52 protein-coding genes and 6 pseudogenes (1 of these 58 only partly in view) are annotated in these 54,879 nt (G+C 70.1%); 34 read left to right on the top strand and 24 right to left on the bottom strand.

Features of this window, described 5'->3' with window-relative positions:
- Positions 1–51 precede the first annotated feature (51 nt).
- On the top strand, positions 52–1,050 hold the full coding sequence (gene hemB / locus ACIBL4_RS09545) for a porphobilinogen synthase (RefSeq protein WP_399408039.1): 999 nt from the start codon (positions 52–54) through the stop codon (positions 1,048–1,050).
- Between the two features lie 23 nt (positions 1,051–1,073).
- Here the strand turns inward: hemB and ACIBL4_RS09540 are convergent, their stop codons facing one another.
- Positions 1,074–1,727: a DUF4232 domain-containing protein gene (locus ACIBL4_RS09540; RefSeq protein ID WP_399408037.1), complete on the bottom strand. Its 654-nt coding sequence runs from the start codon at positions 1,725–1,727 to the stop codon at positions 1,074–1,076.
- Between the two features lie 227 nt (positions 1,728–1,954).
- On the opposite strand from ACIBL4_RS09540, the gene ACIBL4_RS09535 reads away from it, so the two are divergent.
- Positions 1,955–3,391 carry a helix-turn-helix domain-containing protein gene (locus ACIBL4_RS09535; RefSeq protein ID WP_399408036.1) on the top strand — a complete coding sequence of 479 codons (1,437 nt, stop codon included), beginning with the start codon at positions 1,955–1,957 and terminating at the stop codon, positions 3,389–3,391.
- Between the two features lies 1 nt (position 3,392).
- On the opposite strand, the gene ACIBL4_RS09530 is transcribed toward ACIBL4_RS09535, so the two are convergent.
- Positions 3,393–3,749: a hypothetical protein gene (locus ACIBL4_RS09530; protein WP_399408034.1), complete on the bottom strand. Its 357-nt coding sequence runs from the start codon at positions 3,747–3,749 to the stop codon at positions 3,393–3,395.
- 88 nt (positions 3,750–3,837) lie between these two features.
- Between ACIBL4_RS09530 and ACIBL4_RS09525 the strand changes: the two genes are divergently transcribed.
- The 4 genes from ACIBL4_RS09525 to ACIBL4_RS09510 all read left to right on the top strand — a co-directional run bounded on the left by ACIBL4_RS09525 (position 3,838) and on the right by ACIBL4_RS09510 (position 7,556).
- Complete coding sequence (locus ACIBL4_RS09525) at positions 3,838–4,740, top strand: SAM-dependent methyltransferase (RefSeq protein ID WP_399408032.1); 903 nt, start codon at positions 3,838–3,840, stop codon at positions 4,738–4,740.
- A 129-nt stretch (positions 4,741–4,869) separates the two neighbouring features.
- Positions 4,870–6,108: a PLP-dependent aminotransferase family protein gene (locus tag ACIBL4_RS09520; RefSeq protein WP_399408030.1), complete on the top strand. Its 1,239-nt coding sequence runs from the start codon at positions 4,870–4,872 to the stop codon at positions 6,106–6,108.
- Between the two features lie 72 nt (positions 6,109–6,180).
- Positions 6,181–7,017, top strand: coding sequence for an arylamine N-acetyltransferase (locus tag ACIBL4_RS09515; protein WP_399408028.1), 837 nt, complete (start codon positions 6,181–6,183; stop codon positions 7,015–7,017).
- A 38-nt stretch (positions 7,018–7,055) separates the two neighbouring features.
- Positions 7,056–7,556 carry a DinB family protein gene (locus ACIBL4_RS09510; protein WP_399408026.1) on the top strand — a complete coding sequence of 167 codons (501 nt, stop codon included), beginning with the start codon at positions 7,056–7,058 and terminating at the stop codon, positions 7,554–7,556.
- 27 nt (positions 7,557–7,583) lie between these two features.
- Here the strand turns inward: ACIBL4_RS09510 and ACIBL4_RS09505 are convergent, their stop codons facing one another.
- Together ACIBL4_RS09505 and ACIBL4_RS09500 are read right to left on the bottom strand one after the other, a co-directional pair.
- Positions 7,584–8,441, bottom strand: a complete 858-nt coding sequence (locus tag ACIBL4_RS09505) for a DUF2690 domain-containing protein (RefSeq protein ID WP_399408024.1) — start codon at positions 8,439–8,441, stop codon at positions 7,584–7,586.
- The gene (locus ACIBL4_RS09500; protein ID WP_399408022.1) at positions 8,438–9,385 is read right to left on the bottom strand and encodes a peptidoglycan-binding protein; all 948 of its coding nucleotides are present in this window, start codon (positions 9,383–9,385) and stop codon (positions 8,438–8,440) included. Before ACIBL4_RS09500 ends, ACIBL4_RS09505 begins: the two co-directional genes overlap by 4 nt.
- 308 nt (positions 9,386–9,693) lie before the next feature.
- Here ACIBL4_RS09500 and ACIBL4_RS09495 point away from each other — a divergent pair, with 308 nt between their 5' ends.
- On the top strand, positions 9,694–10,077 hold the full coding sequence (locus ACIBL4_RS09495; protein WP_399408020.1) for a peptidase inhibitor family I36 protein: 384 nt from the start codon (positions 9,694–9,696) through the stop codon (positions 10,075–10,077).
- A 75-nt stretch (positions 10,078–10,152) separates the two neighbouring features.
- Here ACIBL4_RS09495 and argS read toward each other — a convergent pair whose 3' ends face one another.
- On the bottom strand, positions 10,153–11,916 hold the full coding sequence (gene argS, locus ACIBL4_RS09490) for an arginine--tRNA ligase (RefSeq protein WP_399408018.1): 1,764 nt from the start codon (positions 11,914–11,916) through the stop codon (positions 10,153–10,155).
- A gap of 150 nt (positions 11,917–12,066) precedes the next feature.
- Between argS and lysS the strand changes: the two genes are divergently transcribed.
- Complete coding sequence (lysS, locus tag ACIBL4_RS09485) at positions 12,067–13,812, top strand: lysine--tRNA ligase (RefSeq protein WP_399408016.1); 1,746 nt, start codon at positions 12,067–12,069, stop codon at positions 13,810–13,812.
- 59 nt (positions 13,813–13,871) lie between these two features.
- Here lysS and ACIBL4_RS09480 read toward each other — a convergent pair whose 3' ends face one another.
- The 3 genes from ACIBL4_RS09480 to ACIBL4_RS09470 form a co-directional block, all read right to left on the bottom strand.
- A complete protein-coding gene (locus ACIBL4_RS09480) occupies positions 13,872–15,122 on the bottom strand; it encodes a DUF2637 domain-containing protein (protein ID WP_399408014.1) in 1,251 nt (416 codons plus the stop codon).
- Between the two features lie 115 nt (positions 15,123–15,237).
- Positions 15,238–16,155: a DUF3558 family protein gene (locus ACIBL4_RS09475; RefSeq protein ID WP_399408012.1), complete on the bottom strand. Its 918-nt coding sequence runs from the start codon at positions 16,153–16,155 to the stop codon at positions 15,238–15,240.
- 118 nt (positions 16,156–16,273) lie between these two features.
- Entirely contained in the window at positions 16,274–17,104 is an 831-nt protein-coding gene (locus ACIBL4_RS09470) for a DUF3558 domain-containing protein (RefSeq protein WP_399408010.1), read from the bottom strand.
- A gap of 171 nt (positions 17,105–17,275) precedes the next feature.
- On the opposite strand from ACIBL4_RS09470, the gene ACIBL4_RS09465 reads away from it, so the two are divergent.
- Positions 17,276–18,469 (top strand): RtcB family protein, encoded by a 1,194-nt coding sequence (locus tag ACIBL4_RS09465; RefSeq protein WP_399408008.1) that lies wholly within the window; start codon positions 17,276–17,278, stop codon positions 18,467–18,469.
- A gap of 6 nt (positions 18,470–18,475) precedes the next feature.
- Here ACIBL4_RS09465 and ACIBL4_RS09460 read toward each other — a convergent pair whose 3' ends face one another.
- Entirely contained in the window at positions 18,476–18,646 is a 171-nt protein-coding gene (locus ACIBL4_RS09460; protein ID WP_399408006.1) for a hypothetical protein, read from the bottom strand.
- Entirely contained in the window at positions 18,646–19,422 is a 777-nt protein-coding gene (locus ACIBL4_RS09455; protein WP_399408004.1) for an SDR family NAD(P)-dependent oxidoreductase, read from the bottom strand. The genes ACIBL4_RS09460 and ACIBL4_RS09455 overlap by 1 nt, the downstream gene beginning before the upstream one ends.
- A 127-nt stretch (positions 19,423–19,549) precedes the next feature.
- Between ACIBL4_RS09455 and ACIBL4_RS09450 the strand changes: the two genes are divergently transcribed.
- The gene (locus tag ACIBL4_RS09450) at positions 19,550–19,984 is read left to right on the top strand and encodes an ester cyclase (protein WP_399408002.1); all 435 of its coding nucleotides are present in this window, start codon (positions 19,550–19,552) and stop codon (positions 19,982–19,984) included.
- A gap of 31 nt (positions 19,985–20,015) precedes the next feature.
- Here the strand turns inward: ACIBL4_RS09450 and ACIBL4_RS09445 are convergent, their stop codons facing one another.
- Both ACIBL4_RS09445 and ACIBL4_RS09440 read right to left on the bottom strand, forming a co-directional pair.
- Positions 20,016–20,351, bottom strand: coding sequence for a YnfA family protein (locus tag ACIBL4_RS09445; RefSeq protein WP_307176789.1), 336 nt, complete (start codon positions 20,349–20,351; stop codon positions 20,016–20,018).
- A gap of 54 nt (positions 20,352–20,405) precedes the next feature.
- Positions 20,406–21,236: a DUF6597 domain-containing transcriptional factor gene (locus ACIBL4_RS09440; protein ID WP_399408000.1), complete on the bottom strand. Its 831-nt coding sequence runs from the start codon at positions 21,234–21,236 to the stop codon at positions 20,406–20,408.
- Positions 21,237–21,298: 62 nt separating this feature from the next.
- Between ACIBL4_RS09440 and ACIBL4_RS09435 the strand changes: the two genes are divergently transcribed.
- The 5 genes from ACIBL4_RS09435 (at position 21,299) to ACIBL4_RS09415 (ending at position 26,641) form a co-directional block, all read left to right on the top strand.
- Positions 21,299–21,901 (top strand): TIGR03086 family metal-binding protein, encoded by a 603-nt coding sequence (locus tag ACIBL4_RS09435; RefSeq protein WP_399407998.1) that lies wholly within the window; start codon positions 21,299–21,301, stop codon positions 21,899–21,901.
- 60 nt (positions 21,902–21,961) lie between these two features.
- Positions 21,962–23,038: an LLM class flavin-dependent oxidoreductase gene (locus tag ACIBL4_RS09430; RefSeq protein WP_399407996.1), complete on the top strand. Its 1,077-nt coding sequence runs from the start codon at positions 21,962–21,964 to the stop codon at positions 23,036–23,038.
- 116 nt (positions 23,039–23,154) lie between these two features.
- Entirely contained in the window at positions 23,155–23,874 is a 720-nt protein-coding gene (locus tag ACIBL4_RS09425; protein ID WP_399407994.1) for a response regulator transcription factor, read from the top strand.
- An 18-nt stretch (positions 23,875–23,892) separates the two neighbouring features.
- Positions 23,893–25,293 (top strand): ATP-binding protein, encoded by a 1,401-nt coding sequence (locus ACIBL4_RS09420; RefSeq protein ID WP_399408148.1) that lies wholly within the window; start codon positions 23,893–23,895, stop codon positions 25,291–25,293.
- 313 nt (positions 25,294–25,606) lie between these two features.
- The gene (locus ACIBL4_RS09415) at positions 25,607–26,641 is read left to right on the top strand and encodes a LacI family DNA-binding transcriptional regulator (protein ID WP_399408146.1); all 1,035 of its coding nucleotides are present in this window, start codon (positions 25,607–25,609) and stop codon (positions 26,639–26,641) included.
- A gap of 28 nt (positions 26,642–26,669) precedes the next feature.
- On the opposite strand, the gene ACIBL4_RS09410 is transcribed toward ACIBL4_RS09415, so the two are convergent.
- From ACIBL4_RS09410 to ACIBL4_RS09400, 3 genes and pseudogenes are all read right to left on the bottom strand, one after another.
- A complete protein-coding gene (locus tag ACIBL4_RS09410; protein ID WP_399407992.1) occupies positions 26,670–27,473 on the bottom strand; it encodes a GNAT family N-acetyltransferase in 804 nt (267 codons plus the stop codon).
- A 100-nt stretch (positions 27,474–27,573) separates the two neighbouring features.
- Positions 27,574–27,804, bottom strand: coding sequence for a hypothetical protein (locus ACIBL4_RS09405; RefSeq protein WP_399408153.1), 231 nt, complete (start codon positions 27,802–27,804; stop codon positions 27,574–27,576).
- Between the two features lie 3 nt (positions 27,805–27,807).
- Positions 27,808–27,972, bottom strand: a pseudogene (locus tag ACIBL4_RS09400) (hypothetical protein); the annotation flags it as partial.
- On the opposite strand from ACIBL4_RS09400, the gene ACIBL4_RS09395 reads away from it, so the two are divergent.
- Complete coding sequence (locus ACIBL4_RS09395) at positions 27,892–28,113, top strand: alpha/beta fold hydrolase (protein WP_399408151.1); 222 nt, start codon at positions 27,892–27,894, stop codon at positions 28,111–28,113. The pseudogene ACIBL4_RS09400 and the gene ACIBL4_RS09395 sit on opposite strands and share 81 nt — an antisense overlap.
- Positions 28,114–28,136: 23 nt before the next feature.
- Here ACIBL4_RS09395 and ACIBL4_RS09390 read toward each other — a convergent pair.
- The 5 genes and pseudogenes from ACIBL4_RS09390 to ACIBL4_RS09370 all read right to left on the bottom strand — a co-directional run.
- Positions 28,137–28,532 (bottom strand): annotated as a pseudogene (locus ACIBL4_RS09390) (STAS domain-containing protein); the annotation flags it as partial.
- Positions 28,533–28,554: 22 nt separating this feature from the next.
- Positions 28,555–29,447 (bottom strand): annotated as a pseudogene (locus ACIBL4_RS09385) (phosphorothioated DNA-binding restriction endonuclease).
- Between the two features lie 48 nt (positions 29,448–29,495).
- Positions 29,496–29,729, bottom strand: a pseudogene (locus tag ACIBL4_RS09380) (dehydrogenase); the annotation flags it as partial.
- 29 nt (positions 29,730–29,758) lie between these two features.
- Positions 29,759–30,037 carry a hypothetical protein gene (locus ACIBL4_RS09375; protein WP_399407990.1) on the bottom strand — a complete coding sequence of 93 codons (279 nt, stop codon included), beginning with the start codon at positions 30,035–30,037 and terminating at the stop codon, positions 29,759–29,761.
- A gap of 10 nt (positions 30,038–30,047) precedes the next feature.
- Entirely contained in the window at positions 30,048–30,809 is a 762-nt protein-coding gene (locus ACIBL4_RS09370; protein WP_399407988.1) for a PspA/IM30 family protein, read from the bottom strand.
- A 405-nt stretch (positions 30,810–31,214) separates the two neighbouring features.
- Here ACIBL4_RS09370 and ACIBL4_RS09365 point away from each other — a divergent pair, with 405 nt between their 5' ends.
- The 8 genes and pseudogenes from ACIBL4_RS09365 to ACIBL4_RS09330 form a co-directional block, all read left to right on the top strand.
- Positions 31,215–31,808, top strand: coding sequence for a hypothetical protein (locus ACIBL4_RS09365; protein WP_399407986.1), 594 nt, complete (start codon positions 31,215–31,217; stop codon positions 31,806–31,808).
- Position 31,809: 1 nt separating this feature from the next.
- A complete protein-coding gene (locus tag ACIBL4_RS09360; RefSeq protein ID WP_399407984.1) occupies positions 31,810–32,235 on the top strand; it encodes a phage holin family protein in 426 nt (141 codons plus the stop codon).
- Positions 32,211–32,927, top strand: a complete 717-nt coding sequence (locus ACIBL4_RS09355) for a DUF3618 domain-containing protein (protein ID WP_399407982.1) — start codon at positions 32,211–32,213, stop codon at positions 32,925–32,927. The genes ACIBL4_RS09360 and ACIBL4_RS09355 overlap by 25 nt, the downstream gene beginning before the upstream one ends.
- Positions 32,928–33,126: 199 nt before the next feature.
- Complete coding sequence (locus tag ACIBL4_RS09350) at positions 33,127–33,597, top strand: SPW repeat protein (protein WP_399407980.1); 471 nt, start codon at positions 33,127–33,129, stop codon at positions 33,595–33,597.
- 55 nt (positions 33,598–33,652) lie between these two features.
- Positions 33,653–34,414 carry a DUF2382 domain-containing protein gene (locus tag ACIBL4_RS09345; protein WP_399407978.1) on the top strand — a complete coding sequence of 254 codons (762 nt, stop codon included), beginning with the start codon at positions 33,653–33,655 and terminating at the stop codon, positions 34,412–34,414.
- A 120-nt stretch (positions 34,415–34,534) separates the two neighbouring features.
- Positions 34,535–34,633, top strand: a pseudogene (locus ACIBL4_RS09340) (ribonuclease BN); the annotation flags it as partial.
- Between the two features lie 60 nt (positions 34,634–34,693).
- Entirely contained in the window at positions 34,694–35,242 is a 549-nt protein-coding gene (locus ACIBL4_RS09335; protein WP_399407976.1) for a phosphatase PAP2 family protein, read from the top strand.
- Between the two features lie 168 nt (positions 35,243–35,410).
- Positions 35,411–35,560 (top strand): annotated as a pseudogene (locus ACIBL4_RS09330) (site-specific integrase); the annotation flags it as partial.
- 78 nt (positions 35,561–35,638) lie between these two features.
- Here the strand turns inward: ACIBL4_RS09330 and ACIBL4_RS09325 are convergent.
- The gene (locus ACIBL4_RS09325) at positions 35,639–36,277 is read right to left on the bottom strand and encodes a hypothetical protein (protein ID WP_356925313.1); all 639 of its coding nucleotides are present in this window, start codon (positions 36,275–36,277) and stop codon (positions 35,639–35,641) included.
- 287 nt (positions 36,278–36,564) lie between these two features.
- On the opposite strand from ACIBL4_RS09325, the gene hemL reads away from it, so the two are divergent.
- The 7 genes from hemL to ccsB all read left to right on the top strand — a co-directional run bounded on the left by hemL (position 36,565) and on the right by ccsB (position 44,503).
- A complete protein-coding gene (hemL, locus tag ACIBL4_RS09320; protein ID WP_399407973.1) occupies positions 36,565–37,881 on the top strand; it encodes a glutamate-1-semialdehyde 2,1-aminomutase in 1,317 nt (438 codons plus the stop codon).
- The gene (locus ACIBL4_RS09315; protein ID WP_399407971.1) at positions 37,878–38,579 is read left to right on the top strand and encodes a histidine phosphatase family protein; all 702 of its coding nucleotides are present in this window, start codon (positions 37,878–37,880) and stop codon (positions 38,577–38,579) included. Before hemL ends, ACIBL4_RS09315 begins: the two co-directional genes overlap by 4 nt.
- A 125-nt stretch (positions 38,580–38,704) precedes the next feature.
- Positions 38,705–39,994 (top strand): hypothetical protein, encoded by a 1,290-nt coding sequence (locus ACIBL4_RS09310; protein WP_399407969.1) that lies wholly within the window; start codon positions 38,705–38,707, stop codon positions 39,992–39,994.
- Between the two features lie 66 nt (positions 39,995–40,060).
- Positions 40,061–40,708, top strand: a complete 648-nt coding sequence (locus tag ACIBL4_RS09305) for a TlpA family protein disulfide reductase (protein ID WP_399407967.1) — start codon at positions 40,061–40,063, stop codon at positions 40,706–40,708.
- A gap of 1 nt (position 40,709) precedes the next feature.
- Positions 40,710–41,483 carry a cytochrome c biogenesis CcdA family protein gene (locus ACIBL4_RS09300; RefSeq protein WP_399407965.1) on the top strand — a complete coding sequence of 258 codons (774 nt, stop codon included), beginning with the start codon at positions 40,710–40,712 and terminating at the stop codon, positions 41,481–41,483.
- 5 nt (positions 41,484–41,488) lie between these two features.
- Complete coding sequence (locus tag ACIBL4_RS09295; protein ID WP_399407963.1) at positions 41,489–43,216, top strand: cytochrome c biogenesis protein ResB; 1,728 nt, start codon at positions 41,489–41,491, stop codon at positions 43,214–43,216.
- Positions 43,217–43,402: 186 nt separating this feature from the next.
- A complete protein-coding gene (ccsB, locus tag ACIBL4_RS09290; RefSeq protein WP_399407961.1) occupies positions 43,403–44,503 on the top strand; it encodes a c-type cytochrome biogenesis protein CcsB in 1,101 nt (366 codons plus the stop codon).
- A gap of 66 nt (positions 44,504–44,569) precedes the next feature.
- Here ccsB and ACIBL4_RS09285 read toward each other — a convergent pair whose 3' ends face one another.
- A complete protein-coding gene (locus ACIBL4_RS09285; protein ID WP_399407959.1) occupies positions 44,570–45,472 on the bottom strand; it encodes an S-4TM family putative pore-forming effector in 903 nt (300 codons plus the stop codon).
- 193 nt (positions 45,473–45,665) lie between these two features.
- Here ACIBL4_RS09285 and ACIBL4_RS09280 point away from each other — a divergent pair, with 193 nt between their 5' ends.
- The 3 genes from ACIBL4_RS09280 (at position 45,666) to fxsT (ending at position 52,841) form a co-directional block, all read left to right on the top strand.
- Positions 45,666–47,279, top strand: a complete 1,614-nt coding sequence (locus ACIBL4_RS09280) for a hypothetical protein (RefSeq protein WP_399407957.1) — start codon at positions 45,666–45,668, stop codon at positions 47,277–47,279.
- 242 nt (positions 47,280–47,521) lie between these two features.
- On the top strand, positions 47,522–48,397 hold the full coding sequence (locus ACIBL4_RS09275) for an AAA family ATPase (protein ID WP_399407955.1): 876 nt from the start codon (positions 47,522–47,524) through the stop codon (positions 48,395–48,397).
- The gene (gene fxsT, locus ACIBL4_RS09270; RefSeq protein ID WP_399407953.1) at positions 48,369–52,841 is read left to right on the top strand and encodes an FxSxx-COOH system tetratricopeptide repeat protein; all 4,473 of its coding nucleotides are present in this window, start codon (positions 48,369–48,371) and stop codon (positions 52,839–52,841) included. Before ACIBL4_RS09275 ends, fxsT begins: the two co-directional genes overlap by 29 nt.
- Before the next feature lie 25 nt (positions 52,842–52,866).
- Here fxsT and ACIBL4_RS09265 read toward each other — a convergent pair whose 3' ends face one another.
- Both ACIBL4_RS09265 and ACIBL4_RS09260 read right to left on the bottom strand, forming a co-directional pair.
- Entirely contained in the window at positions 52,867–54,657 is a 1,791-nt protein-coding gene (locus ACIBL4_RS09265; RefSeq protein WP_399407951.1) for an HEXXH motif domain-containing protein, read from the bottom strand.
- A 186-nt stretch (positions 54,658–54,843) separates the two neighbouring features.
- Positions 54,844–54,879 carry the 3' portion of a hypothetical protein gene (locus tag ACIBL4_RS09260; protein ID WP_399407949.1) on the bottom strand. It continues 144 nt past the right edge of the window, so only the last 36 of its 180 coding nucleotides appear in the window; its start codon lies off the right edge, out of view; it ends in the stop codon at positions 54,844–54,846.

Raw genomic sequence — 54,879 nt, 5'->3', positions numbered from 1 at the left:
CCGACATCGCGTCGGCATCGGGAGGTATGGGGCGGGCGTAGCGTAGGTGACATGACGACGTACGGATCTTTTCCCGGTACGCGGCCGCGGCGTTTGCGGAGCATTCCCGTCATGCGTCGGATGGTCGCCGAGACCCGGTTGCACCCTGCCGATCTCATCCTTCCGGCCTTCGTGCGGGAGGGCGTCAGCGAGCCGGTGCCGATCGCGGCCATGCCGGGGGTCGTGCAGCACACCCGGGACACGCTGAAGAAGGCCGCCGCCGAGGCCGTCGCGGCGGGGATCTCCGGGATCATGCTGTTCGGTGTGCCGGAGGAGTCGAAGAAGGACGCCCTCGGGACGGCCGGGACCGACCCGGACGGGATTCTTCAGGTCGCCATCCGGGACGTGCGGGCGGAGGTCGGTGACGACCTGCTCGTCATGTCCGATCTGTGTCTCGACGAGACCACCGATCACGGGCACTGCGGGGTGCTGGACGCCCAGGGGCGGGTCGACAACGACGCGACCCTGGAGCGGTACGCCGAGATGGCCCAGGTGCAGGCGGATGCCGGCGCCCATGTGGTCGGGCCCAGCGGGATGATGGACGGGCAGATCGGCGTCGTCCGTGACGCCCTCGACCAGATCGGGCGGGAGGACGTCGCCATCCTCGCCTACACCGCGAAGTACGCTTCCGCCTTCTACGGGCCGTTCCGGGAGGCCGTCGGCTCGTCCCTGCAGGGGGACCGGAAGACGTATCAGCAGGATCCGGCGAACGCGCGTGAGTCCCTGCGTGAGCTCGCCCTCGATGTCGAGGAGGGCGCCGACATGGTCATGGTCAAGCCCGCCGGTCCCTACCTGGACATCCTCGCCCGGGTCGCGGACGCCGTGGACGTGCCCGTCGCCGCCTACCAGATCTCCGGCGAGTACTCGATGATCGAGGCCGCCGCCGAGAAGGGCTGGATCGACCGGGAGCGCGCGATCATGGAGACCCTGACCGGTATCCGGCGGGCGGGCGCCCGGAACATCCTCACCTACTGGGCCACCGAAGTGGCCCAGCGGCTCAAGGATCAGTAGGGCAGTGATCAGTAGGACGGGGATCAGTAGGACAGCGCCTGCTCCATGTCCGGCAGCCAGTACGTGGCGGTCAGCGAGCTGTCGTAGTACACGCCCTCGGCGGGCAGCCGCGGGATCGCCGAGGGGCCGCCGCTGCTGTTCGGCGTGGGGCCCTGGAAGCCGACCGTGAGCTTGCGGCCGGTGGTGCCGCCCTCGCCGCTGCCGTCGGCCGCCGACAGCAGCACGCCCGCGTAGCCGGACTCGCCGGGGGCCAGGGTCGTCACCGCCTGCGGCTTGGACTCCTCCATCGGCTGCGGGGCCCACTGCATCTCGTCGAAGCGCAGCACCGGGAAGTAGGTGAGGTCGCACGTCTTCGAGCCGGTGTTCTCGACCGTGATCAGCATGTGGTTGAGGGGGCGGGAGACCGGCTTGGCCGTGACGGTGGTGTTGGTGCCGTTGCAGGAGACTCGGGCGGCGGGGGCGGTGGCTGTTCCGGGCTTTGTGGCCTTCGCGTTCGTGCCCTTGTCGGCAGTCGTGGTGCTCGCCTTGTCGGCGGCCGCCTTCGTGGGCGTGGTGGTCGCCGTCGCCGTCAGCTGCGGCTTGGCTGCGCCCTCGTCCTGCGTGCCCGTGCCGTCCTGGCATGCCGTGAGAGCGAGGGCGGCCAGGAGGGCGGCGGGGAGGGCGTGGTACTTGCGCATGGGTGGTTCCCTTTCGGACAAACGTCGTTGGCAAGGGGTCCTGTGCGAGCCGCTCTACCGGTCGGCCGGGAGCGGCGTGCTTGGATGACCAGAGCTTGTGCGGCGATCCGTCCCGGGCGCCACAGTCGGCGGACGATCAGGGACGCTGGAACGCACGCACCGGCTTTGACCAGGGGAAACGACCTTCTCCTGGAACGGGGGAACGGGACATGGGGGATGGAGGAAGGGTGTCGGAAGGCACGGCCGCGGCGGACTTCGCCGCGTTGCTGGGGGAGTTGAAGGAACGGTCCGGGCTGAGCTACGGGGTGCTCGCCAAGCGGCTCCACATGAGTACGTCGACGCTGCACCGGTACTGCAACGGGGATGCCGTACCCACCGACTACGCGCCGGTGGAGCGGCTCGCCCGGCTGTGCAAGGCGTCGTCGGAGGAGCTTGTCGAGCTGCATCGGCGGTGGGTGCTGGCGGATGCCGGGCGGGGGCGTAAAGGGGCTGGCGCCCCTTCGGCCGGGGGTGTTGCCGAGGGGCAGGCCGGGAGTCCTGCCGAGGAGACAGCCGGGAGTGTTGCCGAGGAGCCGGGCGACAGCGTTATGGCGGGGCCGGGGCAGAGCATTGCCCAGGGGCCGGGGCAGAGCGTTGCCGACGAGCCGGGCGGGGGCGCTGCGGAGGAGCCGGATGACGTTGTGCCAGGGGGGCCGGTGGACCGCCGTCCGCACCGCCCGTCCCGCCCGCGCCGTCCCGCCCTGCTCGCCGCTGCCGTCGTCGCCGTCGTCCTGGGCGGGGTCGGGCTCGCCGTGGCCCTGCCCTCCGGCGGGGAGGACGACGACGGGCGTCGTGGCTCGGCGGCGGTCTCCGAGGGGCCCCGGCAGCAGCCGGACGGCGGCCCGGCCTCGTCGGTGTCGCCCTCGGTCGGTTCCTCCTCCGGCAGCGACCGGAAGAAGGACGACGGCAAGGACGCCGCCTCCGCGACGTCCGCCTCGTCCGCATCCGCATCCGCCACCGGTGGCGGCACCGGTGCCGCCCGCCCCGGGCGTGAGGCCGCAGTGCCCGCCGGCCCCGCGCCCCTCACCGTGCGCACCGAGCCGCACGCCTGGGAGAACCCCTGTTCCCAGCGTTATCTGGTGAACCGGCCGCCGGGGCGGGTGGGACCGCCGCCGCCGGAGCAGGACGCGCCCGCCTGGGTGGGGGCGCTGGGTGCCGTGCCGTCGGGGCGGCAGTATCTGAAGCTCACCGTGCAGGGCACGGGGAAGGAGACGGTGGTCGTCGACCGGCTGGCGGTCCGGATGGCCGGCAAGCGTGCGCCGCTCGCGTGGAACGACTACGCCATGGGCTATCCGGGCGTCGGCTGCGGCGGCAACGTGCCGACCCGTTCCTTCACGGTCGCTCTCGACGCCATGCGTCCCGCCGTCGTCCCGGAGGCGGGGCATGACGACTTCCCGTTCAAGGTGAGCGAGTCCGACCCGGAGATCTTCCACATCCGGGCCGACGCCTCCGCGTACGACGTCAGCTGGTACCTGGAGCTGAGCTGGTCCAGCGGCGGCCGGAGCGGCACGCTGAAGGTGGACGACCGGGGCCGGCCCTTCCGCACGAGCGGCAACAACGGGCGCCCGGCGTACGAGTTCCCGCTGGGCGGCGACAAGTGGGTCCCGGCCGGGACCACCGACTGACTCAGCGGAACTCGTGGACCAGCTCGATCCTGCCGACGATATGGGCGTTGAACTCGTCGAGTTCCTCGGCCGGTACCCACAGTTCGAGGATCGTCTTCCCGCCCGCCTGCTGGACCGGGTACCGGCGCAGGAAGGCGGAGTCGACCTCGAACCGGGTGACGAAGCCGGCGCCGTCGTGCTTGACGTTCCAGTCCCGCGCGATCCTGATGGCGTAGTCCTCGTTGAGGACCGGGTAGAAGATCGGCTGTTCCGGGAGCCGGGGCGGCCAGGCGCGCCAGTCGAGCTCCCGCACCAGGTCCAGTTCCTTGGGGCCGGTGGGGCGCCACAGGGTCGTCGTCGGCGGCGGGTCGGTCGGCATGGGCACCATCAAATCAGCTGAACCGTTAGGTTGTTGACCGTCAGAGTGGTTGCTGATTGAACCACCTACTCTTCCCAGGGAGACGTCCATGACCGGTGACGCCCTCAGTCAGGATCCCGCCGAGCCGCAGAGGAGGATCGACAGCAGCAAGGCGCACCCGGCCCGGGTCTACGACGTCTTCCTCGGCGGCAAGGACCACTACCCGGCCGATCGGGACGCGGCCGCCGCCGCGCTCGCCGCCAACCCGCGCGGGTACCTCGACGTACGGCACAACCGCGACTTCCTGCGCCGCGCGGTCACCACCCTGGTGGAGCAGGACGGCATCCGGCAGTTCCTCGACATCGGCACGGGACTGCCGACCGCCGAGAACGTGCACCAGATCGCGCAGCGCATCGCGCCCGACTCGCGTGTCGTGTACGTCGACAACGACCCCGTCGTGCTCGCGCACGCGCGGGCCCTGCTGACGAGCGGGCCCGAGGGGCGCACGGACTACATCGACGCCGATCTGCGGGATCCGGGCCGCATCCTGGAACAGGCCGCCAAGACCCTGGACTTCGACCGGCCGGTCGCTCTCTGCCTGGTCGCCATCCTCCACTTCGTCGCGGACGAGGAGGCGTATCCGCTGGTGCGCGAGCTGCTGGACGCGCTGCCCGTCGGCAGCCGGCTGGTGCTCAGTCACCTCACCGAGGACCTCAACCCCGAGAACATCCGCGCGGTCCAGCGGACATACACCGAGCGGGGGTTCACCTTCGTGCTGCGCTCCCGGGCGGAGGTGGAGAAGTTCTTCACGGACAACGCCCTGGAGATCGCCGACCCGGGGATCGTCCCGGCGCACCGCTGGCGGCCCGACGGCGCGGCTCCCGTCCCCGACCAGCCGGAGGAGTCGTACCTCGCCGGTCTCGACGACATCGAGAAGGTCCGCTACCGCGACATCAACGACGTCACGGACGCGGACATCAACGTGTACGCGGGGCTGGGCGCCAAGGGCTGAGCAGCGGCTCCCGTGTCTTACCGGACCGTCCCCCTCCGGCGTCCGGATCGCGGAAAGGTGCTTGTAGGCGGCACACACTTCCCTAGGCTGCGGCGCACCAGCCGTCACCGCAGTCGAAGGAGCCCTGCCATGACCGTCACCGAGCCCGCGACCGCCCACTCTCCCGTGCCGCCGCTCGCCGCGCGGGCGCGGTCGGTCGGCGGTTCTCCCGTGCGGGACATCCTCGCCGTCACCGCCCGCCCCGAGGTGATCAACTTCGCGGGCGGGCTGCCGGCGCCGGAGCTGTTCGACGCGGAGGGCATCGCGGCCACGTACCGGGCCGTGCTCGCCGAGGAACCCGCGCGGGCGTTGCAGTACTCCACGACCGAGGGCGAGCCCACGCTGCGGGCCGCGCTCGCCGAGCGCACCACGGCACGCGGACTGCCGACCGGCCCCGACGACCTCCTCGTCACCACCGGCTCCCAGCAGGCCCTCTCCCTCCTCGCCACCGCGCTGCTCGAACCCGGGGACACCGTCCTCGTCGAGAACCCCTGCTATCTGGCGGCCCTGCAGGCGTTCGGCTTCGCCGGAGCCCGGGTCGTGCCCGTGCCCGGCGACGAGCAGGGCGTCGATCCCGAGGCGCTGGAGGAGCTCGTGGTGCGCGAGCGGCCCAAGCTGTTCTACACCGTGCCCACCTTCCAGAACCCCACCGGCCGCACGCTGCCCGCCGAGCGGCGCGCCGCCGTGGCCGCGGTCGCCGCCCGGCGCGGGCTGTGGATCGTCGAGGACGACCCCTACGGGGAGTTGCGCTACGACGGTGAGCGCGTGCCGTGGATCGCCTCCCACCCGGGCGCCGAGGACCGTACGGTCCTGCTCGGCAGTTTCTCCAAGGTGATGGCGCCCGGTCTGCGGCTGGGCTGGCTGCGCGCGCCCGGCGAGCTGCGGCGCGCCTGTGCCGTCGCCAAGCAGGCCGCCGACCTGCACACGCCGACCGTCAACCAGCTCGCCGCGGCCCGGTACCTCGCCGACCACGACCTGGACGCCCACGTCACGCGCGTCGCCGGCGTGTACCGCGAACGCCGGGACGCCATGCTCGCGTCGCTGCCCGGTGCGCTGCCCGAGGGGTCGGTCTGGAACCGGCCCGAGGGCGGCATGTTCCTCTGGGCGCGCCTGCCGGAGCCGTACGACACGACGGCCCTGCTGCCCCAGGTCGTGCGGCACGACGTGGCCTACGTCCCCGGCGCTCCCTTCTACGCCGGCACGCCCGACCGCACGACCCTGCGGCTGTGCTTCGTGACGCAGACGCCGGAGGAGATCCAGGAAGGGCTGCGGAGGCTGGGCAAGGGGCTGCGGACCGGCACGCCGGGGGGCCGGGCCGGCGGGATCTAGGACCGACGGCGGAGCGGCAGTTCGGGCTGTGGGCCGCCGACGGGGCGGGTCGGGTGTGATTACGGTGACGCCATGTCCGAGTCCATACCGTTCGATCTCGACGTGTATCTCCGTCGGATCGGATGGGAGGGGGAGCGGCGGGCCGACGTCGCCACCCTGCGCGGAGTGCATCTGGCCCACATGCGGGCCATTCCGTTCGAGAACCTCGACGCGCTGCGCGGCACGGCCCCCTCCCTCGATCCGGCCGACCTGGTGGCCAAGCTGGTCCACAGCCGGCGCGGCGGCTACTGCTACGAGCACAACACCCTGTTCGCCTGCGCCCTGGAGGCGCTGGGCTTCCGGGTGACCCTGCTTTGCGCGCGGGTGGTCATCGGCGCCGACAGCATCGCGAGCCGGCCGCGCACCCACATGGCGTTGCTGGCCGAGGTCCCCGGCGAAGCACGGCCGTACCTCGCCGACGTCGGCTTCGGGGCGATCGGCGCGCTGCCGGAGCCGGTGCCGCTGGTCGCCGACGTCGAATTCGCCGCGGCCGGGCGGCGGCACCGCCTCGTGCACGCGCCGCACGACGGCCCCCTGGAGATGTGGCTGCTCCAGGCCCACGACGCGGGGAAAGGCGACTGGATCAGCCAGTACGCCTTCACCCTGGAGCCCTTCGAGAAGCCCGACTTCGACGTCATCAACTGGCACATCGCGACCCACCCGCGCTCGCCGTTCTCCCAGCGCCTCTACGTCCAGCACCTCAGCACAACCCGGCACCTCCTGCTCGACGGCCGGCTCCTGACGGAGACCCGCTCCGACGGCACGGTCACCGAGCGGGAGGTGACCGGTGAGGCGGAGGCGCGGCGGCTCCTGGAGGAGGAGTTCGGCATCACCGCGCCGGAGGGGATGACGCTCCTCCAGGTCTCCTGAGGACAGGAACTGGCCTAATTGCTCCCTACGGTTCTCCCATGACCACTTCCCCGGAGAAGACGGACCTGTCGCAGGCGCTCGCGGAGCAGCGGGAGTTGCTGCTGATCACCGTGCGCGGACTCACCGACGCGCAGGCCGCGCAGCGTACGACCGTCAGCGAGCTGACCCTGGGCGGGATCGTGAAGCATCTCGCCCAGGGCGAGGAGGCGTGGACGCGGATCATGGTCAACGGGAACGGTGAACTGCCCGACGGCATGCTGGACCTGGGGCAGTACCGGATGGCCGAGGGCGACACGATCGCCGGGCTGGTGGAGCGGTACGAGGCGGCCGCCCGGACGACCGACGAGGCCGTGGCCGGGCTGCCGGACCTGGGGCACAGGGTGCTGCTGCCGACGACTCCGTGGTCGCCGCCGGAGCCCCAGTACTGGTCGGCGCGGCGGATCCTGCTGCACCTGATCAGGGAGACCGCCCAGCACGCCGGGCACGCGGACATCGTCCGGGAGACACTCGACGGGGCCAGCACCACGGCCCAGCGCTGACCCGGCGGTCCGTCAGACGCGGGCGCGTCAGACGCGGGCGTCGAAGCACTCGCGGGTGCCTCCCGTCACCGGGCGGAAGCAGGCCCGGACGGTCGTGCCGGGGCGGGCTTCGGTCATGGGCGTATAGACGTAGGACTGGGCGGCGATGTCGTCCGTGACCTCGGCGGCGTGCGGACGGCGGCCTCCGTCGGTCCTGTTCAGCTCCAGCCGGTCGCCGATCCGCGTGCCCCACATCCGGGCCCAGCCGGCCTCGCACTTGTCGCTGTAGCGCAGTTCGAGGTGGGCGCCGGTGGACGTGCGGTGCGAGGCGAGAGTGAGCGGGGCCTGGCCGCATCTCATCTGCATCGGGCTCTTGCCCTCGCACGTGGCACCACGGCACCGGGGTGCCGGGGCGGACGGCGGCGGCGGGGCGGCCGGCCGGGGGTCGCCGGACTGGCCCGCGAGGAGGATCAGAGCCACGGACAGGCCGCCGGCCGCTGTCGCGCACACCGACGCGAGGACGGCCAGGAGCGCGCCCCTGCCGGCGGCGGCAGGCCTTCGGGCCTCCGCGTCCGCCTCCGGGGGTGCGGGTGGGTCCGTGGGTGCCGTCGGTGCCGTCGCCGTTGGTGTCGTCGGTGCCGCCCGGCCGCTCCACTCCGACTCCGCCAGTTCCCACAGGGCCAGACACCGGCCCTCCGGTTCCCCGGCGAGGCGGCACAGCTCCTGCACCGCCTCACGCGGCGGGAGCGTCCTGCCGTTGAGGTAGCGCTCCCAGGACGACTTGCTGAAGGTGGTCTTCGCCGCGAGGGCCGCCAGGCTCAGGCCCGTGCCCGCCCTCAGCTCCCGCAGCGCCGAGGCGAGCCGGGCCCGTTCGGGCGGCAGCGGGCCGGGCGAAGTGCGCGTCATTCCCGCAGGGCCTTCCAGGTGTGCGGGCCGATGATGCCGTCCACGACCAGGTGCGCCCGCTTCTGCAGGTCCCTGACCGCGCGTTTCGTGTGCGGGCCGAAGATGCCGTCCACGGCGCCCGGCGAGAGGCCCGCCTCGCGCAGCAGACACTGTGCCTCGGCCACCTCCGGCCCGGCGTGCCCCTCGGCCAGGACGGCCTTCATGGTGCGGCTGTTGCCCGCGTACCAGCGGCCCTCGATCCGCTCCGCCCGGCAGGTGTACCGGGGCCGGTCCGACTCCCCGGGTGACCCCGGTGCCGTCATGGCGGTGGCGGTGGCGGTGAGGCCGGCCGCCGCCGCTCTGTCCTCGCCGTCCGTGAGCCGCACGGCCAGCAGGACCGAGGCGGCCACGGCCAGCACCAGGGCCACCGATCCGGCGGTGAGCGTGATGCGCAGCGCCCGGCCGTGGGGGTGGGGTGCGCCGGATCCCGGCTCGGACCCGGGCTCGGTTTCCGGCCCGGATCCGGGCTCGGTCCCGCGCTCGGTCCGGGGCATGTTTCTCGGCTCGGACCCGGCCGTCTCGCCCTGTCGATCCGCCAGGTCCGCCGTGTCCGTCCGGTTCGTTCCGTCCGCCTGGTCCGCCGAGTCCGCCAGGTCTGTCCGGCGCGCTCCGTCCACCCGATCCGCCGGGTTCGTCCCCTTCCCCCACGCCTCGGTGGCGACCTCGTGCAGGGCGAGGAGGCGGGTCGGGTCGTCACCGCCGAGCCGGGCCATCGCCTCGACGGCCTCCCTGGGCGGGAGCGACCTGCCGGCCAGGTAGCGCTCCCAGGACGACGTGCTGTAGCCCGTCTTGGCCGCGAGCTGGCGCAGGCTCAGTCCGCTGTGATCCTTCACCCGCCGTAATCGCACCACCAACTGCCGTATGCACGGGTCGAGTTCTTCGGGCAGCCCTTTCCAACGCGACATGTTCCCCCCACTCGCGTTCGTGGACCGTGGTCAGCGGTCCCGTCACCGCCGCATTCTGCATCAGCATCCACGCGGTGCCCCATACATCGGTTCCCGCTCTCCCCGCCGCCCCCTACCGATTCGGCCACACCCCGCGGCGACCGTCCCGCCGCACCGTCCCGGCCGACGGCGTCGCCGCAGGTCAGCGCCCGGGACGTCCCGCGAGTACGTCACTTCGGAGGCGACCGTGGCGGACCCGGGTCCCCGGGCCGCAGTCTCGTTGCCGAGCCGGCCGGTGCGGTCGGCCCGCCCACGAAGGGGGAGACAGCATGCGTATGACCAGGAAGCTCGCCGTCATGACCGGGGGCCTCGCGCTGACCGGGGGACTGCTCGCCGGCGGCGCGGGAACGGCCGGTGCCGCACAGGCCGCGCCGCAGGCCGCCTCGGACTGTCCGTCCGGCTGGTTCTGCGTCTGGGCCGGGCAGAACTACACCGGCCGCATGCAGAAGGTCGCCGGGACCAACAACGACCTGACCCAGTACGCCGTGTTCCAGAACTTCAAGTCCTGGTACAACCACGGCGCGTCCTGCGACTTCAAGTGGTTCTCGGAGAAGAACCACCGCGGGTCCAGCGGCATCGTCCCGAGGGGCTACAAGGAGACCGGCAGCGTGAGCCGCTACATGAAGTCCAACACGTGGGTCAACTGCAAGTGATCCACGGCTCCTGATACGCCGAGGGCGGCACTCACGGGGGAGTGCCGCCCTCGGTCCGTGCGTCCCGGTCCGGGCTCACAGCCGCTCGGGCGTCCGGATGCCCAGCAGGGCCATGCCCTGGTGCAGCGTGCGGGCCGTGATGTCGCAGAGGAACAGGCGGTTCTCGGTCTGCTCGGGCGACTCGGCCTTCAGGACCGGGCACTTGTCGTAGAACGTCGTGTACAGCGACGCCAGCTGGTACAGGTACGCCGTCAGCTTGTGCGGGGCGTACTCCGCCGCCGCCTCCGCCACCGTCGCCGCGAACGAGTCCGCGTGCAGACCCAGCGCGCGCTCCGCCTCCTGCAGACCCAGCTCCGGGTGCGCGACCGGACGGGCCTCGCCGGCCTTGCGCAGGATCGACCGGATACGGGCGTAGGCGTACTGGAGGTAGACGGACGTGTCGCCGTTCAGCGAGACCATCTGGTCCAGGTCGAACTTGTAGTCGCGGTTCGCCGACGTCGACAGGTCCGCGTACTTCACCGCGCCGATGCCGACCTGCGTGCCCCGCTCGGCGATCTCCTCCTCGGAGAGGTCCTGCGCCTTCTCCCGGACCACCGCCGAGGCACGGTCGATCGCCTCGTCCAGCAGGTCCACCAGCCGGACCGTCTCGCCCTCACGGGTCTTGAACGGCTTGCCGTCCTTGCCGAGGACCGTGCCGAAGGCCAGCTGCACCGCGTGCACGTCCTCGTTCAGCCAGCCCGCCCGGCGGGCCGTCTCGAAGACCATCTTGAAGTGCAGCGACTGGCGGGCGTCCACCACGTACAGCAGCGTGTTCGCCTTGAGGTTGAAGACGCGGTCGCGGATCGCCGACAGGTCGGTCGCCGCGTAGCCGTAGCCGCCGTCCGACTTCTGCACGATCAGCGGGACCGGCTTGCCGTCCGGGCCCTTGATGTCGTCGAAGAAGACACACAGCGCGCCCTCGGAGCGGACCGCGACGCCCGACTCCTCCAGCAGGCGGCAGGTCTCCGCGAGCATGTCGTTGTAGCCGGACTCCCCGACGATGTCCGCGTCCTGGATCTCCATGTCCAGCTTCTCGAAGACGGAGAAGAAGTAGATCTTCGACTCGTCCACGAACTTCTGCCACATGGCGAGGGTCTGCGGGTCGCCCGCCTGGAGGTCGACCACCCGGCGGCGGGCCCGCGTCTTGAACTCCTCGTCCGCGTCGAAGACCTTGCGGGCCGCCTTGTAGAGGCGGTCGAGATTCGACATCGCCTCCTCGCCGGAGACCTCGCCGGCCTTGTGGTCCAGCTCGTGCGGGTGCTCCTCCAGATACTGGATGAGCATGCCGAACTGGGTGCCCCAGTCGCCGATGTGGTGACGCCGCACCACGCTTTCGCCGGTGAACTCCAGCAGCTGCGCCACCGAGTCACCGATCACCGCGGAGCGCAGGTGACCGACGTGCATCTCCTTCGCCACGTTCGGCTGGGCGTAGTCGATGACCGTGGTGCCCGGCTGCTCGGACTGCGGCACGCCGAGGCGGCCGGTGTCGTCCGCGTAGCGCGCGGCGAGGTTCTGCGTGATCGCCCGGTCGGTGATCGTGATGTTCAGGAAGCCGGGGCCGGAGACCTCGACGTCCTTGATCACGTCACCCGACTCGACCCGGGAGACGACCTGCGCCGCCAGCTCCCGCGGGTTCGCCTTCTCCTTCTTCGCGAGGGCCAGGATCCCGTTGGCCTGGAAGTCCGCCCGGTCGCTTCGTCGCAGCAGCGGGTCCGCGGAGCCGGCCTGCGGCACGGCCGCCGACAGGGCAGCCGCGAGGCGCTGGTGGACGGAGTCGCTGAGGGACGTGACCGAGGCCATAGGAAAGGGTGCCGTTCTCCTCGAGGGAATCGATAGACACGGCCAGTATCCCATGCGAGGTAAAGCCGTTTTTCCGGGCGCGAGGCGGTCTGGGACAATGGTGCGGTCAGCCGTGCGACCGTACCGGCTGCCCGATGCAGAAAGAAGGACGTGCCGATCGTGGCTCAGAGCACCGAGACCACCGACTGGGTCTCCCGTTTCGCGGATGAGGTCATCGAGGAGTCGGAGCGTCGGGCCCCGGGCAAACCCGTCGTCGTCGCGTCCGGCCTCTCACCGTCCGGCCCCATCCACCTCGGGAACCTCCGCGAGGTCATGACCCCGCATCTCGTCGCCGACGAGATCCGCCGCCGGGGCCACCAGGTGCGGCACCTGATCTCCTGGGACGACTACGACCGGTACCGGAAGGTGCCGGCGGGCATCGCCGGCGTCGACGAGTCGTGGGCCGAGCACATCGGCAAGCCGCTGACGTCCGTCCCGGCGCCCAAGGGCTCGACGCACGCCAACTGGGCCGAGCACTTCAAGGCCGCGATGATCGAGTCGCTGGGCGAGCTGGGCGTGGAGTTCGACGGGATCAGCCAGACCGCGCAGTACACCTCCGGCGTGTACCGCGAGCAGATCCTGCACGCCATGAAGCACCGCGGCGACATCGACGCGATCCTCGACCAGTACCGCACGAAGAAGGCCCCCGCGAAGAAGCAGCAGGGGCAGAAGCCGGTCGACGAGGCCGAGCTGGAGGCCGCCGAGGGCTCCGGCGCGGCCGCCGAGGACGACGGCAGCTCCGGCTCCGCCGGGTACTTCCCGTACAAGCCGTACTGCGGCAACTGCGAGAAGGACCTCACCACCGTCACGTCCTACGACGACGACTCCACCGAGCTGACGTACGCCTGCACCGCGTGCGGCTTCTCCGAGACGGTCCGGCTGAGCGAGTTCAACCGCGGCAAGCTGGTCTGGAAGGTCGACTGGCCGATGCGGTGGGCCTACGAGGGCGTCGTGTTCGAGCCCTCCGGCGTCGACCACTCCTCCCCGGGGTCCTCCTTCCAGGTCGGCGGGCAGATCGTCGGAATCTTCGGCGGCAAGCAGCCGATCGGCCCGATGTACGCCTTCGTCGGCATCTCCGGCATGGCCAAGATGTCCTCCTCGCGGGGCGGCGTGCCCACCCCCGCCGACGCCCTGAAGATCATGGAGCCGCAGCTGCTGCGCTGGCTGTACGCCCGGCGCAGGCCCAACCAGTCCTTCAAGGTCGCCTTCGACCAGGAGATCCAGCGGCTCTACGACGAGTGGGACCGGCTCGACGCCAAGGTCGCCGACGGCAGCGCCCTGCCCGCCGACGTCGCCGCCCACTCGCGTGCGGTGCGTACGGCCGCCGGTGAGCTGCCGCGCACGCCTCGGCCGCTGCCGTACCGGACGCTGGCGTCCGTCGCGGACATCACCGCCGGGCACGAGGACCAGGCGCTGCGGATCCTGAGCGAGCTGGACCCGGAGCAGCCGCTGACCTCCCTCGACGAGGCGCGTCCGCGGTACGACAAGGCCGAGGCCTGGATCAACACCCATGTGCCGGCCGAACAGCGGACGATCGTGCGCGACGAGCCGGACGCGGAGCTGCTGAAGTCGCTCGACGAGCAGGGGCGGGAGTCGCTGCGGCTGCTGCTCGACGGGCTGGCCGACCACTGGTCGCTCGACGGCCTGACGCACCTCGTGTACGGCGTGCCGAAGGTGCAGGCCGGATTCCCGGCCGACGCCACGCCGAAGGAGCTGCCGCCGGAGATCAAGACCGCGCAGCGGTCCTTCTTCGCCCTGCTGTACCACCTGCTGGTCGGGCGGGACACGGGGCCGCGGCTGCCGACGCTGCTGCTGGCGGTGGGGCAGGAGCGGGTGCGGGCCCTGCTCGGGGAGTGAACAGGCACTGAGAAGGGGCCCCCGGTTTTCTCCGGGGGCCCCTTCTTCGTGCCGGCGGGTCAGGCGATGTGGTCCTCTTCCAGTTGCGCCGAGTGGCGTTTCTGGAAGCGCTCCACGAGGGACTTCAGCTCACCGGGGCTCAGCGTCGTGCCGTAGGTGGCCTGGATGTTGTCACCCAGCGCGCGGGGGGTGGGGTAGCTGCCGTCTATCGACTGGCGGAACACCTGGTAGTACGCCTCTTCGTCCGGCTCGGGGGCCGGGGGCGTGCCGCCGCCCTCGCCGAGTTCGCGCGTGCGGTTCGGGCCCACCGGGATGGGGAAGCTGCCGGTGTCCTCCGGGGTGGGTTCCTGCTCGTACTGGGTCTGGTACTGCTCGGCTTCTTGTTGTTCCGCGATCCACTGGGCGTACTGCTCGGCGGGATCGTAGTTGGGGTCGTAGCCGCCCTGGTATTCGACCTCTCGGGGGGTGTTGAACCAGGGGCTCTGGTCTGGCTCCGGGGGGTTGGCCGGTTGCTCGGCGTCTTGATTGCTCTCGAGTTGCGGGCGCTGCTCGCTGGGAGGTGCCGCTCTCTGTGGGACGGGCGCCGCCCCAGCGGCACGACTGCCCGCAGCCGGGTCCGTTTGCGGTGGCGGGGGAATCAGTGCCGGTTCTATGCCTGCCGCTGCCAGCCCCGCCGGGGCCGTTTCCGCCAGGGGGACGCCGTAGCGGGCCAGGCGCAGGGGCATCAGCGACTCCACCGGGGCCTTCCTGCGCCACGCCCGGCCGAAGCGGGAACGCAGCCGGGCCTGGTAGACGAGACGTTCCTGCTCCAGCTTGATGACCTGCTCGTAGGAGCGGAGCTCCCAGAGCTTCATGCGGCGCCACAGGAGGAACGTCGGGACGGGGGAGAGCAGCCAGCGGGTGAGGCGGACGCCCTCCATGTGCTTGTCGGCCGTGATGTCGGCGATCCGGCCGATCGCGTGACGTGCCGCTTCGACCGAGACGACGAACAGGATCGGGATCACCGCGTGCATGCCGACACCGAGCGGATCCGGCCAGGCCGCCGCGCCGTTGAAGGCGATCGTCGCCGCCGTCAGGAGCCAGGCCGTCTGGCGCAGCAGCGGGAAGGGGATCCTGATCCAGGTGAGGAGCAGGTCCAGGGCCAGCAGGACGCAGATGCCCGCGTCGATACCGATCGGGAAGACGTAGGAGAAGTTCCCGAAGCCCTTCTTCAGGGCCAATTCGCGGACGGCCGCGTACGAACCGGCGAAGCCGATGCCGGCGATGATCACGGCGCCGGCCACGACCACACCGATGAGAACGCGGTGCATCCGAGTCAGCTGTAGTGGCGCGGCCACCCGTACTCCCCTCCCCTTGCGTGTTGTTGCGCGCAACAGGGTGGCACATGTGTGCGGAGGACGGGTGGCCGGTTCCGGTCGGGGCTGTTCAGCTCTTCGACGCCGGCTTCTTCGACGGCGACGTCGAGGCGTCCTTCGCGGGCTCCTCGGACGCGTCCGAGGAGGCCGACTTCGACGGCGACTTGGACGCCGACTTCGACGGGGCCTTGGAGGGGGTCTTGGACGCGGCGCCGCTCGCCTTGCCGCCGCCCGCGCCGTTCGCCTCGGACACCGCCGCCACGGCCTCCTTGGCGGCCTTCTCGGCGTCCTTCATCAGGTCGTCGGCGCTCGGGCTCTTGTCGCCGGCCAGGCCCGCGCCGTTGTAATCGAGGGTGACGACGACGTTCTCGACGCGTGCCACGACCGTCTGCTGCTTGAAGGTGCCTTCCTTCTTCTTCAGCTCGTAGCGCACGGCCGTCGCCTCGTCGCCGGTCCCGGGCACCGGCTCCGACTTGGTGCTCTTGGCACCCGCCACGGCCTGAGCGTCCTGGACCTGCTTCTCGAAGTACTCCTGGGCCAGCTTGTCGGCCGGGCCGCGGGTGACGTCCGACTCGAAGCGCAGCATCGACACGTTCAGCCAGCGGAACTGCGAGCCCTTGACGCCGTTGTTGTCGAGGCTGTTCCAGGAGCAGTTGGCACGGGTCGAGATGTCGTCCGACTTGCCCTCCTTGCCGGACTTGCCCTCCGGTACGAGGTCCTTCAGCGTCTTCTTCGACAGCGTCTTGCAGGGCTCCGGGAGCTTGCCGTACGCCGCCGCCTCCACGGTCGGCGAGGGGCTCGCGGACGCCGAGGCGGCGGCCTTGGCGGCCTTGTCCGTGCTGTCGCCGGAGCCGGAGTCCGAAGAGCAGCCGGCGGCGACCAGCATCACGGGGACGGCGGCCGCGCAGACAAGGACGCGGTGGAGTCGCTTCGCTCGCTGTTCTCGCTGCTCTCGCTGTGCTCGTCGCTGCATGGTTCCTTCACTCATGACGCTCGTGGTTCCTGCGGTCGGAACGGGTCCGAGTGGTCACGGTACGCGGTGAGGCAGCGGTGTGTTCTTCCTTCGGGTGCTTTGCGGGTGCGCGTGAAGGGGGCGTGAAGGGGCCTCAGCCGCTCAGCGAATCGGCCAGCTGCGAGGCCAGTTTCCGGGCCCTGTCCTGCATTTCCTTGCTGTCCGGGACGACGCCGACGGTGGCCGGCTGCTCGGCGTACTCGATGGTCACGATGACGTTCGACGTGCGGAATGCCACAGTCACCGTCCGCTGCTTGGCCGTCGAACCGGAGCTGCTCAGCTCGTCGTCGAGGAAGGCCTCGTCGCCGACCTCCTCCAGGACGCGCGGCTGGAGGTCGGTCGGGGTGGCGGAGGCGGACGCCGGCGGCGAGGAACTGCCGGACGGGGACGGGGAGCCGCTCGGCGCGGGGGTGGCACCCCCGGCCGGCGTGCTGCCGGGCGTGCTGCCCGGGGTCGCCGACTCGGTGGCGGTCGGCTCGGGCAGGTGGGCCGCCGCCTCCTTCTCCGCGAAGAGCTGCTCGGCCAGGCTGTCGTCGCTGACCGCGTTGTCGTAGGAGACGACCCGTTCGAAGTCGACGAGCAGATGGTCGGTGGCCTGCTGCGCATCGACCTTCCACTGGCAGCCGACCTTGCGGTCGGTGTCGTACGTGACCGTAGCCTCGCCCTCGTACGCCTTCTCGCGCTGCTCCTCGTCAGTGATCTGCCGGATCCCGGGCAGGAGTTCGTCGAGGGAGCTCTGGCCGACGGCGCCGCAGGGCTCGGGCAGCGTGCGGTACTTGCCCGGCTCGGCGACGGTCGAGGCCGTGCCCGTGTCGCCCGGGTTGGAGTCGTCCGTCGCGCCGCCGTCGCCGGAGTTGCCGGTGCAGCCGGCCAGCAGGGCCGCGAGGAGCGCGGCGATACCGGGTGCGTACGCCTTCCGTTGCACGTGGTGGCCCCTCTCGACGCGGAAATCTGCTTGCCGCCGTGGGGCGGCCGATGAACACAATGTCTATCGCACGCACTGCCGTGGACGCCGGTCCGGATTCCCTTTCGTCGACCTTGGCTCCGGTATTTGCTGTTGAGGACTTCTGTTCGTTTACGGGGGATTGAGGACGCTATGTCGTATGTAGAGATGCCTGGTGCGAAAGTACCGATCCGGATGTGGACCGACCCGGCCACGGTCGAGGGCTCCGCACTCCAGCAGCTCCAGAACGTAGCCACGCTGCCCTGGATCAAGGGCCTGGCCGTCATGCCCGACGTGCACTACGGCAAGGGTGCGACGGTCGGCTCGGTCATCGCCATGAAGGGCGCGGTGTGCCCGGCGGCGGTGGGTGTCGACATCGGCTGCGGAATGTCGGCGGTGAAGACGTCCCTGACGGCGAACGACCTGCCCGGGGACCTGTCGCGGCTGCGGTCGCGGGTCGAGCAGGTGATCCCGGTGGGGCGCGGGATGCATGACGATCCCGTCGACCCCGGGCGCTTCCACGGGCTGGCCACCGCCGGGTGGGAGGACTTCTGGGGGCGGTTCGACGGGGTGGCGGAGGCGGTCAAGTTCCGTCAGGAACGTGCCACGAAGCAGATGGGAACGCTCGGATCCGGGAATCACTTTGTCGAAGTGTGCATAGATACGCAGGGGTCTGTGTGGCTCATGCTCCACTCCGGTTCCCGCAACATCGGCAAGGAGCTGGCCGAGCACCACATCGGCGTGGCCCAGAGGCTCCCGCACAACCAGGGCCTGGTCGACCGTGACCTCGCCGTCTTCGTCGCGGACACCCCGCAGATGACGGCGTACCGCAACGATCTGTTCTGGGCGCAGGAATACGCGAAGTACAACCGCTCGATCATGATGGCGCTCCTGAAGGACGTGATCCGCAAGGAGTTCAAGAAGGCCAAGCCGACGTTCGAGCCGGAGATCTCCTGTCATCACAACTACGTGGCCGAGGAGCGCTACGACGGGATGGACCTGCTCGTGACCCGCAAGGGCGCGATCCGGGCCGGCTCCGGCGACTACGGGATCATCCCGGGTTCCATGGGCACGGGTTCCTACATCGTGAAGGGCCTCGGCAACGCCAAGTCCTTCAACTCGGCCTCGCACGGCGCGGGCCGGCGCATGAGCCGTAACGCGGCCAAGCGCCGGTTCTCGACGAAGGACCTGGAGGAGCAGACGCGGGGCGTGGAGTGCCGTAAGGACTCCGGCGTCGTGGACGAGATCCCGGGCGCCTACAAGCCGATCGAGCAGGTCATCGACCAGCAGCGGGATCTGGTGGAGGTCGTGGCCAAGCTGAAGCAGGTCGTCTGTGTGAAGGGTTGACCGGTCCTATTTCGGGGCGTGCAGCACCGCGTAGACCATGACGAACGCCACGATGTGGATGCCGAAGAGGAAGTAGGCGAGCCACCACCACATGTGGCGCTCGTTCTTCGTCTCCTGGGTGAGGCGCTGTTGTTCCCGGTCCCGTTGCTGTTCCGGGTCCCCTCCGGCGTCCGGCATCACAGGTCCCGGTGGACTTTCGTGTTGGAGGCCTGGGCGCGGGGGCGCAGGACGAGGAGGTCGACGTTGACGTGGCTGGGGCGGGTGACCGCCCAGGTGATCGTGTCGGCGACGTCGTCGGCCGTGAGGGGCTCGGCGACGCCCTCGTAGACCTTGGCCGCCTTGTCCTCGTCGCCGCCGAAGCGGGTCAGGGCGAACTCGTCCGTCTTGACCATGCCGGGGGCGATCTCGATGACGCGGACCGGCTGGCCCACGATCTCCAGGCGCAGCGTCTCGGCGAGGACGTGCGCGCCGTGCTTGGCGGCGACGTAGCCCGCGCCGCCCTCGTAGGTGCCGTGGCCCGCGGTGGAGGAGACGACCACGACCGTGCCGTCGCCGCTCGCGATCAGCTTGGGCAGCAGGGCCTGGGTGAGGTTGAGCGTGCCGATGACGTTCGTCTCGTACATCTGGCGCCAGTCGGCCGGGTCGCCGGTCGCGACCGGGTCGGCGCCGAGCGCGCCGCCCGCGTTGTTGACCAGCACGCCGATCGTCTTGAAGGCCGTGGCGAACTCGTCGACCGCCGCGCGGTCGGTGACGTCGAGGGCGTACGCCGTGGCCTGGTGGCCCGCCTTGGTGATCTCCTCCGCCAGCGCCTCGATGCGGTCCTTGCGGCGGGCGGTGAGGACGACGCGGTAGCCCGCGGCGGCGAGCTGCCTGGCCGTGGCGGCGCCGATTCCGCTGCTCGCACCGGTGACGACGGCGATGCGGGAGGCTGCGGACGGGGCGGCGGTGGCCATGGGAGCTCCTCGGACGTGGTGTGCGGTGCCGGGCCGGCGTCGGCCTGAGGCTTCCGGCCAGGATAGGCGGGCCCCGCGGTGGGAGAATGAGGGCGGGTGATCCCCTGACAGGTTCCGGAGGTGGATCATGGGCGAGGCACGTGAGGTCATGGACCGGCTCACCGACGCGGTCACCACGCACGCCGATCTGAAGGTCATCGGCGAGCTGTACGCCGAGGACGCGGTCGCCTTCACTCCCGACGAGGGTGAGCTGCGCGGGCGCGACAGCATCGTCGAGTACTGGCGGACGATGACGGAGGCGGTCCCCGAGGCGACGTTCCAGTCGCTGCACTCCTACGAGGTCGGTGACACGGCCATCGACGAGGGGATCTTCAGCGGGCGGAACACCGGGCCGCTGGAGCTGCCCAACGGCGAGACGCTGCCCCCGACGCAGAAGGAGATCAGGATCCGCGGGGTGGACATCGCCACCGTGAAGGACGGCCGGATCGTCGACTACCGCCTGTATTTCGACGAGATGGACTTCATGGGGCAGCTGGGGCTGCTGCCCGACGAGCCGTTCTGAGTCCCCGGCCGGTCGGTTTCCTCAAGACCGGTCAGTTTCCTCGCGGGGCGTACATGATCACTGCCATGCCCGCGAGGCAGACGAGCGCGCCCGTGATGTCCCAGCGGTCCGGGCGGTAGCCGTCCGCGACCACGCCCCACAGGATCGAACCGGCGACGAAGATCCCGCCGTACGCGGCGAGGACGCGGCCGAAGTGGGCGTCGGGCTGGAACGTGGCGACGAAGCCGTACGCGCCGAGCGCGAGGACGCCGCCGGCCGCCCACAGCCAGCCCCTGCTCTCGCGCACGCCCTGCCAGACCAGCCACGCGCCGCCGATCTCGAAGAGGGCGGCGACGACGAAGAGGGCCGCGGAGCGGAGCACGAGCATGGTGGTCAGCTTCGCATGCCCGCGCCCTGGCCTCCGCCTCGGCGTGACGGCTCCCTACCGCCCGGCTCGGGCTCCGGCGGCGTACGCCGCCGGGGGTACTCCCACCGTCGTCGTGAAGTCCCGTACCAGATGGGCCTGGTCGGCGTAGCCGAGGTCGGCGGCGAGGGCGGCCCAGTCGACGTCGCTGCGGCTGTCGGCCTGCTCCAGGGCCTCGTGGATGCGGTAGCGGAGGATGACCCACTTGGGGCTGACGCCGACATGGGTCGAGAAGAGCCGTTGCAGCGCCCGTACCGACAGTCCTCGCGCGTGGGCGAAGTCGCCGACGCGGCGTACGGCGCGGTCCGCCTGGATGCGTCGGACGAGGTCGATCGCGAGATCTGCCTGCGGATCCGGGACGCAGGGCAGGGAGAGCAGGAAGGCATCGAGGGCGGCCACCCGGGCGCGGTCGTCCGCGGGGGTGACGACCGAGCGGGCGGTGTCGCCGGTGGCCTGCGGGAAAACCTCCTGGGCGGGCAGCGTGCGGCCCGTCCATCGGGAAACCGGCACCCCGGGGGCGTACGGCCGGAAGCCGCCGGGCCGGAACTTCGCCCCGCAGACCCGGCCCCGACCCGACAGCTTCCTGGTGTACAGGCCGAGCGCGACGCCGGTGATCTCGCCGTAGGGTGCGTCCTTCTCGTCGGCCCCGTCCCACTGGAAGGTGAGGTTGACGGCGGGGTGCGGGACGATGTGGGAGGCGTAGGGCGCGGGCAGGTCCCAGTCGATGAGCCAGTACCACTCGACGTACCGGCGCAGCGGCTCGGCGGGCTCGTGGCGGCGGAATCGCACGCGGTTCAGCAGCCCGGACGGGTCGACGATCCCGCGGGTGTCGTGGCGGGGTGCCTCCATGGCCGGATCGTACGTCGCGTTTCTTCAAGAGGGGCGGCCCCGGGTGTCCCTACGGTCGCTGTATGGACACCAAGCGCAGAGAAGCGAAGAGCCACACCCTGGGCGATCTTCTGGCGGTGGCGCGTGAGCGGGCCGTGCCCGTGGTCCGGGCGGTTCCCGACGAGGCGCTCTCCGCCCCCACACCGTGTGCCGACTACGACGTGAAGGCCCTGGTCAACCACCTCTTCCAGGTGGTCGTGGAGTTCCAGAAACTGGCCGCCAAGGGTGAGTCGGACTTCTCCACGACGCCCGACCGGGTCGGTGCGGGGCCGGACTGGAGGGAGCGGTTCGCCGAGGAGACGGACAGGCTGGTGGCGGCCTGGTCGGCGCCTGGTGCCGAGGAGGGCACGGCAGGGGCGTGGCAGATGCCCGCGCGGCTGGTCGGGGCGATGGCGTTGCTCGATCTGACCGTGCACGCGTGGGACCTGGCCCGGGCCACGGGCCAGGAGTACGGGGCGGACGACGCGTTGGAACCGGTCCTGGAGCAACTCGCCGGCACGGTCGCCGAGCTGGCCCCGACGGCCCGGTCGACCGGTGTGTTCGCGGAGCCGGTGCCGCTGGCGGAGGGGGCGTCGGCCTTCGAGCGGCTGCTCGCGCAGACCGGCAGGGACCCGTACCGGACGTGACGACCTGCCTGTTGCCCCCAGGTATGGTTGAAGGGTAAACAACCTGGAGGGTGAGCGACCATGCAGTTCGGGATCTTCAGCGTCGGCGACGTCACGCCCGACCCGACCACCGGCCGGACGCCGACCGAACGCGAGCGCATCAAGGCCATGGTCGCCATCGCGCTTAAGGCCGAGGAGGCCGGGCTCGACGTCTTCGCAACCGGCGAGCACCACAACCCGCCGTTCGTGCCGTCGTCCCCGACCACCATGCTCGGCCACATCGCCGCCCGCACCGAGCGGCTGATCCTCTCCACCGCCACCACCCTCATCACCACCAACGACCCGGTGAAGATCGCCGAGGACTTCGCGATGCTCCAGCACCTGGCCGACGGCCGGGTGGATCTGATGCTGGGCCGCGGCAACACCGCCCCCGTCTACCCCTGGTTCGGCCAGGACATCCGGCAGGGCATCCCCCTCGCGATCGAGAACTACGCCCTCCTCCACCGGCTGTGGCGCGAGGAGGCCGTCGACTGGGAGGGGAAGTTCCGTACGCCGCTGCAGGGCTTCACCGCCACGCCCCGCCCGCTGGACGGCATACCGCCGTTCGTCTGGCACGGGTCGATCCGCTCGCCGGAGATCGCCGAGCAGGCCGCGTACTACGGCGACGGCTTCTTCCACAACAACATCTTCTGGCCGGCCGAGCACACCCGGCGCATGGTCGAGCTGTACCGGACGCGGTACGCGCACCACGGGCACGGCACGCCCGAGCAGGCGATCGTCGGGCTCGGCGGGCACGTGTTCATGCGGCGGAACTCGCAGGACGCCGTCCGTGAGTTCCGGCCGTACTTCGACGTCGCGCCGGTGTACGGGCACGGGCCGTCGCTGGAGGACTTCATGGCGCAGACGCCGCTGACCGTCGGATCCCCGCAGCAGGTGATCGAGAAGACGCTGGCCTTCCGCGAGTACGCCGGCGACTACCAGCGCCAGCTGTTCCTGGTCGACCACGCCGGGCTGCCGCTGAAGACCGTGCTGGAGCAGATCGACCTGCTGGGCGAGGAGGTCGTACCGGTGCTGCGCGAGGAGTTCGCCAAGGGCCGCCCGGCTCACGTGCCGGACGCCCCGACGCACGCGGCCCGGCTCGCCGCGGCCCGAGGGTGAAAGGATGGTAGTCACCGGCCCCGCGGTTGCGCGTCCCTGGTGAGAGGGCAGTAAGAAGGACGCTCCGGCGCAGCTCATCCGGTCCCGCGGACCCGGCGGCGGGGCACACTGGACGCGTGTCCCAAACAGTGCTGCTCGCCGAAGACGACCGCGCCATCCGCAACGCCCTGGAGCGCGCCCTGACCCTGGAGGGTTACCAGGTCATGGCGGTCGCCGACGGTGTCGAGGCACTGGCGCAGGCCCACCGCAACCGTCCGGACGTCCTCGTCCTGGACGTGATGATGCCCGGCATCGACGGGCTCCAGGTGTGCCGCGTGCTGCGCGCCGAGGGCGACCGTACGCCGATCCTGATGCTGACCGCCCTCGTGGAGACCGCCGACCGGATCGCCGGCCTGGACGCGGGCGCCGACGACTACGTGGTGAAGCCCTTCGACGTGGAGGAGGTCTTCGCCCGGCTGCGCGCCCTGCTGCGCCGCACCAGCCCGGTGGGCGTCGGCGGCGCACCCGCGGCCGAAGCGCCCCGGCCCGTCCCCGAGCGGTTCATCGAGGCGGCCGGCATCCGCATGGACCCGCAGGCGCGCCGGGCCTGGCGCGGCGCCCGCGAGCTGGAGCTGACCCGCACCGAGTTCGAACTGCTGGAGCTGCTGGTCCGCAACGCGGGCATCGTCCTCGACCACTCGACGATCTACGACCGCATCTGGGGTTACGACTTCGGCCCCGGCTCGAAGAACCTCGCCGTCTACGTCGGCTATCTGCGGCGCAAGCTCGACGAGCCGGACGGGCCGCTGCTGATCCACACGGTGCGTGGCGTGGGTTACGTGCTGCGGGAGGACTGAGTGGGCCGCCTCGGCCGGATGCTGGGCGGGCGGCGGCCGAAGCTGGTCTCGCTGCGCACCACGTTCGCCGTGTCGTTCGCGGCGGTGACGGCGGCCGTGACGATCCTGGTCGGCATCCTGTCGTACAGCGCGGCGGCTCGGCTGGTGCGGGTGGACCAGCAGACCGTGTTCGACGAGGTCGTGCAGGACCTGCGGGACGAGGTGCGGCAGAACCACATGACGCCCGGCGACTTCTCGTCCGCCGCGCCGGGCCACGACCTGGTCCGGCCCGCCCGGACGGATGTGCAGGTGCTCGGCCCGGACGGACATGTCGTCGACCCGGGCAGCCCCGGACTGCCGGTCACCGGCGCCGACGTACGGATCGCCGGGGCCGTGACGTCCGGGCGGGTGGCCGAGCACAAGGACGTCGACGTGGGCGACGACGTCTACCGCGTCGCGACCGTCTCCCTCGGCGGCGGCCGGGGCGCGGTGCAGGTCGCGCAGGAGTTCAGTGACGTCGAGGACCTGCTGCGGGCGCTGCAGCGGCGGACGCTGCTGCTGATGGCGGCCGTGGTGATCGCCGCCGGCCTGTTCGGCTGGTGGCTGGCCCGGCGGATCACGCGCCGCCTGGTCGTTCTGACCGACGCCGCCGAGGACGTCGCCCGCACGCGCCGGCTCGGCATCCAGGTGCCCGTCACCGGGCACGACGAGGTGGGCCGGCTGGGCCGGGCCTTCGACCGCATGCTGGGGCGGCTCGCCCAGTCCGAGGAGGACCAGCGCCGCCTGGTCCAGGACGCGGGCCACGAGCTCCGTACGCCCCTGACCTCCCTGCGCACGAACATCTCCCTGCTTCGCCGGATCGACGAACTCCCGCCCCGGACCCGTGAGGAACTGGTCGCCGATCTCGGCCAGGAGGCCCGCGAGCTGACCGACCTGGTCAACGAGCTCGTCGACCTCGCGGCCGGGCAGTCCGACACCGAGCCGCCGCGGCGGGTGGACGTCGCCGACATCGCGGAGGAGGTGGCCGGCCTCGCCCGGCGCCGCAGCGGCCGGCGGATCCTGCTCCGCGCGAGCGGCGACACCACCACGGACGGGCGGCCCGGGATGCTGACCCGGGCGCTGTCCAACCTCGTCGAGAACGCGGTGAAGTTCGACCAGGGCGGCACGGCCCCCATCGAGATCGTCGTGGCCGGGCCCGCCCGCCCGGGCACGATCCGCGTCGAGGTCCTCGACCGCGGCCCCGGCATCGCCGACAAGGACCTCGACCGCATCTTCGACCGCTTCTACCGCGCCGCCGACGCCCGCTCCCTGCCGGGCTCGGGCCTGGGCCTGTCCATCGTCCGCGAGGTGGCCCTCGCACACGGCGGAGCACCTTTCGCGTTCCGCCGGGACGGGGGCGGGGCGGTGATCGGATTCACGGTGGGCGGGGGGCTGGACTGACCCGGGCCGGTTCCGCCTACGCGTTTCGGGTGCCACGGAGTCTGCCCCTGTCGTCAGAGGAGCTCGGAGGGTGCGGGCAGCTCGTACGGCTCCGTCGAGAGGTTGACCAGGCACAGGAAGCCCGTGTCTCCGGTCCCGTCGGGACAGCGCTTGCAAGCCAGGGGCGGGCTGTGCGAAGACACTGCGTTACGTGGGAGTAATGCGCTGCCGTGTATGGGGCGTATCTCTGTGAAAGCGCTGTCACATTCCTGGTCCGGAGAGCGAATCCCTGTGCTAGCGTCCGCTCATGCCTCCCGCTCAACGGCACCCCACGATGGCCGACGTCGCCGAACGGGCCGGGGTCTCCACCTCCACCGTCTCGCGCACGCTGCGCGGCCTGTCCACGGTCTCGCCGGAGGTGCGGGCCCGCGTCGAGAAGGCCGCGCGCGAGCTGAACTTCGCCGTGTCCCGGCAGGCCGCAAGCCTGGTCACGGGCCGGACCGGGACGGTTGCGGTGCTGGTCCCGACGCTCAACTCCTGGTTCATGGGATCCGCCCTGTCCAGCCTGGCCCCGCTGCTGCGGGCGGCCGGCATGCAGCTGAACGTCTACGAGATCCCGGACCTGGCCGAGCGCACCGCGTTCTTCGAGCACCTCCCGGCACGCCGCAACGCCGACGCGCTCCTGGTGTTCTCCTTCGACCTCACCGACGAGGAGACCGCCCGGCTGGACGACCTCGGCATGCCGGTGATCTACGTCAGCCAGCACGTCGAAGGACGCCCGAGCATCTACGTCGACGACGTGGCCGGTGCCCTGCACGGCACCCGGCACCTGCTCAACCTCGGCCACCGCCGGATCGCCTTCGTCCAGACGGCGGGCGCGAGCGGTTTCTCCTTCAGCTCCAACGAACGGCTGCTGGGCTACCAGCAGGCGCTCACCGAGGCGGGGGTCCCGCTCGACGACGACCTGGTGGTCTCCACGCGGGCCGGCGACAAGCGCGCCGCCGCCGAGGTGCTCGGCATGCTGCTGAGCCTGCGCGAGCCGCCCACCGCCGTCTTCGCCGAGCAGGACGAGGTCGCCGTCGCCCTCATCTGGAACCTGCGCAAGACACGGATCGCCGTACCCGAGCGGATCTCCGTGCTCGGCTTCGACGACCAGCCGCTGGCCGACTGGTTCGACCTGTCCACGGTCGCCCAGTCACCGTCGGACATGGGGCGGGCGGCAGGGGAGCTGGCGCTCAAGCTCATCGACGACGACGGGGCGGATCACGAGCGGCATGTCGTACTGCCGACGTATGTGATCCCGCGGGCCACGACCGCGCCGGTGGCCCGGGACGAGAGGGAGCGGGCCGGCGAGCAGGTGCGCGAGTGACGTGCGCACCCTAGGAAGGACCGGCTGATCAATTCTTGAGGGCGAAGAACCGCATCGGTGAGTTCGCCTCGAAGCCGATGCGCGGGTACACGGGCGCTCCGGCGGCGGTGGCGTGCAGGGTCGCCCGGGTCAGTCCGGTGGCCCGGCCGCCCTCGTGCAGGGCCTTCCGCGTCACGGCTTCCCCGTACCCCCGGCGCTCCCACGCCGGATCGGTCGCGACGAGCAGCACGAAGAGACGGCCGTCGGCCTCGACGGTGGCGGCGCAGGTGACGGGAGTGCCGTCGGCGCGCACGCCCAGGTAGGCGTACACCTGGCTCTTCCACAGCGAGGAGCGGCCGAGACCGTCACGGCCGTCCTCCAGCGGAAAGCCGTAGGCACGGGAGTTGATGTCGGCGAAGGCGCGCAGCTGATCGTCCGTCGTCACGCGTACGAAGGTCAGGTCGGGGTGGGCGGGTTCGGGGAGGGGCAGCAGATCCCCCGCCATGCCCGTCCCGGCGAAGGCGTGCACGAGCCCGGCGCGCTCGGCGGCGTCCCCGAGCCCCGCGCGTGCCTCGTCGTCCAGCAGATCCTCGAAGACCCACAGAAAACCGGGGTGCTTCTTCGCCCGCATGACCTCCACGACCTCGTCCAGCCGCTGTTTCAGCAGCCCGGCGTTGGTGCCGGGTTCGGTCAGCGTGACGCAGTTCCAGAAGGCGAACCGGCAGTCGGCCCAGCGGACGGCGACCCCCGGCAGATCGCGGACGTCCGCCTGCGGATCCCGGTCGAGCACCATGACCCGCCACACCGTGGCGAGCTGCTCCACCGATTCGATCGAGTCCGTGAGGCCGCGCATGACCATTCCCCCCAAGTCGGCAGTGGCGCGCGGGAGTTGCCCCGCCCCCTACACGTATACACGTACTGCCCTTCCGGGACCGGCTCATCCCGCCGTGTTCTCACCGTCCGGCGGAGCCGTCCTGCGGGCCCCGGCGCCGGGCGGCGGCCACATCGCGCATGGTCTGCAGAAAGCGCCGCACCGTGGCCAGCTCCTCCTCCTCGAAGGACCGCATCCCGGCGACCATCTCGTGGATCAGCGGACCGAAGAACGACCAGCCCAGGTCGACGGCCTCGTCCTGGACGACCAGCAGCACCCGCCGGCGGTCGCGGGTGTCCCGTTCCCGGCGCACGAGTCCCAGCCGCTCGAGCCGGTCGACCAGGGCAGTGGTCGATGCCGAGTTAGCACCGCCACCGCCCGGCGGTCGAAGGTCGTCGCCATGCGACGCCCCAGCGCACAGCGGGTGAGGGCCTGTACCGTCCCGGCCCTGGTGCTCCTGGCCGAACGCAGCCGGGCTCACGACGTGCCGCGCGTAGCGGCCGCCGCACGCCGGCTCCTGCCCGACGCGAGTGTCGTCACCCTGCCCGACGCCTCCCATCACTCCATCCCCACCGAGCGGCCTGCCGAACTCAACCGTCTGCTGGCGGAGTTCCTGGCCTGAGGCGGCGACGGCCGGGGTCGTGGTCAGTGGCTGCCGGTCAGTTCGCCGCTGAGCGTCTCGTGGATGCGGGCGCTGGGCTCGTTCAGGCCGATGATCTCGACGGTCTTGCCGCGCTGGGCGTACTTGGTCTCGATGGCGTCCAGGGCGGCGACGGACGAGGCGTCCCAGATGTGCGCGGCGGACAGGTCGATGACGACCCTGTCGGGGTCGGTGGCGTAGCCGAACCGGCCGACGAGGTCATTGGAGGAGGCGAAGAACAGCTCGCCCGTCACCTGGTAGACGACGGTCGCACCGTCGGGGTCGATGACGGCGGTGACGTCGGCGAGGTGGGCGACGCGCCTGGCGAAGACGACCATCGCGGTGACCGAGCCGACGACGACGCCGATGGCGAGGTTGTGGGTGGCGACCACGCACGCGACGTCCTTCCGGGCCCTGGTCGATTCAGGCGGCCGTGGCGGGGCGTGGTTCGCCGTGGAAGACCTGGTGGGTGTGCCACGCGCGGTGAGCTGCGGCGACAGAGCGCACGCCGGGCTGCGGGCCGAAGAGTGGGCGGCCGGCGAGGGCTACGACGTAGTCGCGGGCGGCGGGGCTGTGGCCGATGAAGCGCTGTGAGACCAGGATGCGCTGATCGTCTCCCACGCCGAGGACGCCCTTGTCGAAGAGCTTGTGATGCAGCGAGCACAGGCACAACCCGTTCTCGATCTCGTCGGGGCCGCCGAACGCCCACCAGCGCACATGGGCGGCTCCAGCCCGACCGGCACCGCGCCGATCCTGCCGTCGTAACCGCAGAAGGCACACCGGTACTCGTAGGCGGTCAGGACCAGCTCCCGCATCCGTGGGTCCCGCTGCCGGCGCGTCGCGGCCGGCTGCTGGTTCTCGGCCGGTTCCAGTTCCAGGCCGACGGCCTCACACAGTTCGCTGTGGAGAGAGGGCGGGAAGTGCAGGTCGAGCAGTAAGCGCGCGACCCTCCCCAGCAGTTCCGGTTCCCGTCGCAGCGCCGCTCTCAGATCCGGCGTCAACTGCCCCACGGCGCCGGTCTCCCGAAGGTCCCGTACCCCGCTTCCGGGGCTGCCGGGCCCGCGATCGGTACGCACTTCCCACACGCCGTCGCTGACCAAGTGGTGGAAGGGGTAGGCGGGAGTCGTCTTGTTCGGCGGGCCGTACTCGGTCAGGAGCCGCTGCAGATCCTGCTCCACCGCGCTGTATCGCAGGCCGTCCTCCGCATCCCGCTGGAACCGGCCGAGGGCGTACAGGAGCAGCAGCGGCTTGTGCGGAGCGCGGGTTCCGCTCCTGGTCCACTGCCTCAGGTTCGCGATCCGCTCCAGCCAGTCCATGGCGGCCGATCGTAGACAAGCCCTCCCGCCCCCGGGGAACAGGGGCGGTCAGACATCTGCCCGGACGAAGACCGGCTTGAGGTGTTTCTCCGGCAGTGCGGCCGGCAGGTCCTCCCAGTCGATGACGTGGGAGACGACCCGTTCGGGGGCGACCTTGCCGGAGGCGGCGGGTGTGAGGGCGTCGGGGATGTGGGCGCGCACGTTGCCGCGGGCGACGCGCAGGGTGACGCCGGTGACGTACATGTCGAGCAGGGGCAGCTCGCCGGGGCGGACGTGGTTGCCCTACGACACCCGCTTTGGCGGCGGGGTGTTCACCCGGGGATGAGGCCCTCGTCCGACAGCAGCGCCTGCACCTGGCGCAGGCTCGTGTCCTGGTCGGGGAGTACGAGGTCGGAAGGTGTGATGGTGTTGTCCGGCAGTGGTGTGCCCAGTCTGCGTACGGCGTCCAGGAGGGAGTTCAACGCTGTGTGGAAGGCCGCCTCGTCGTCGGCGTCGGCTGCGGACTGCAAAGCGGAGTCCGGCTTGTTGAGTTCGTCGAGTTGGTCGTCGGTGATGTCGTACTGGCCCTCGCCGAGGATTCGGATGATCACGGCTTCTCCTTCACTGTTCGGGCGGCCGGTTCTGGCTGCGGTTCTCGACGGCCGGTGGGGTGGCGGACGAGGGGAGTTGGGCCTTCATCCGGGCCAGTTCCCTGTCCACGTCGGTGCCGGCCGTGATGGCCTCGAGTTCGGCTTGGATGTCGTCGCGGCCGGCGGGGAGGGTGGCGTCGTCCAGTGCGCCGGATGAGATCAGTTCGTCGAGCGCGCCGGCGCGGGCCTGCAGCTGTTCGGTTTTGTCCTGGGCGCGCTGCATGGCCATTCCGACATCGCCCATTTCCTCGCTGATGCCGGTGACGGCCTCGGTGATGCGGGTCTGGGCCTGGGCAGCGGTGTAGGTGGCTTTGATCGTCTCTTTGCGGGTGCGGAACGCGTCCACCTTGCCCTGCAGGCGTTGTGAGGCGAGGGCGAGTTTGTCCTCTTCCGCCTGCAGCGATGTCTGCTGAGCTTGCAGGTCGGTGAGTTGGGAGGTCACGGCCGTTCGCCGGGTCAGCGCCTCCCGGGCGAGGTCCTCGCGCCCTGCGGCCAGGGCCCGTTGGGCCTGTGTCTGCAACTTGTCGGCGGACTGCTGCAGTTGATGCGTCTGCAGTTCTACACGCTTGCGGCTGGTGGCTACGTCGGCCACGCCGCGCCGCACTTTGCCCAGCAGTTCCATCTGCTGGGTGTACGAGTAGTCCAGCAGTTCTCGGGGGTCTTCTGCCTCGTCCAGCGCCTTGTTCGCCTTGATCCGGAACAACGTGGTGATGCGGTCGGCGATGCTGCTCATATCCGGCCCCCTCCTTGACTGACCTGGGTACGGGGTATCGGGCAGGCGTTATAGGTTCAGGCTCCGCCTGGCCGCGCTGTGCCGCAAACCGCCACTGACCGGCCGCTGCGCCGCATTGAGCGGGTTCCTTCGAGCCGGATGAGCGGGAACAGAGGGCCGGCCCCGCCTGGTCGGCAGCCACCCGAGCCGCGCAGGCACCCGGCACGGTCAGGTGCATCCGGTGAGTTCTGCGGGTGAGGCACTGCAGACGGATGACCAATCCCTGTTGCCGCATAAATCACTTTTGCAGTGATTTAAGCGGTTTTGCTGGTGGGGTGGTGGTTAGTCGAGGGGAGTGTGCGGAGGCACCGAGTCGGGTGTTGTTCCCTGCGGTGCGGGTCGTGGGGACGAGTGGAGGAGGGATCCATGAGCGAGATGGCGAACGCGAGTGCCGGGCGTGTTCAGCAGGCCCGGCAGACAGCCAAGCAGGAGGCGTCGGCGACGGCCGGTCAGGCCAAGCAGGCGGCCGGTGAGGTCGTCGGCACCGCCGCCGAGCAGGTCAAGTCCGTCACGGGCGAGGCCAGGGAACAGGTCGGCGCGGTGGCTGGTGATCTGCGGGAGCGGGTGACGGAACAGGCCGAGAGCCAGGTGCAGCGCGGGGCGGAGGCTCTGCGGCAGTGGTCGCACGACCTGGCCGGCCTTGTGGACAAGGCAGACGGTGATTCCCCCGCGAAGAGCCTGGTGGCCCAGGCGGCCGACCGTGGTCACCATGCCGCCGACTACCTGGACAAACAGGGCGTGAAGGGCCTGGTCGAGGACCTGCAGGACTTTGCCCGCCGGCGGCCGGGCGCGTTCCTGGGCGGGGCGGTACTGGCCGGATTCGCCGTCGGGCGGCTTGCCAAGGCCGGCAGCAAGGCCGGTGGCTCGGGTCCGGGCCGAGCGGCTCGAACCCCGTATCCGGTCGAGCGGAGTCTGCCGGGAGAGGCCGTAGGGCCGGAGCTGCCGGAGGGGGAGGTGTGAGATGTCGTCGGTCTCGCCGCAGTCCCCGCAGTCACGGGGGCGGGACGGCCAGGACAGCTCGGTGGGCGAGCTGCTGTCGACGGTGACCTCGGATGTGCAGCAGCTGCTCCGGCAGGAGGCGGAGCTGGCCAAGGCCGAGGTCCAGCAGGAGGCGACCAAGGCGGGCAAGGCTGCCGGGATGTTCGGGGGCGCCGGTTTCGCCGGTTACATGGTGGCCGTGTTCCTGACGTTGGCGGCGATGTTCGCCCTGGCCAACGTCATGGACCTCGGTTGGGCCGCGCTGATCGTCACCGCGCTGTGGGCGGTGATCGGAGCGGTCCTGTATCGCCGGGGCCGTGAACGGATGCGCACCGTGTCGCCGAAACCGGAGCAGACCCTGGAGACCCTGAAGGAGGACGCGCAATGGGCACGGCACCCGACCAGGTAAGAGCCGATATCGAATCCACCCGCGAGAGGCTGTCCGAGGACGTTTCCCGGCTGGCCGATCGCGCCCGGCCCCGCCAGATGGCACGACGCCGTGCCCGACGGGTCCGTGGAGCGCTGTCCGGGATGCGGGAGCGGGTGATGGGCAGCGCCTCCCCGATCACGGGCGAGGTCACCGACCGCATGGGAAGGGCCGGCCAGTCAGTACAGGACACTGCCGGGCAGGCCGCGGACACGGCACGTGAGGCGGCCGGGAGCGTCACCGACACCGCCCGACAGGCCGCCGGGCAGGCCGCTGAGGCCGCGCGGCAGGCCCCCGAGCAGGCGGTGCGGCAGACCCAGGGCAACCCGCTGGCGGCCGGACTGATCGCCTTCGGCGCGGGACTGCTGACCGCGTCGCTGGTGCCCACTTCCCAGGCCGAGCAGCAGGCGGCGACCCAGATCGCGGACCGGGCCGGCCAGGCCGTCGAGCCGGTCAAGCAGGCCGCGGTGGAGTCCGCGCAGCAGCTGAAGGAGGACGCCGCCCAGGCCGGACGGCAGGCGGCCCAGGAGGTCAAGGACACCGCCGCGGAGGCCGCCCGCACCACCAAGGAACAGTCCCAGGAACAAGCCGGACAGGTCACCGACCAGGCCCGCCAGTCCGCACAGAGCACGGCCGAGGAAGCCCGCGGACGGACCCGCAGCCCCGGACCGTAGGGACGCCGCTGCACGGGCCGGCCACCGAGCTACCGCCCGTGCGGCGTGCACACCGCACCAGCGGACCTGCGGGCAAGGCCGCCACCCCGCCCGCACACCACGCCGGTCCCTTGGCCGGCGGACCGAACACCGCCCGCTGCTGCTCTCACCGGAGGTGATCGCAGGGACGTCACCCAACTACGGGTCGACCGGGTCGACCATGGAAGCCCACCCCGACATCGTCGAAATGCGCCAGCGCCACACGCTGGCCGAGCGCGCCGCGACGACCCCACGGGCGCAAGCCATCGAGGCACTCGCCCTGCTCACGGGCCTCTACCTCGCGGCCTCCCCGTGGATCGCGGGGTTCCCCGGCGGAACCTTCTCCCGGCTCGCCATCAACAACCTGATCGTGGGAATCGGCTACGCGCTGCTGATGAGCGGCGGCTTCGGCCGTGCCTACGACCGGACACACAGCATGGCGTGGGCCGCATGCGGCCTGGGCGTATGGACGATCATCGCGCCCTGGGTGGTGGCGGGCAACGTCGACACCACCCGCACCGTCACCAACAACGTCATCACGGGCGTGATCGCCCTGCTGCTCGCCCTTGCCGCCAGCGCAGCGGCCCGCTCACGTAGCGCACGCGGTGCCCAGGGCGCCCATGGGGGCGGATACGGCGGTGCCGGTCGCTGATCAGACACCGGTTCCGCATCCGGGGGGATCCACGTATCAACGAAGGAGAACCCAAATGATCACCCGAGAGCAGATCCCCGCCGTGCTGGACCACCCGGTCTACGACACCAGGGGCAACAAGATCGGCGACGCCCGGCATGTCTTCTTCGACGACGTCACCGGCGAGCCCGAATGGGTCAGCGTGAAGACCGGCCTGTTCGGCACCAGCGAGTCCTTCGTCCCCATCCACGACGCCTCCGTCGTCGAGGACCACCTGGAGGTGCCGTACGCCAAGGGCAAGGTCAAGGACGCGCCCAACGTCGATGTCGATGCCGGCGGCCACCTCTCCGAACAGGAGGAACACCGCCTGTACGAGTACTACGGGATCGACTGGGACGCTGCCTGGCAGCAGGCGCAGACCGGCACCGGCCGGACCGCCGCCACCCCCGAGGACGCGATGACGCGGTCCGAGGAGGAGATGCACGTCGGCACCGAACGCCGCGAGGCCGGCCGCGTGCGGCTGCGCAAATACGTCGTCACCGAGGAGGAGCAGCGGACCATCCCCGTGCGCCACGAAGAGGTCCGCGTCGAGCGCGAGCCGATCACCGGGGAGAATCGCGGCGATGCCCTGGCCGGGCCGGACATCTCCGAGGCGGAACACGAGGTCACCCTCCACGAGGAGGAGCCCGTGGTGGAAACCAGGGCCGTGCCCAAGGAACGGGTCCGCCTGACCACCGATGAGGTCACCGAGGAGGAAACCGTCACCGGTGAGGTCCGCAAGGAACGCATCGAGGCCGAGGGGACCGACAAGCCCGGCAAGCGGCGGCCCCGCCGCTGATCCCCCGCACGCAGGCGCCCGGGACGGGAAGAGCGACGGCTCGCGCCCGGGCGCCCGCGCACCGCACCTACTCCCCACCATCCGGAGCGCGCTCTCCCTGATGATCGCCCGCCACCGCGCCTCGCCGGCGGGCACTCACCGCAGAAGGAGCCGTACACCCAGCCGCGCGACACCAGGAAGTGGGACGAGCAGGACCGGCGCCGCCTGGGAGACACCTGACCGACACGCCTGGCCCGATGATGGTGTGAGAGCCCAGCCACCCCGGGATACTTGCAGGTCATGAGATTGCTGGCAGGAGTGCACAACGGTGATCGCCGCCTGACGAAGCGGATGGCCGCCTGGGACCCGCCCGGCCTCACGCGCTCGTTGTCGGCCATGGGAGAAGCCGCAGAGGGCACCAAGCTGTGGTGGGGCGCTGCCGCGGTGATGGCCTGGCTGGGCGGCCGGCGAGGCCGTAAGGCCGCGGCGGCGGGCTTGGCTGCGATGGCGGTGGCGCAGCTGGCGTCCAACGCCGTGGGCAAGCAGCTGGCCGACCGGCCCCGGCCGCCCAAGGAGTGGATCCCGCACAGCGAGGTCGACGACCGTCCCGATTCCTCGTCATTCCCGTCCGGGCACACTGCGGCCGCCGTGGCGTTCACCGCCGCCGTCGCCCCATCGTGGCCGCTGGCCGGTGCCTTCTGCGCCGCGCAGGCAGCGATGGTGGCCGCCGAGCGGGTCCAAAGCGGTGCCCACTACCCCAGCGATGTCGCCGCGGGCGCCGCGATCGGCCTGGCCAGCGCCTGGCTCACCCGACATGCACCGCGCCTGCTGCTGCGCCACTGGCCATAGCAAGCGCCGGGCGGCCCCGTCCGGCGGGAAGTCCAGGCCGCATACGCCCGTCGGCGTCGCCTTGTCTGCATGGAGTCGGGTCCACTTCGGCGATCTCCCGCCACAGTGCCGCCGAGGCCGAGCTGAACGCCGCGAGTGCCTCGGCCTTTGCGTCCCGCCAGGACGGGAACCGAGCAGATGCTCGGCGCCTACGCGCAGAAGTGGCTCGACGCCAACTCCGTCGGTCCGACGACCGCCCTCCGCTATGAGGCGACGGTCCGCAACCACATCGTCGAGCACCTCGGGCGACGCGAGCTGCGGTCCCTCAACCAGCCCTCATCTGGCCGCCTGACGGCCCCTCAGCACATGACGAGGGCGGGGTCGGAAACCCCGCCCCAAAACCACCGAAACCCCAGCTCAGGGCCAGACAAGGCAGTAGGGCTGATGCCCCGCCTCATGCAACCGATGCGAGAAGTCCTGCCACTCGTGCAGCAGTTGGTACACGTTGAACGCGTCCCGAGGGCCGCCCCGGTCCGGGACCGTCGACCAGATGAAGGCCGCCGCGCCCACCGACTCCTCGCCGATGCCGCGCAGGGGGTCGACGACGGTCATCGGGAGTTTCACGACCGCGTAGTCGGGGTGCAGGACGACCAGTTCCAGGGGCGGCACCTTGTGCAGTGGAATGCCCTCGATGCCCGTCAGGACCATCGCCGCCATGGTCTCCGGCTTGATCTTCGTGAACATGCCGTTCATGCCGAGCTCGTCGCCGCCGAGTTCCTCGGGGCGCATCGAGATCGGGACGCGGGCCGCGGTCGCGCCGTCGGGCGCGCCGAAGTACTTGTACGTCACCCCCACCCGACCACCATTCCTGCTCCCCGTCCGAAGATCGTCCATTCGGCGTTCAGTACGGCGGTCAAGCCGGTCCGGTTCACTCGGCAGCCCCTGCGTCTGACGTGCTTCCTGCGTGTCCTCCGCTTCGCGCCGGTGCCTTCCCCGCCGGGCACGTCGAGGACCCAGGTCATCAGTCCCCTCGCCCAGTCCGCCACCGCGATGCATATCTCCACCCGACTGCTTTTCTAGGACGCGTCGCCCCCGCCGCGCAACCCGATCATCGTGTCAGTGACCTCCCCCGCGGCCGCTCGCCGAAACGTGCGCTGAAACATCTGCCCGCGGGATCTTCGCAGCCTCCGACCACCCTGGGCCGTTTGAGCTGTGTGTATCACGCCCCAGTCTCGCAGACGACAGAGGTTCGGGGACCGGTTGCAGGGCACTGTCCTACCCTGAACAGGTCACACGCACCCGGATCCCGACGGTGTCGGAGAAGGTCGGAGAAGTCGCAGGTCATGAGCGAACTGGCATATCCGTATGAAGCACCGGCCTCGCAGGCTCTGTTCGACCGTGCGGCGGCCGTCACACCCGGTGGCGTGAACTCGCCGGTGCGGGCCTTCCGCGCCGTCGGCGGCACACCGCGGTTCATGGTGTCCGGCAAGGGGCCGTACCTGACCGATGCCGACGGGCGGGAGTACGTCGACCTCGTGTGCTCCTGGGGGCCCATGATCCTCGGACACTCGCACCCCGAGGTCATCGCCGCCGTCCAGGACGCCGTCGCCCGCGGTACGTCCTTCGGCACGCCCGGTGAGGGCGAGGTCGCGCTCGCCGAGGAGATCGTCGCCCGCGTGGAGCCGGTCGAGCAGGTGCGACTCGTGTCCAGCGGGACCGAGGCGACCATGTCCGCGATCCGGCTCGCCCGCGGGTTCACGCAGCGCAGCAAGGTGATCAAGTTCGCCGGGTGTTACCACGGGCACGTCGACTCGCTGCTCGCCGCCGCCGGCAGCGGCGTCGCGACCTTCGCGCTGCCCGACACCCCCGGCGTCACCGGCGCCCAGGCCGGCGACACCATCGTCCTGCCCTACAACGACCTCGACGCCGTGCGCGCCGCCTTCGCCGCCCACCCCGGCGAGATCGCCTGCGTGATCACCGAGGCCTCCCCGGGCAACATGGGCGTCGTCCCGCCCGCGGACGGCTTCAACCAGGGCCTGAAGGACCTGTGCGCCGAGAACGGCGCCCTCTACATCTCCGACGAGGTCATGACCGGGTTCCGGACCAGCCGGGCCGGGTGGTACGGGGTCGACGGGGTCCGGCCCGACCTGATGACCTTCGGCAAGGTCATGGGCGGCGGCTTCCCGGCCGCGGCCTTCGGCGGGCGTGCGGATGTGATGGCGCACCTCGCCCCGGCCGGGCCCGTGTACCAGGCCGGCACGCTCTCCGGGAACCCGGTGGCCACCGCGGCCGGGCTCGCCCAGCTGCGCCTCCTCGACGACGCCGCCTACGACAAGGTCGACGCCGTGTCGCAGCAGATCCGGGGGCTCGTCTCCGAGGCGCTGACCAAGGAGGGCGTCGCGCACCGGCTCCAGAACGCGTCCAACATGTTCTCCGTGTTCTTCACCGACCGGCCCGTGCGCAACTACGAGGACGCCAAGGCGCAGGAGTCCTTCCGCTTCACCGCCTTCTTCCACTCGCTGCTCGCCGACGGCGTCTACCTGCCGCCGTCGTCCTTCGAGTCCTGGTTCGTCTCCACCGCGCACGACGAGCGGGCCGTGCAGCGGATCGCCGACGCCCTCCCGGCGGCGGCCCGAGCCGCAGCGGAGGCCACGGCATGAGCAACGACACGACCCACGACACGAACGGCGACATCACCGTCGTCCACGTCATGCGGCACGGCGAGGTCGCCAACCCGGACGGCATCCTCTACGGGCGGCTGCCCGGCTACCACCTCTCCGAGCTGGGCCGGCGCATGGCCGACCGGGTCGCCGAGCACCTGGCGACCCGCGATGTGACGTACGTCGTGGCCTCGCCGCTTGAGCGGGCGCAGGAGACGGCGGAGCCGATCGCCAAGGCGCACGGTCTCGACCTCGCCACCGACGAGCGGCTGATCGAGGCCGGCAACATCTTCCAGGGCAAGACGTTCGGCGTCGGGGACGGGGCGCTGCGCAAGCCCGGCAACTGGAAGCACCTGGTCAACCCGTTCCGGCCGTCCTGGGGCGAGCCGTACGTCGACCAGGTCGTGCGGATGATGAACGCGCTGAGCGCCGCGAAGGACCGGGCCCGGGGTCACGAGGCCGTCGTGGTCAGCCACCAGCTGCCGATCTGGATCGTCCGGTCGTACGTCGAGCGGCGGCGGCTCTGGCACGATCCGCGCAAGCGGCAGTGCACGCTCGCCTCGCTGACTACCTTCACGTACCGGGGCGACAGGATCGTTTCCGTCGGCTACTCCGAGCCGGCCCGCGATCTCGTCCCGGCGCATCTCCTCGCCGGCGCCAAGCCGGTGAAGGGGAAGGCCAAGGCGTTCGGCGCATAGGCCCAAGCCCTTTCTGTTCGCTTCTGACGGCTTCGTTACGGAATCTGCAAATATCGACGGAACCTCCCCGTTCATCACCACCTCTGACTGGGTGACCACCAGAGAACGTGATGAACGGGGATGCAATGCGCCCTTACTCCCGCAGGGGAATGCTCGGAATCGGCGCGGGGGCCGCGGCCGCCGTCTCGCTCGCCGGGTGCGGCGGACTCACCGGGTCAGATGACTCCGGCCATGCCGATGGTTCCGGGGAATCCGCACAAGGCGGATCGAAGCCGAAGCCCGCCGCCCGCCCCATCGGCGACGGCTCCACCGCCTACACCGGCAAGCAGCCCCACCAGCCCGCCAAGCCCGAGCCGCTGGAGCCGGGGCAGACCCCGCCGCAGTTCGTGGTGTTCTCCTGGGACGGCGCGGGCGAGGTCGGCAACGGGCTCTTCCCGCGCTTCCTGGACCTGGCCAAGGAGCACGGCGCGAGCATGACCTTCTTCCTGTCCGGGCTGTATCTGCTGCCCGAGTCGAAGAAGCGCCTGTACGACCCGCCGAACAACCCGCGCGGCGCCTCCGACATCGGTTACCTCACCGACGAGCACGTCAAGGAGACGCTGAAGAACGTCCGCCGGGCCTGGCTGGAGGGCCACGAGATCGGCACGCACTTCAACGGGCACTTCTGCGGCGAGACGTACGGCTCGGTCAAGAACTGGACGCCCCGGCAGTGGCGCAGCGAGATCGACCAGGCGAAGTCCTTCGTGAAGGAGTGGCGCACCAACACCGGCTGGACCGATATGCCGTCGCTGCCGTTCGACTACGACAAGGAGCTGGTAGGCGGCCGTACGCCCTGTCTGCTCGGCCAGGACAACCTGCTGCCCACCGCCCGCGAGCTGGGCTGGCGCTACGACGCCTCGTCGCCCGGCGGCCGTCAGGTCTGGCCGGTGAAGCGGCAGGGGATCTGGGACCTGCCGTTGCAGCAGATACCTTTCCCCGGCCGGGGCTTCGAGGTCCTCTCCATGGACTACAACATGCTGGCGAACCAGTCGATCAGCACCACCAAGGCCCCGGCGCACAACTACCCGGGCTGGCGGCAGCAGTCGGCCCAGGCGTACATCCAGGGATTCAAGCGGGCGTACGAGACGAATCGGGCACCGCTCTTCATCGGCAACCACTTCGAGCAGTGGAACGGCGGCATCTACATGGACGCCGTCGAGGAGGCCTTCAAGTACATCGCGCGGGAGAAGGAAAAGGGCGCGGATGTGCGTCTCGTCTCCTTCCGGCAGTTCACCGACTGGCTGGACGTGCAAAAGCCCGAGGTGCTCGAAAAGCTCCGCACGCTGGAGGTCGGGCAGCAACCGGCCGGTGGGTGGAAGGGGTTCGTCGAGAAGGCCCCGCAGGGCGCCGGGACGCCCTCCGGGAACGCCGCCTGAAATGCGGTTTTCCGCCCGCAAGGGGGGTGGGCGAGAGCCCCGGAACGGACATGCGAAACTTTTCACATGAGTGCCGCCAGCCGCGCCCCCCTGCGTTCGAACCGCTCGATCCGCACGGCTCCCGCGAACCGGGTCCGTCGCCGCGCCGCCCTGACCGCCGGTGCCGCCGTGGCGGCGCTGCTCGTCACCGCGTGCGGCTCCGGCGGCACCTCCGGCGGGGGCGGCAACACCAACTTCGTCACCGGCACCGACGGCATCGCGACGGCCGCCAAGAGCGAGCGCACCCCGGCCCCCGACCTGTCCGGCAAGACCATCGCCGGCAAGACCCTCGACGTCGCCGACTACAAGGGCAAGGTCGTCGTCCTCAACGTGTGGGGGTCCTGGTGCAACCCCTGCCGCGCCGAGGCCAAGTACTTCGCGAAGGTCTCCAAGGAGTACGCCGGCAAGGGCGTGCAGTTCGTCGGCATCAACACCCGCGACACCTCCACCGGCGCCGCGCTCGCCTTCGAGAAGGACTGGGACATCACCTACCCCAGCCTCTACGACCCGACCGGCAAGCTGCTGCTGCGCTTCGACAAGGGCACCCTCAACCCGCAGGCGATCCCCTCCACCCTGATCCTCGACCGGGAAGGGAAGATCGCGGCGCGATCGCTGTCCGCGCTCAGCGAGGAACGGCTGCTGAAGATGCTCAAGCCGGTCGTCGCGGAGAAGTGACGTGACCGCAGTCACAGCCCTCGCCGCGGTCGCGGACCCCAACGGCACGGTGCTCAACGGCGCCCTGCTGGTGGCCCTGCCCATCGCCCTGCTCGGCGGACTCGTCTCCTTCTTCTCGCCCTGCGTGCTGCCGCTCGTACCCGGCTACCTCTCCTACGTCACCGGAGTCGCCGGCACCGACCTCGCCGAGGCGCGGCGCGGCCGGATGGTCGCGGGCGCCTCCCTGTTCGTGCTCGGCTTCACCGCCGTGTTCGTCTCCTCCGGGGCGCTGTTCGGTTTCTTCGGCGACACGCTCCAGGAGCACAAGGACGTCCTGTCCAAGGTGCTCGGCGTGCTCATGATCCTCATGGGCGTCTTCTTCATGGGCCTGATGCCCTGGTTCACCCAGCGCGAGTTCCGGTTCCACCGCAAGCCGGTGGCCGGGCTGGTCGGCGCGCCCCTGCTCGGAGCGCTGTTCGGGATCGGCTGGACGCCCTGCATCGGCCCCACCCTCGCCTCCGTGCTGGTCCTCTCCTCCGACCAGGGAAGCGCCGGACGCGGTGCCGCCCTCACCGTCGCGTACTGTCTGGGCCTGGGCGTGCCGTTCGTGCTCGCCGCGGTCGCCTTCCGTAAGGCCCTCGGCGCCTTCGGCTGGATCAAGCGCCACTACGTCTGGGTGATGCGGATCGGCGGCACCATGATGATCGTGACCGGTCTGCTGCTGCTGACCGGCGCGTGGGACCGCATCGTGCAGGAGATGCAGGTCTGGTCCAACGGCTTCACTGTGGGGATCTGATCGCGATGAGCAAGACCACCGCCTCCGACCCGGCCCCGACCGCCGCCGAAACCCAGGAGCTGGGCGACGCCGGCTCCCAGCTGTCCACCGCCCCCACGGAGGACGCGCCCAACCTGCCCTCCCTGGGCGTCATCGGCTGGGTCCGCTGGTTCTGGCGGCAGCTGACCTCCATGCGGGTCGCGCTGCTGCTGCTCCTGCTGCTCTCCCTCGGCGCGATCCCCGGCTCGCTCATCCCGCAGTCCGGCCAGGACGAGACGAAGGTCGCCGACTTCCGCAAGGCCAACCCCACCCTCGGGGACGTCTACGACAAGCTCGGCCTGTTCCACGTCTACAGCTCGGTGTGGTTCTCCGCGGTCTACATCCTGCTGTTCATCTCCCTCATCGGCTGCATCGTCCCCCGCACCTGGCAGTTCGTGGGCCAGCTGCGCGGCCGCCCGCCCCGCGCGCCCAGCCGGCTGAACCGGCTGCCCGCCCACACCACCTGGCGCACCACGGCCGAACCCGAGCAGGTCCACAGTGCCGCCCTGGCCCTGCTGAAGAAGCGCCGCTTCCGCGCCCACCTCGCCGGTGACGCCGTCGCCGCCGAGAAGGGCTACCTGCGCGAACTGGGCAACCTCGCCTTCCACATCGCCCTCATCGTGCTGCTGGTCGCCTTCGCCTGGGGCCAGCTGTACAAGTCGGAGGGCAACAAGCTGGTCGTCGAGGGCGACGGCTTCTCCAACACGCTCACCCAGTACGACGACTTCAAGTCCGGCAGCCTCTTCACCTCCGACGACCTCGTGCCGTTCAGTTTCAACCTGAAGAAGTTCACCGGCACCTACGAGCGCAGCGGCCCCAACAAGGGCACCCCGCGTCTCTACCAGGCCGACCTCACCTACAGCGACGGTCCCTACGGCAAGGACCGGAAGACCACCGTCAAGGTCAACCACCCGCTGGAGATCGGCGACGCCAAGGTCTACCTGGTCAGCCACGGCTACGCCCCGGTCATCACCGTCCGCGACGGCAAGGGCAACGTCGTCTACGACGACGCCGTACCGCTGCTGCCGCTCGACGCCAACGTCACCTCCTCCGGCGCCATCAAGGTCCTCGACGGCTACCGCAACCCCGAGGGCAAGAAGGAACAGCTCGGCTTCAACGCGTTCTTCGTGCCGACCTTCGGCGGCGCCGCCAGCGGCACGATGCTGTCGCAGTTCCCCGCGCTGGACTCCCCGGTGCTCGCGCTGTCCGCCTACCACGGCGACCTGGGGGCCGACTCCGGCATCCCGCAGAGCGTGTACCAGATGGACAAGACCAACATGAAGGAGTTCAAGGACTCCAAGGGCAAGCTGTTCAAGAAGCTGCTGCGCCCCGGCGAGACCATGAAGCTCCCGAACGGCGCCGGTTCGGTCACCTTCGGCAAGGACGTCAAGGAGTGGGCCGGCTTCCAGGTCGTCCAGGACCCCGGCGGCGGCTGGGCCCTCGCCGGGGCCCTCGCGGCCATCGGCGGCCTCGCCGCCTCCCTGTTCATCCAGCGCCGCCGCGTCTGGGTGCGCGCGGTCAAGGGTGCCGACGGCGTCACCGTCGTGGAGATGGCCGGCCTCGGCCGCAGCGAGTCCGCCAAGGTCCCCGAGGAGCTCGGCGATCTCGCCGGGATCCTCTACGACGGGACACCGGCGGTCTCCGAGGGAACGGAGGCGGAGCCGGACGCGATGTCCGACTCCGGCGCCGCGTCTGCCGAAGGGGCTGAGAATTGAATCCTCTCCCGCGCGGAACAAGGGAGATTCCTGGCTCTCGCCGCCCGGCGGACCAGCAGCCCTCCGGGTCTTCCACGATCAACGCCAGCCGGGTTGAAACCAGCCCGGTAACACGACCGAAAGCTTGTCGCAGACCTCACCGCCCGACCGCAAGTCGCCGGGATATTCACCCGAAGGAGTGCTGAGGTGACCCTCGCCGCCGCGACGGATTTGGCCGCCGCCACCAACGAAAACCTCGCGAACATCAGCAATGTGCTGATCTACTCCGCGATGGCCGTCTACACCCTGGCGTTCTTCGCGTACATCGCCGAATGGCTCTTCGGCAGCCGGAGCAAGGTCGCCCGGACCGCCGCCGCGCTCACCGCCGAGAAGGCCGAGGCGAAGAAGGCGCCCGCCGTCACCGTGAACCAGGCCGGCGGCACCGCCGTCCTGGAGCGTCCCAAGGTCACCGTGCGGGCAGCGGCAGGCCAGCGGGACGTGCCGGACGGGCCCGGGGCGCACGGCGGTGACGAACAGGGCGACCTGTACGGCCGGATCGCCATCTCCCTCACCGTGCTCGCCTTCCTGATCGAGCTGGGCGGCGTCGTCGCCCGCGCGGCCTCGGTGGAGCGGGCCCCGTGGGGCAACATGTACGAGTTCAACATCACGTTCTCCACGGTCGCCGTCGGCGTGTACCTCGGACTGCTGGCGCTGAAGAAGAACGTGCGCTGGCTGGGCCTGTTCCTGATCACCTCGGTCCTGCTGGACCTGGGCCTCGCGGTGACGGTCCTCTACACCGCCAGCGACCAGCTGGTCCCGGCCCTGCACTCGTACTGGCTGTACATCCACGTCTCCACGGCGATCTTCTGCGGCGCGGTGTTCTACGTCGGCGCGGTCGGCACGATCCTGTACCTCTTCAAGGACTCCTACGAGAACAAGCTCGCGAGCGGCGGCACGCCGGGCACCTTCGCGACGTCCGTCCTGGAGCGGCTGCCCTCCTCCGCCTCCCTCGACAAGTTCTCCTACCGCGTCAACGCGGCCGTCTTCCCGCTGTGGACGTTCACGATCATCGCGGGTGCCATCTGGGCCGGCGACGCCTGGGGCCGCTACTGGGGCTGGGACCCGAAGGAGACCTGGTCCTTCATCACCTGGGTCGGCTACGCCTGCTACCTGCACGCCCGCGCCACCGCCGGCTGGAAGGGCCGCAAGGCCGCCTACCTGGCCCTGATCGCCTTCGGCTGCTGGCTGTTCAACTACTACGGCGTGAACATCTTCGTCTCCGGCAAGCACTCCTACGCGGGCGTGTGACCCTCCGGCTCCTCCACTGCGGCGGGCCGGTTCCTCGATTCCACGTCAGGGGAACCGGCCTTCGTGTCACCCGCGCCCCGGAGGGTGCGGCAACCAGCCGCTCACCTCGTCCATCGCCGCAGCGAAGTCGGCGCGGTCACTGTCGAGGTAGGCATTGAAGAACCAGTTGGGCACGCGGGCCTGATGCAACCGTGTCCGCAGCAGGACGTCCTGTGCCTGCCTGGCGAGGACGAGAAGGTCCCTCATGGCTGTGGGCGGCATCCCCGCTTCGGCGTACTCGCGCATGCGGGGCAGGATCACCGACCGCGCGTGTTCCCGTACGGCCGCGGTGTCGCGCTGTGTCCGGTAGGTGTCGACCCCGAGCAGGAGCATGCCCAGCGAGGGAACGAACCAGTTCACGAGGACGGAGAGGAGGGAAGCCCCGGTCACCACTCCCACCAGCACCCCTGCTGTCACCCAGATGACGACGGCGCCCTGGACCGCGGCGGCGAACCTGCGTCGTACGCGGGCGCCCCAGGCGAGGTTCTGCAGGATGCAGGAGAGCACATCCAGCGGGCGGGGCAGGGCCGGGATCTCGTAGTAGTCGCGGAGCCGCTCTGCGGAGCCTTTGTAGCGCCGGGCAAGGCGGCTGACCTCGTCGGCGGATGGAGCACTTCCGGCCAGGATCTCGTTCCAAGGGAGCTCGTAGAGCCGGGTGTCGAAGACCTCCTGCAACAGCGCGGCTCTGCGGAACTCGTGCTCCGTCCAGGAACTCGCTCCGGCGGAGTAGACGAGAGCCCACAGGAAGCCGGCGACGGTGAGGGCCTCCTGGATCGAGGTGACGAAGACGCCGAGCACAGCACCTGCGGCGAGCAGGAAAGAGATGGACATGTGCAGGGCGGCCAGTTGCCGGGCCCGAGCGTGTGACGAATCGCCGGCTCGGAGGATCTTCTGTAACGCCTCATTGTTCTGACGTTGCGTTATCGACACGGGCAACGGATGGCTCACGGAGTTCCCCCTAGTCCCCTTCGGGTGCGCAGCACACTACGCGGACGTCCCTGCCGAATCGTTCCCCGCGGGCCTGACGAATATCGCCGAACGTATTTGGTGGAGCGCTTCGGCCGCCTACCCTGAGTTGCGGCACAGGCGCCGTGCGTAGGCTGCGGTACGGGGGGAGTCACGCATGCCACAACAACTCGCGGCGCAGGACGAGCGGCGGCGGTACGTCCTGCGCCAAGTGGTCGGGGTCCTGGGCGATTCGGCCGCCCTCACCGACGCGCGGGGGAGGCAGCAGTGGCGACGTGAGCTGGCGCAGTTACTGGGAGGCCAGCAGTGGGCGGAGTTACCCACCCCGCACCAGGAGTTCCTGGAGGTCGTGCGGGTGTGTGAGGCACGGGCGGACGGCCTGTCCCTCTTGCTGGAGGCGACCGTTCTGGTGGCCCCGCCCCTGGAGCACCATCTGGCCCCTTTGGTGGAGGAGTTGCACGCCCTGCAGTTGTACGAGGGCCGTGACTGGACGGCACTGCGCCGTGCCCTGCTGATCACGCTGCCGGAGCTTGATGCGACGGTCGCGAAGATCACGGGTGACCGCATCCGATTGCCTGCCTATTGCACCAACGTCTGGCGGGCGTTCCTCCACCTGTCGGGTCGTGGCACCATGCCGGATGCGCTGCTGCCTCCCGGCATGGTGCTGCTGGAGCATCTCGCGCTGCACGAGGACCTGGCTTCGTGCGTGGGCGAGTTGCAGGGCTGGAACGATCACTTCGCTGCGCTGTGGAGTCTGGTCGATCAGGAAGGCGGGCTGACCGACCTGCGCAATTCGCTGGCACGCAGACGTTCCATCGCCACCGTGCCTGCCGGCGATCCACAGCCACAGCCACTGCCGCCTTCCGTCCAGGTCCCCCCTGACGGCAAGCAGCGCCCGGTCATCCGGCTCTACTTCAAGCTTGCCCCGGATTTGACGCCCACCCAAGGCTCAGGCAGACGGCAGAGCCGCAAGAGACAGCGCTACTGGATCTCCGCGCGCGTGAAGTACGCGGAATCCTCGCAGCTGCACCATGCCAAGGAGGGCGAGGCGCAGCTCCCCGTTCCTCGGTCGCAGGTGCCGACGGCGGTGGCCGGCCTGCTGACCCGCATGGCTTCGCTGTGGCACGCGCGGGCGGAGGACGTGGTGCTGGAATTCTTCCTGCCGACCGAACTGCTCAATGAGCCGGTCGAATGGTGGGACCGCGACCCGTCACTCACTTACCCCAACCCCCTGTTCAGCAAGTATCCGGAGATTGTCCTGCACAGTTTGGAACGATTACAGCGGCGTGACGCCTATCAGGTCTGGCGACTGCGTTGGGCACGCTGGAAGGACTCCCAGGACGGCGACAACGCCGTCCATTGGTGCGAGCAGCAGGGACAGGCCGTGCCGACGTACCTGCAGTGGCTGGACGCGACGATAGGCGCCAGGCAGGACGTCGTCGCGATGGTGCTCAGCGAGCCGCCCACGGCCGGGAACGAGGCCGGCTTGGGGGAAGTTCGCGTGGGCATTGATCTGGGCATCCCTGTCTTCATACACCACCGTGATGTGACGTCCGAGCAGTTCCACAGCATGGTCAGGGACGGCCTGTCCGAAGGCGGTCTAGCGGGGTTTCCATCTCAGGCACGACAGTGGAAGAGCGATTCCGCAACGCGCGCACACGGCAGTTCCCATGACACCGCCCAGCAGCTCTGCGTCGTCTGGGACGACCCCGACCAGTTGTTGAGCGGCGGTGCGGGAGCGCCTGCCGCCTTTGTAGGGGGGATTGAATGAGTTCGGCTCAGACAGGACTGCTTCCGTCCGAGGCCCACGAGCCCGGAAACCTGCTGTACAGCGGAACCGGTGGTGCTTTCACCGACGACACTCCCTACGAAGAGCGGGTCTGGCCGCCCGGCCCGCGCTGGCGCACGTTCGACGGGGGGCCGGTGCAGCCTCAGCCACCCGAGGACGGGGAGGCGGACCGACGGCTGGGTCCGCCCACGCGCCGTCGCCGGCCTCCGGCGTCGGAGGTTCGCATGGTCAATGCCGCGATCCTGCTCAGGCGTCCACTGCTGGTGACCGGCCGGCCGGGGGTCGGCAAGTCGACCCTCGCCTACCGCATCGCTCGGGAGTTGGGGCTGGGACGCGTCCTGCAATGGCCGGTCACCAGCCGTACGACCTTGGCCTCGGGACTGTTCGAGTACGACGTTCTCGGGCGCGCTCAGGCAGGCCAGGCCTGGTTCGCGGCACAGGAACGCGCCGCCCGGGAGGGAACCTCCGGAAACGGTGCGTCAACACCCGCTCTGGACATCGGCGATTTCATTCAACTCGGGCCCTTGGGTACGGCGTTGCTGCCGCACCGGCTGCCGCGGGTCTTGTTGATCGATGAGCTGGACAAGGGCGATGCGGACCTCCCGAACGACCTGCTCTCCTTGTTCGAGGACGGATGGTTTGCCGTGCAGCCTCTCGTTCGAGTGAAGCGGCAGATCGAGACCGTTACCGTCCATACGGCAGACCCGGGGCAAACGGCATCGATCCACAATGGAATCATCAAAACTCGATCATTTCCGGTCGTGATCATGACCTCGAATGGTGAACGTGAGTTCCCTGAGGCGTTTATGCGTCGGTGTCTGCGTCTTGATATACCGGACCCCGGCCCAGAGGCGCTCGGCGAGCTGGTGGCCGCACACTTCGGGGACTCGCTCGGAGACGAACAGGGAAGGCTCGTCCGGGACTTCATGACACGCAGTGCGCAGGTCGATGGGCTGGCCGCGGACCAATTGCTCAATGCGGCACACCTGGTCACGTCCGGCGCCCACTCCTACCGTGATGAGGATCGTGCCGAGTGGCAGGCCGTCCTCGATGCCATTTGGCACCCGTTGAATGGAGATGGGGCGGACTGGGGTGCCTGACCGATCGCCGGAGGTCAACGGTCACGCCGCGGCCGGCGGACGACATGGTCCGTCCCCCGCCGCGGACGTTTCCGGCATGCCCGTCCGCGACCTTCACCCCCGGGACGTCGCGGACGCACTCTGGCTGGCGACGAATCATCCCGCTCTCGCCGACGGGCACCCCCCCGGCACCATGGACCAGGCTGCGGCGCAGACGGATCCCGGAACGGCCGGTCCCGCCCCTCTCGAATCGCCCGAGAACGGTTCCCCCGCTCCTCGTTTCCCAGGCAGACGGCAGGACGGCGACTTAGCCGGAGACCACCACCACCACGCGGACTGCCGCGCGTCGGATTCCCGGCTGAACGGGCCCCCGCCGATCCCCCTGGTGCACCTCGCCCAGGGCGTCCCAGCCGACGCGTCGGTCCTGGGTGCCGTCGAGGACGCCCGACCTGTCAGGTCCGTACGCCGACAGGTGTCCGCTCTGCGGCCGCGTTCCTTCGCACGCGCTTTGCAGCCCCTGCGGCGGCCCGTGCCGGACCCTGAAGAGCCCCGGATCGACCTTCAGGCCACGGCCGAGCGCCTCGCCGTTGCCGCGGGGCTGCCTCCGGTCTTCTGCCCGGGGCCGGGGCCACGGTGGAAAGCGGTCCTCCTTCTCGACGTGGCGCCCCGAATGGCCGTGTGGAGCGAAACAGCCGAGCAGGCTGCCGACCTGTTCCGCACGTACGCCGGTTTCGGTGACTTCAGAGTGTTCCATCTCGACACCACGTCGTCCGATGCCGCGACCGTTCGGTTGCCGGGTTCCGGTGAGAAGCAGCCGTCGCGACGCCTGGTCGACCACAGCGGACGCACGTTGGTCTTCGTCCTCACCGACGGTCTGGGACCGGCCTGGCAATCGGGTGCGGTCCAGGCGCGGCTCGCCACCTGGGGACGGCATCAGCCGGCGACCGTCCTCCAGGTGCTTCCCCAGCGTCTGTGGCACCGCACCGCCATAGAAGTGCAGCGCGTCAGGCTGCACGCGTCCGGGCCCTGGCAGGCCAGCCCCGCATGGGAATACGTCGACTCGGCCGGCCGGGCCGAACCACGCGGCAAGCACACGGTCGTGCCCGTACTGGAACTGTCCGGTGGCTGGCTGTCGCCGTGGACCGAGTTCCTTGCCGGCGACACGCCCCGATGGACCGAGGTGGCAGCCCTCGTCCTGAATCGGGGGACACAGCGGCCGGCCGAACCGGTACCACCTGCTGAGCCCCGCGACAAGAGCGCGGCCGAACGGGTCGCCCTGTTCCGCGTCTGGTCCTCCCCCGACTCCTTCGAGCTGGCCACGCGACTGGCCACCGCGCCGCTCGACCTGCCGCTCATGGCGGCGCTGCAAACGCGGACCATGCCCCGCACCGGCCCGGAGCATCTGGCCGAGTTCCTCATGAGTGACCTGGTGGAGCCCGATCCGACAGCGGGTCAGACATCTTTCTCCTTCCGTCCCGGGGTACGCGCGGAAATACTGGCCGCGAGCAACCGGCGGACCACGGAACAGGTGACAAAAGCGGCGGCCGAGCTGCTCGCTCCGCACAGTGGCGCAGCCCGGGAAATGCTGGCATACCTGGATGGGACAAGCACTGCTGACCCGCAAATCACCGACGCCGACCGGCACCTGCTGGAGATAGAAGAGACGGTGCTGAGATCGCTCTCCGGCGCGCATGCGCGGCGAGCCCAATTAATCGGGCAACTCATTCGGGCTCATGAGGAATCGAAACAGCACATGAGTAAATCGACACGCGGCGACCGGCAAACCGCCCCAGACACGGAAAGCTATGGCATAGTGACTGAACCCAACTCCCCCGAGGCGCCGGTGCTCACCGAGCAACTCGGCCAGGCTGATGCCGGCCCCCTTTCAGGAGACGCCACAGTGGTCACCGGTTACTCCGCCCCAGCGTCGCGGCTAGGTATTGATCTCGGCCGCGCCACCACGCCGGCTTCCGCGCGCCCCGCCGTGTGGGGGAATATGCCGCCCCGCAATCTTGTGTTCACCGGACGCGAAGACCTGTTGCAGCGACTTGAGCGGGAACTGCGGGGCGGTCCCACCGCCGTTCTTCCTCACGCGCTGCATGGCCTGGGCGGAGTCGGGAAATCGCAGCTTGCGCAGGAATACGTCTATCGACAGGCGAACCAGTACGACATCGTCTGGTGGATCCCGGCCGAGCGCCCCACTCAGATCGCCCAGGCCCTGGTGGAGCTGGCTCACAGGCTGCACCTTCCAGTCAGCAGCGAGGCCATCACCGCCGTACCGGCTGTGCTGGAGGCACTGCGCACTGGAAATCCATACAGCAAATGGCTTTTGGTCTTCGATAATGCCGAGAGCCCCGAGGCGGTGCAGGACTTCTTCCCGAGCGGCTCGGAGAACGGGCCCAACGGTTCGATCATCGTCACCTCACGCAATCCACAGTGGAACACTCTCGCCCGGCCCCTCGAAGTCGATGTGTTCGAGCGTGAAGAGAGTATTCAACTGCTTCAACGCCGCAACCCGGACCTGTCCGACGAGGACGCGGATCAGCTCGCCCACGTCCTGGGCGATCTGCCACTCGCGGTCGAACAGGCCTCGGCGTGGCGAGCCGAGACGGGAATGCCTGCGGCCGAGTACCTACGCCTGTTCGCAGAGAAACGCGCAGAACTGATGACTGTTTCCCCTCCCACGCACTACGAGCAGACGGTCGCCACCGCCTGGAACGTCTCGCTCGACCATCTGGCGAGCAAGAACCCGGCCGCGCTGCAACTGCTGCAGATCTGCGCATACTTCGCTCCCGAGCCGATCGCTCGTTCGCTCTTCTCCGGGGCTCCGGTGCAGCCCATTGCGCCCGATCTGGACCGGGCCCTGACCGACCCCCTGCGGCTGGCCCGTGCCATCCGGGAGATCAACCGGTATTCGCTGGCCAAGATCGACCACCGCAATAACAGCATTCAGATGCACCGGCTGGTGCAGGCGGTGCTCATCGCCCGTATGACGGAGGAACAGCGCCAGCGCATGCGTCAGGGGGCGCATCTGCTCCTCGCGGCCAATGCGCCCCGCGACCCCCGTGACCCTGATCACTGGGGACGGTTCGGCGATCTTTATCCTCACGTGGTCGAGTCCGGCGCGATCGAGTCAGAAGTCGGCAATGTCCGACAGCTCGTCATCAACACGGCGGAATACCTCTACTACTGGGGTGACCACGAAAGCGCACGCGAGTTCGGCCAGAAGGCCTATGAGCGCTGGACGGAGAAATGGGGCGAGGGCGACCAGCAGACACTGCTCCTCTCCCGCGGCCTGTGGTACGTGCTGTGGCGCATGGGCCGTTACGGAGAAGCTGCCGAGCTCAGCCAGCGCATGCTCGCCGCTGTGCGGCAGCTCGAAGGCGACGCGGAGGAGGAGTTGCTGTCGACGATGGGCTCGGTCGCGATCGACCGCCGCTCGCACGGTGACTTCCTCGGGGCCCTGCAGATGGCTCGTGAGGTCCACGAGAGGGCCGTGCGCGCTTACGGCGAGGAAGATCCGCTGACTCTGGACCACACCCACAACCTGGCGGTCGCCCTCAGGGCCTGTGGGCACTACCGCGAGGCCCTGAAGCTGGACGATGAGACGTGGCGCCGCAACGTGCTGATCTACGGCGAGGAGGCATACGACAGCCTCCTGTCCGAAATGGGTCTGGCGCTCGACCGCCGTGAAGCCGGCGATTACGCCCTCGGCGTGCGGATGTTCGAAGAGATCGTGGAGAAGTACCGCAGCGTGTTCGGGGAGGCGAATCCGCACACCTTGCGGGCGGCGGCCCGGCTGGCTGTGTCGCGGCGGAAGGCCGGTGACCACGAGTCCGCCTACGAGCTCAGCCGCCAGGCCAGCAAGGCGCTCATCGACCGCTACGGCGAGCGCAGCCCGGACTCGTTGGTGGCCTCCCTCAATCTGTCGGTCGACCTGCGACAGATGGGCGACCTCGACAACGCCTTGAAGCTCGGCGAGAAGACCAGGGACTTGTACGTCGAGGTCTTTGGTTCCCACCATCCGGACACGGTTGCGGCAGACATCGACCTCGCCATCACTCTGCGGCTGGTCAATCAAGTCGAGGCCGCTCGCTCCCTGAACGAGAGCGCACTGGAGAGGGCGCGCAGGGCACTGGGCGACGACCACCCCACGGTGCTGGTCTGCGCCGCCAACCTCGCCAGCGACATGTACGCGCAGGGAGACGCCAGCGGCGCTCTCGAGCTGGACCAAAGCACCCTGGAACGGGTGAAAGCCACTTTGGGTGAAGAGCACCCCACTGCGCTGGCCCTGATGAACAACATTGCCTGTGACCTGCGCGCACTGCGACGGACAGAGGAAGCCGAGGCCATCCACACGGCCGCGGTGGAAGGGCTGCGGGCACAGCTTGGAGCCGATCACCCCGGATGCCTCGACGCCGAGGCCTGGCGGCGCTCCAATTGCGACGCCGACCCGATGCCGTAGACCGCTCGGGCCGCATCCGGGCTCGTCAGAGCGCGACCAGGGTGCGGCCCAGCCAGTCGGCGACGGCGATGGGATCTGGCGCGGAGCCACTCTTGGCCTTGATCGATCCGTACACATGGCGCACCAGCTCCGGGTACCGGGTCAGGGCCCGCGCGGCACCCTCCCGATCGGGGCAGCCCCGTAGTGCCCTGGCCAAGCCGGCCCACACGGTCCCGGATTCCGCAGCGGAGCCGCCTTGGGCTCTGATCTCCTCGGCGTACATGCGTTGCGCGGTCGGCAGGTCACCGTCGAGGAGGTGGACATCGGCCGGTCGGGCGCCCAGGACAAGCTGGCGGAGATTCGGTGTTGTCCGCATTTGGACAGCGGTGGTCCGGGTCAATCTCATGCGCACAAGGACCGTCCTGGCGTCCAGGTGCCGTGCGGCCGGGTCGCGCAGCAACTGTGGCTGCGGGTAGCGCCACGCTGCTTCCATGGCCGGATCCGGTGGTCCCGCACGCCATTCCTGCGCAAGGTCGACGACGAGGCGGGCGTCAGGGACGAGGTGGTGGGAGCGCCAGCTCAGCCAGTGGTCCTCAAGTGCCCGCCTCGCCGCTTCGAGGCAGTCGAGGCGAACAGGTTCGTCCTGCCACTCCCTCACGGTCTCGAGCAGCCGGCTGACCAGTCTGCGGCCGAGTGCGGTCAATCGGCCGTCGTCCAGCAGCGTAGGCAGAACCCGGAGAAGCTGGCCGCGGCGCAGCGCGTATTCGAACGCCACCAGGGCTTCGTCCTCCTCAGCGCATCCGTTGAGCAGGTGGCCGCGCCAGAACCGGGCCACTCCCGTGAACGCGTAGACACCGTGCAGCATGCCGCGCAGCGGGCGGGGGTCGTCACGCCAGGGTGCGTAAAAACGGTGTGCCGCATCCTGTGTGTGCAGCGAGTACATGTGCAGCAAGGCGCTGAGCTTGCTGTGCTGGGCCTCGTGGGTGAGGACGGCTGCGAACTGAGCCGCGGCGGCGACCTCGGTCCCTGTCGGTTCCGAGGCCGCCATCCCTCCCATCCCGTCCTCCATCGTGGCGCTGTGCCAGCGGAAGGGCCGGGCGGCCGGCAACGGCTCGATGGAACGCAGGCATGCGCTCACGTCCTCGGCCCCTCCGGGATCGACGCGTGACAGCAGCGACCAGGCGCTGCGCAGCAGATCGGTCCAGCGCTGGATCGACTCCTCGGGCAACAGGTCGGCCGGGGTGTCGTCCGCACCGATCTGCATGCGGTAGGGGCCCAGTTCGTGCATCGCGACGGTCCGGGGGCCGTCCGGCAGGTCCAGGGGCAGGGCGCGCGGTGCCTGCCAGCCGGGCGTCGGCTTCCCGAGCGGGTGCTCGACCCGAAGAGGATCGTGGCCGTGTCCCGCCCTGCCCGAAAGGACGAAGGTCATCGCATTGCCGCGGAAGGCGACATCGGCGGGCTGCCATGGAGACAGGTTTCCGTGCAGCGTGGCGCATCCGAGGGTGGGGAGCCATATCCGGCCCTTCCGGGCGGGCACCCGCAGCTCGAAAGGCAGGCCGGCCCGCACCGCCGCCGCAGCCGCCAGGAGGTGGAGATGGCCCACGTCCACCCACAGAGGCGGCTGGCCGGATCTGTACATCCGGCCGGACGGCTGTAATCGCTGCAGGCAGTGGCGCAGCCAGCGCCCTGTCTCCGGCAGCAGGAGAATCTCGTCGGCGATTGCGCTGCTGTGGCGTTCGGCTTCGACGAGTAGGCTCCAGGCTTCTTCGATGCCGGACAGGGGCCCGAGGGCGTCAGGACGTCGGCCCGCGGTGGCGGTCAGGAGACCGAAGAGCACCAGTCGGTGGCTGCGCTCGGAATCCCATAGGTGGGCGATGACCGCACTGCCACCTCCTCCGCCCGCCAGTGAGTCGAAGTGCCGCGGTGGAAGCCCATGCCGGGGGAGCCCTTCCGCCGGTCGTCCCGAAGTGCTGAAGGAGCCACTCACTGATGGGCCTCCGTGATCGCAGACCGGGCCTCGGTATTACAGGTCCGCACTGCTCTTGGGGTCGCCGGCGAA

It is taken from the genome of Streptomyces sp. NPDC050416, assembly GCF_044458845.1.
Taxonomy (GTDB): domain Bacteria; phylum Actinomycetota; class Actinomycetes; order Streptomycetales; family Streptomycetaceae; genus Streptomyces.
Note: the sequence above shows the minus strand (reverse complement) of the source record. Positions and strands in the feature narration are given on the sequence as shown.

Excerpts from the sequence above, each read along its gene's own strand:
- ACIBL4_RS09370 (WP_399407988.1), bottom strand. The coding sequence starts at position 30,809 with ATGAGCAGCATCGCCGACCGCATCACCACGTTGTTCCGGATCAAGGCG.
- ACIBL4_RS09540 (WP_399408037.1), bottom strand. The coding sequence starts at position 1,727 with ATGCGCAAGTACCACGCCCTCCCCGCCGCCCTCCTGGCCGCCCTCGCT.
- ACIBL4_RS09360 (WP_399407984.1), top strand. The coding sequence starts at position 31,810 with ATGTCGTCGGTCTCGCCGCAGTCCCCGCAGTCACGGGGGCGGGACGGC.
- ACIBL4_RS09335 (WP_399407976.1), top strand. The coding sequence starts at position 34,694 with ATGAGATTGCTGGCAGGAGTGCACAACGGTGATCGCCGCCTGACGAAG.
- ACIBL4_RS09530 (WP_399408034.1), bottom strand. The coding sequence starts at position 3,749 with ATGCCGACCGACCCGCCGCCGACGACGACCCTGTGGCGCCCCACCGGC.
- ACIBL4_RS09345 (WP_399407978.1), top strand. The coding sequence starts at position 33,653 with ATGATCACCCGAGAGCAGATCCCCGCCGTGCTGGACCACCCGGTCTAC.
- ACIBL4_RS09410 (WP_399407992.1), bottom strand. The coding sequence starts at position 27,473 with ATGCGCGGCCTCACGGACTCGATCGAATCGGTGGAGCAGCTCGCCACG.
- ACIBL4_RS09480 (WP_399408014.1), bottom strand. The coding sequence starts at position 15,122 with ATGCACCGCGTTCTCATCGGTGTGGTCGTGGCCGGCGCCGTGATCATC.
- ACIBL4_RS09495 (WP_399408020.1), top strand. The coding sequence starts at position 9,694 with ATGCGTATGACCAGGAAGCTCGCCGTCATGACCGGGGGCCTCGCGCTG.
- ACIBL4_RS09450 (WP_399408002.1), top strand. The coding sequence starts at position 19,550 with ATGGGCGAGGCACGTGAGGTCATGGACCGGCTCACCGACGCGGTCACC.
- ACIBL4_RS09395 (WP_399408151.1), top strand. The coding sequence starts at position 27,892 with ATGCGACGCCCCAGCGCACAGCGGGTGAGGGCCTGTACCGTCCCGGCC.
- hemB (WP_399408039.1), top strand. The coding sequence starts at position 52 with ATGACGACGTACGGATCTTTTCCCGGTACGCGGCCGCGGCGTTTGCGG.
- ACIBL4_RS09445 (WP_307176789.1), bottom strand. The coding sequence starts at position 20,351 with ATGCTCGTGCTCCGCTCCGCGGCCCTCTTCGTCGTCGCCGCCCTCTTC.
- hemL (WP_399407973.1), top strand. The coding sequence starts at position 36,565 with ATGAGCGAACTGGCATATCCGTATGAAGCACCGGCCTCGCAGGCTCTG.
- ACIBL4_RS09420 (WP_399408148.1), top strand. The coding sequence starts at position 23,893 with ATGCTGGGCGGGCGGCGGCCGAAGCTGGTCTCGCTGCGCACCACGTTC.
- ACIBL4_RS09520 (WP_399408030.1), top strand. The coding sequence starts at position 4,870 with ATGACCGTCACCGAGCCCGCGACCGCCCACTCTCCCGTGCCGCCGCTC.
- ACIBL4_RS09365 (WP_399407986.1), top strand. The coding sequence starts at position 31,215 with ATGAGCGAGATGGCGAACGCGAGTGCCGGGCGTGTTCAGCAGGCCCGG.
- ACIBL4_RS09505 (WP_399408024.1), bottom strand. The coding sequence starts at position 8,441 with ATGACGCGCACTTCGCCCGGCCCGCTGCCGCCCGAACGGGCCCGGCTC.
- ACIBL4_RS09350 (WP_399407980.1), top strand. The coding sequence starts at position 33,127 with ATGGAAGCCCACCCCGACATCGTCGAAATGCGCCAGCGCCACACGCTG.
- argS (WP_399408018.1), bottom strand. The coding sequence starts at position 11,916 with ATGGCCTCGGTCACGTCCCTCAGCGACTCCGTCCACCAGCGCCTCGCG.
- ACIBL4_RS09525 (WP_399408032.1), top strand. The coding sequence starts at position 3,838 with ATGACCGGTGACGCCCTCAGTCAGGATCCCGCCGAGCCGCAGAGGAGG.
- ACIBL4_RS09310 (WP_399407969.1), top strand. The coding sequence starts at position 38,705 with ATGCGCCCTTACTCCCGCAGGGGAATGCTCGGAATCGGCGCGGGGGCC.
- ACIBL4_RS09455 (WP_399408004.1), bottom strand. The coding sequence starts at position 19,422 with ATGGCCACCGCCGCCCCGTCCGCAGCCTCCCGCATCGCCGTCGTCACC.
- fxsT (WP_399407953.1), top strand. The coding sequence starts at position 48,369 with ATGGAGATGGGGCGGACTGGGGTGCCTGACCGATCGCCGGAGGTCAAC.
- ACIBL4_RS09515 (WP_399408028.1), top strand. The coding sequence starts at position 6,181 with ATGTCCGAGTCCATACCGTTCGATCTCGACGTGTATCTCCGTCGGATC.
- ACIBL4_RS09465 (WP_399408008.1), top strand. The coding sequence starts at position 17,276 with ATGTCGTATGTAGAGATGCCTGGTGCGAAAGTACCGATCCGGATGTGG.
- ACIBL4_RS09275 (WP_399407955.1), top strand. The coding sequence starts at position 47,522 with ATGGTCAATGCCGCGATCCTGCTCAGGCGTCCACTGCTGGTGACCGGC.
- ACIBL4_RS09325 (WP_356925313.1), bottom strand. The coding sequence starts at position 36,277 with ATGCATCGCGGTGGCGGACTGGGCGAGGGGACTGATGACCTGGGTCCT.
- ACIBL4_RS09295 (WP_399407963.1), top strand. The coding sequence starts at position 41,489 with ATGAGCAAGACCACCGCCTCCGACCCGGCCCCGACCGCCGCCGAAACC.
- ACIBL4_RS09280 (WP_399407957.1), top strand. The coding sequence starts at position 45,666 with ATGCCACAACAACTCGCGGCGCAGGACGAGCGGCGGCGGTACGTCCTG.
- ACIBL4_RS09315 (WP_399407971.1), top strand. The coding sequence starts at position 37,878 with ATGAGCAACGACACGACCCACGACACGAACGGCGACATCACCGTCGTC.
- ACIBL4_RS09510 (WP_399408026.1), top strand. The coding sequence starts at position 7,056 with ATGACCACTTCCCCGGAGAAGACGGACCTGTCGCAGGCGCTCGCGGAG.
- ACIBL4_RS09500 (WP_399408022.1), bottom strand. The coding sequence starts at position 9,385 with ATGTCGCGTTGGAAAGGGCTGCCCGAAGAACTCGACCCGTGCATACGG.
- ACIBL4_RS09355 (WP_399407982.1), top strand. The coding sequence starts at position 32,211 with ATGGGCACGGCACCCGACCAGGTAAGAGCCGATATCGAATCCACCCGC.
- ACIBL4_RS09430 (WP_399407996.1), top strand. The coding sequence starts at position 21,962 with ATGCAGTTCGGGATCTTCAGCGTCGGCGACGTCACGCCCGACCCGACC.
- ACIBL4_RS09305 (WP_399407967.1), top strand. The coding sequence starts at position 40,061 with ATGAGTGCCGCCAGCCGCGCCCCCCTGCGTTCGAACCGCTCGATCCGC.
- ACIBL4_RS09440 (WP_399408000.1), bottom strand. The coding sequence starts at position 21,236 with ATGGAGGCACCCCGCCACGACACCCGCGGGATCGTCGACCCGTCCGGG.
- ACIBL4_RS09460 (WP_399408006.1), bottom strand. The coding sequence starts at position 18,646 with ATGCCGGACGCCGGAGGGGACCCGGAACAGCAACGGGACCGGGAACAA.
- ACIBL4_RS09435 (WP_399407998.1), top strand. The coding sequence starts at position 21,299 with ATGGACACCAAGCGCAGAGAAGCGAAGAGCCACACCCTGGGCGATCTT.
- ACIBL4_RS09415 (WP_399408146.1), top strand. The coding sequence starts at position 25,607 with ATGGCCGACGTCGCCGAACGGGCCGGGGTCTCCACCTCCACCGTCTCG.
- ACIBL4_RS09475 (WP_399408012.1), bottom strand. The coding sequence starts at position 16,155 with ATGAGTGAAGGAACCATGCAGCGACGAGCACAGCGAGAGCAGCGAGAA.